Raw genomic sequence first — 54380 nt, 5'->3', positions numbered from 1 at the left:
CATTGGCGGAGACCACCTTGCCCACCGTGCCTAGGATGGCGCGGGTGTCGGGCGGCGGGGACGCCAAGGCCGGTACCGCGAGGGTGGCGATGGCCACCGCGATGGCGACGGATTTCAGGCTCGGACCACGCATGCACTTCCCCTCCGTTCAAAGATTTGGGGTGCAGGCTAGCGGCCGGTCCCGGTCAGGGCAAATCCATCCAGTCGCTTTCCCCGCCGATGGGGTCGCCCGGCGGCACCTCCACCGAGCGCGGATGGTCGGCCAGCAGTTTGTCCGCCTGCTGCGGGTCCAGCAGCTGGCGCGACAGGCTGAGGGCCCAGGCGCGCTCGTCGGCGTCGCCCCGGCCTTTCGCCAGGGTCTCCGCCACCTCGTGCACCCGCTGGTCCAGCAGGGCCGCCACCTCCGGCGTGGTGCCGGGACGGCGGGCCACCTGGGCCATGGTGACGATGGCGCGATAGGCGACGCGGCGGCTGACGGCATCGCTCCTGTCCGGCAGCACAGCGGCCGTCAGCCGTTCCAGCACCTCACCGACGCCCAGGGCCTGCGGATCGGCGGCGTGCTGTGCCGCCAGCCGGGCGAGACGCGTGGGCGCCAGCAGGGTGTTGAGCGTGATGGAGGCCGCGACGTCCGCCGCCACCAGCGGGTCAAACACCGGGCCGCCGGCGGTGGCGAACAGCTCGATATCGAACTGACGGTTGTCGCTGCCGTTGCGGGCGGCGGACAGCAGGGGCAACAGGCCGGCCGGCACGCGCAGCTGGTCGGCCGACAGGGTGGAGAGCAGGGCCGACAGGGCGGCACGCTGGGCGGCGGCGGCCACGGGCGCAGACGCCTCCCGCCCGTCGCCCTTCACCGAATAGGCGAAGGTGACGCCGCCCACCGACTTGGCAGCGGCGTTGACCTGATAACGATGCAGCAGCCAGATGGGCACGAAGCGGCGGCGCAGTTCAGCCACCGCCTCACCCGGCGCCAACGCCTTAAGGCCGAACTGGTCGATGGCGGCGCGGCGCACGGCCATCAGGCGGGTCAGCTCCGCCACCGGGTCGGCGCCGTCGTCCCACAGACCGCCCCAGGGCTGGGCCGTGTCCGGCCGGCGGGCGTTGTCGTCCTGGACATAGCGCAGGCCGGCGGCCACCGCTGCCGCGGCCTTGGCGTCGGCCGCCGCCTGGTCATCCTGGCCGGCGGGCGCAGTCCCGTACAGCCAGTCCACCGTCGCCCTATCCCAGGCGCCCACGCCGGTACCGTAGGCGTCCGACAGATCGGGATGACCATCGACCAGGCCGATGCGCGGGGCGGGATAGTCCATGACCGAGGCGCGGCCCTGCGTGCTGGCGGCGAAATTGTGGGCGAAGCCCAGGGCATGGCCCACTTCATGCGCGCCCAGCTGGCGCAGCCGGGCCAGCGCCACCTGGACGGGGTCGTTGGGCCCGCCGGCCCCCACCTTGTCCGCCCCCACCAGGCCTTCGAAGATCAGGATATCCTGCCGCACCCGTTCGGAGCCCAGGACCACCATGCCCTTCACGATCTCGCCCGTGCGCGGGTCCACGATCTCCTGCCCGTAGGACCAGCCGCGGGTGGCGCGGTCCACCCAGTTGACGATGTTATAGCGCACGTCCATGGGGTCCACACCCTCGGGCAGCGGCTCCGCCCGGAAGGCGTCGATGTAGCCGGCGGCCTCGAAGGCCTGGGCCCACCAGTTGATGCCCTCCAGCAGGGCGGTGCGCATCGGCTCCGGCACCGTGCGGTCCAGGTAGAAGACGATGGGCTTCTTGACGCGGGAGCGGGCGGCGGCCGGATCCACCTTTTCCAGGCGGAAGCGGTTGGCCACGTCATGCACCACGTCCTGGCCCAGGGGCCGGCCATAATCCACCGCCTGGGTGGAAAAGCCGCCCATGCGGGGGTCGAAGGCGCGCGGGGTGAAGCCGGGGGCCGGCAGGCGTACGAAACTGTGATGGACGGTGAAGCTGACCTGGCGGGCGTCCGGGGCAATGTTCTCCACCTCCGCCCCCGGATGGTCGGAGGTGTAGGTCTGGATGGCGTCGACCTCCAGGTTGTCGGGGAACAGCTTGAGCGAGGCGGGGTCGGCGGCGCTGAGGCCCCCATCCAGCCTGAAGCCCTTGCCCGCCCCCTGCGGTGCGCCACCGGTGCCGATGGCGTCGCCCTCCTGCCCAAGCGACTTGGCGATGCCCAGCATGTCGGCGGTCAGGAACTTGGCGATGTCCACCGCAACCCGCCCGTCAGGCAAGGGCACGGCGTCCCCCATCCACACGATGGAGGTGGCGAAGTCGGCGCTGGGGCCGGACGCCGTGGGGTTGCGGAAGCGCGGGTTTTCGAACTGGACGGCGACCTTGGCGCCCAGCAGGCGGAAGGCCAGCACCTGCGTCTGCCCGATGCGCCCCCGGTCCAGGAAGGTGGGGGCTGAACCCAGGCCGGTGCGCAGTGCCGGTGTGTAGAGGTAGCGCGCCATCACGCCGTCGGCAGCAGGCGCCGGCAGGGTCAGGAAGATCTTGCCGGCGGCCTTGTCGACCCGCACCGGCAACAGGCCGTCCTGCGCCGGCAGGTCACGCAGGGCCCCGGCTGGCCCCGACGGCGGCCCGGCAGGAGCCGCCGCCAAGGCGACGGGTGCTGTGGAAAAGACCAGCGCGGCAGCCCACACGGCCAACGATGACGAGCGCAACGGATGTCCCCCATGATCCCCTGTTTGGACGCACGATGTGCCGAAATCCCGCCTCCGCACAAGGGGCGGCTGAATTAGTCCCTTGAAAAACCTTTCCGTATCCGACGGACATCCATTATCCCTGACCAGAAGATAGCGTGTTGGTAGCGACACACCGGTGCTAAGACACGTCACACCTGTTATGGTTCCTACGTCAAACGGGCGATGGGCGGCAGCATCTTGAGCGTGAAGCGGGTAAGTGGGATGGTCCTCAGGGGATTGCGGCTGTGCCGTATCATCTTCCTGCTTGGACTCGTCGCCCTGCCGTCGCTGGCCCGCGCGGCGCCGGCGGATCGCTGGTCCGGCCTGGCCGAAACGGTGTTCCAGAATTATGGCCGTGACCAGGGCCTGCCCCATCCCGTGCCCACCGCCCTGGCGCAGGACCGTGACGGCTTCATCTGGGTGGGAACCCAGGGCGGCCTCGCCCGCTGGGACGGCTACCGCTTCAAAAGCTACGCCGCCAGCCCGGACGTGCCGGGCAGCCTGCCCAGCGACTTCATCAAAAGCCTGTTCATCGACCCCAAGGGACGGTTGTGGGTGGGTTCCAACAGCCTGTCGTTGTACGACGCCGCCGGCGACCGGTTTGAGACCATCCCCCTGGGCGCCATCAACGGGCGGCCGGACATCGGAGCCATCACCGACGATGGTGCCGGCGGATTGTGGATCGGCACCGATGACGGGCTGCGCCACCTGGACATCGACAGCCGCGCGGTGACCGTGCTGCGCGCCGGGACGCCGGAAGCGGGCGGCCTGCCCGCTGGCCGGGTGCAGGCGGTGCTGCGCGACGGTGCCGGCGGCCTGTGGGTGGGCACGGCGCAGGGCCTGGCCTACCGCAAGCCCGGCGGCGACGGCTTCACGGCCGTGGCACTGGGCGAGACGCCGCAAACGAACGTCTCGGTCCTGTTCCAGGACGGCGAGGGCCGCATCTGGGTCGGCACCATCCGATACGGGCTGTACGCCATAGACCAGCCGGGCGCCACCCCACGGGCGGTCAACCCCGCCGCCACCGACCTGACGGGCTGGATCTCCGCCATCTGCGCCTCGGGCCCGCATGAAATCTGGGTGGGCCTGCGCAACCGCAGCATCATCGCCATCGACACCCGGTCCGGCGCCATGCGCCCCATACGCCACGACCGCGCCCAGCCCAACAGCCTGGCCCATGACGACATCTGGGCCCTGCTGCGCGACAGCGCCGGCTCGATCTGGGTGGGCGGCACCGGTGGCCTCAGCTATCACCCCCACGACGCCGGCCTGGTCGCCACCGTCTTCGGCGGCAGCCGGCGGGAAGGCTTGAGCGCCAGCGACGTGTTCGCCCTGCTGTCCGCGCGGGATGGCCGGGCCTGGCTGGGCTATTTCGACGGCGGCATCGATGTCGTCGACCCGGCGGGGGGCCGGGTGGCGGCCCTGCGCCCCGATCCCAGCCGGCCGGAAGACGCCCTGCCGCCCGACATCGTCTTCTCCCTGGCCCAGGATGAGGCGGGCCGCGTCTATATCGCCACGCGGCGGGGCTTGTACCGCGCCGACCCCGCGGCCAGTGCCGTTCGTCGCGTCACCCTGCCCGGCGGCCGCGATCCGGCAGCCGCCACCATGTCGCTCATCGTCCGCGACGGCATGCTGTGGGTGGGCGGGGAGGAGGACGGGCTGCGCGGCTACACGCTGGACGGTCCCGGCGGCACGCCCGGCCGCCTGGTGTTCGGCGCCACGCCGGCCGACCAGGCCCAGCTATCCGACCGCACCATCCGCGCCCTGCTGTCCGGCGCCGGGCGGGACCTCTGGGTCGGCACGCGCAATGGCCTGAACCACATCGACATCGCCACCGGCGCCGTGGAACGCATCCCCCCAGCCCCCGGCGACCCCCAGGGCCTGCCGGACCCCTATGTCAGCAGCCTGTTGGTGGATCGTCAAGGCCGCCTCTGGGTCGGCACCTTCGGCGGCGGCCTGGCGCTGATGACTGGCCGGGACGCTGATGGCAGGCCGCGCTTCCGCCACTTCGGCCTGGCCCAGGGCATGCCCCACGCCAATGTCTGCAGCCTGGCGATGGACGGCGACGGCGTCATCTGGGCCGGCACCGACGACGGCTTGGCCCGCATCGACCCCGACACGCTGGAGGTGCGCGCGGTGCGCCGCGCCGACGGTTCCGCCCTGGTCGACTATTTCGTGGGCGCCAGCGCCGCCACCCCGGCGGGGGAGGCGCTGTTCGGATCCAAGGGCGGCATGACCGTGGTGCGCCCGGGCACCCTGCCCGCTTGGCGGTTTCCCGCCCCGGTGGTCATCACCGACCTGCGGGTGGGCGGCCACCCCATGCCCGTGGCCAGGGTGGGCGCGGCCGGTCCCCTGGTGCTGACGCCCGAAACCAACAGCCTGGCGGTGGAATTCGCCGCCCTGGACTACACCGCCCCCGCCCGCAACCGCTACGCCTATCGGCTGGAGGGGTATGACGCCGATTGGATCGAGGCGGACGTGAACCGCCGCCTGGCCGTCTACACCAACCTGCCGCCCGGCGACTACACCCTGCGCCTACGGGGCAGCAACCGCGACGGCGTGTGGGCGGAGCGGGACTTGACCCTGCCCCTGCGCGTGATGCCGGCCTGGTACCAGCGCCTGTGGCTGCGCCTGCTGGCGGCGGCGCTGGCAGTGGTGGCGGTGACGCTGCTGGTGCGCTGGCGCACCAGCTATCTGCGCCGGCGGCAGGCGGAACTGGAAAACCAGATCGCCGACCGCACCGCGGACCTGCGCGCCGCCAACGACCGCCTGACTCACCTGGCGACCACCGACCCGTTGACGGGCTGCGCCAACCGCCACCATTTCATGGAGCGGGCGCGCGACATGATCGCGCTGGCCAACCGCCACGGCACCCCCCTGGCCCTGGCCATCCTGGACCTCGACGAGTTCAAGCGCGTGAACGACACCTACGGCCATCCCGGCGGCGACGCCGTGCTGGCCCTCACGGGACGCGTCATCGCCAGCCATGTGCGCTCCACCGACCTGGTGGGCCGCATCGGCGGGGAGGAGTTCGCGCTGCTGATGCCCCACACCGCCGCCCATGGCGCCCGCCTGCTGGCCGACCGCCTGCGCCAGGCCATCAGCGACGAATGCGTGGCGATCGATGGCGGCACAACGATCCGCGTCACCGCCAGCCTGGGCCTGGCCGAACTGCGCGACGGCGAGGATCTGGACGCCCTCTACGTCCGCGCCGACGCCGCCCTCTACGTCGCCAAGCAATCCGGCCGCAACCGGGTGGAGATGACACGCTCGGCGCAGTGAGAGCCGAGCTCAGCCCAGGGCGATGGCCGAACCGGTGAAGGGCAGGACCACCTCATAGCCGGGCGGCGGCGGGGTGACCGGCGTGGCGGCGGCGGTGCCGAACTGGGTGATGCCCCGGCCAATGTGATGCGCCAGGTCATGGCGGACCCCAGCGAAGTCGAACGGGACGCTGGCCACCAGGCGCGCGGAAAACACGTTGGTGGCGAACACCGGCGCCGGCGTGGCGCCGACGGTAACCGCCACGGTGGTGCCCACCGCCAGGCTGGTGCGGCGAAACGTGGCGATACGCTCGCCCTCCATGAAAGAGGCCGGCTTGTCGAAGGTGGCCGCCGGGCGGCGCTGCAGATACAGCGAGAACTCGCCCACCGGATCCAGCCCCAGCGTCAGCACCCCGTTGTCGATCTGCGCCGCCTTGAACGGCCGGGCAGCGAAGGTGAAATGCGCCGTCTTCTCCGATGGCGTGCCGTCGAACAGCGGCACCCCGTCGAACGGAAGGTGCAGGAAATAGCCATAGTCGGCCAGTTCCCCGTCCGTGGTGCCGTAGAAGCGGCCGGTGGCGTACCAGGCAAGCTCAGTGGGAAGCAGGGCGGTCATGGGCGGTCCTTGCAGGATGGTCGATCTGGCTCCAGCCTGGCACAGGCCACACTGGCCCGGAATCTCCCTTGACGAGATAATCCGGGCCAGCATGCCCGCCTAACGTACCTTCCCGCTCGCATTCTCCAGCATCACCCGGGACAGCACCGCTGTGTCCGTTGTGGTCGGCAGGTGGGAGACGAAGCCGATGCCGGCGTAGAAGGGCTCGGTTAGTTTCAGGGAAATGGGGGCGCCGTAGGAGTGCATGGGCTCCCCCTGCTCGCTGACCCACAGGGTGAAGGCGTCGCCCTTCTTCTCGATGCCGATGCGCTGGGGATGCAGGGTGACCAGGCCGGCGACGGCCTCCCCCTTCAGGGCGCCGCGGCTGCCGACCTTGTATTCCATGTCCACCATCTCCGCCCCCTTGGCCGGACGCCAGGCGATGTGGAACATGCCGGTGCCGTGCAGGCCCACCACCATCTCCGGCGCGTCGTCGTCCAGGCTCTGGCGGATGACCAGCAGGGCCTTGCGGTCGCCGTAGCCCACGGGGTTGGGGAATGCGACATCCGCCGCCAGCGACACGTCGCCGGATATCTTCTTCCACAGGAAACGGAACTCATCCCGGCCGTACCACATGTTGTAGCCGGCCGAGGTGATGGTGTAGCGGCCGTCCTGGACCGTTCCCTGCCCCGGCACCAGGGCGCCGCCCACGTCCGCCTGGCCGTCGAACAGGCCAATGGGCGTGTCCTCAACGCGCGATGGGCGGTGGAAGCCCGCCGGCGGGGCCACTTGGCGGTGGCCGGGATAGTCGGGATAGGCCCAGTCCGGCGCCGTGGGCGTGCCGGGCGCGCTGTTGGCGGGCGAAGTGCCGGGCACCTCTTGCGCCCAGGCCGGCGTGGTGGCCAGAGCCATCAGAACGGCCAGCGCGGTCATGCGATGCTTCATCTCGTTCTTCCCAATCTTGAGGACGCCGCTCACTTCTCCGGATCCGGCGCGCCGAACGGGGTGCAGCAGGGCGTGCCGATGGCGTGCAGTTCCATCAGTTCCGCCCGGGTGCCGTCGGGGTCGATCAGGTTCATCTGCCACTTCGCGTCGCGCCCGATCTTGGGCAGGTTGTCCTGGCCCTTCAGCCGGTCGCCATTCCACAGCAGGGTGTAGGCGGCCTCCGCGTTGGGGATGGCCAGGGCGAAATGGTTGAAGACACCCAGGGTGGCCTGCGACAGGTCCGGCGGAATGCCTTTCGTGTCCGGCGTGCCCACCACCATGTATTCGATCCAGTCGCGGCCATCGGGCAGCTGCAGGGAAATCCAGGTGGGCTTGTCATCCTCCATCCCGCCGGCCCAATAGGGATGCAGGCCCAGAATCTGCTGGTAGAAGCCGTCTTCCAGCGCCCGGTTATGGACGATGAAGCCGAAATGCATCATGTGGCTGGAGAGGGCGTTGGCCGGGATGCTGGGCGGCGTGGCCGGCGCCTGCACGAACTGCATCACCGTGCCCTCGGGATCGGTCACGTCGAACCAGCGGCTGCCGTCCGACCCCTGCTGCACCTTGCCCGGCACCGCGATCTTCCTGGCGATCAGATAGTCGCGCATGGCGGCGACGTCGGGGGTGTTGAAGGCGCCATGGGCCAGGCGGTTTATGCCGGTGTACCCCGCCGGCAGGGGCAGCACCTCCACGAACTGCGTGGGGCTGAAGTAATAGCGCACGCCGGCCGGATTCTCTGGATCCGGCAGCTTGGTGGCGCCCAGGTCGTGGACGTAGAACGCCTCCGACTTCGCCATGTCCGCCGCGTAGATCGCCAGATGCGAGACGGCGACGATGGGCGGCCGCGCCGGGGTGGCCGCCTGCGCCATGCCGCACAAACCCGCAAGCACCAGCGTGCCGATGATCGTTCCTTTCATGGTTCCTCCCTGTTTTGTTTTACGTTGAAGATCAGATTTCCAGCGCCACCACTTCGTATTCGTCCAGGCTGGGCACGGTGAATTCCACCACCGCGCCCTCCTGCCGAAGGGGCAGCGGCTGGCCGGCGCGCAGCAGGCTCGCCTGCCGGATGGGCCTTGGTGACGGCAGGGTCATGCGCACCAATTGCGGCCCCAGCGGGCTCAACCCGCGGGCGGCGGTGGCGCGGAAACCGGGGTTGGTGTGGTTGACCAGGTGCAGGGCGTAGCCCGGCTCCGTCTCCCACCCGAACACCTCCACCAGGCCCGGGCCCTGAACGGTGATGGGCGGCGCCGGGGCCAGCCAGCGCAGGGCATTGGTGACAAGATCGCCCAGGTCGGCGGCGCCGGAGCGCCAGTAGCCGGCCTCCACATCCGCCGCCAGGTAGACCAGACGCGCCCCACCCGCCTCGCGCACCGCGAGGGTGGGCTGGCCGGTATGCGGCTGGCGGCTGTAGACCCCCTCCGTCGGGTACCAGGGATACTGCGCCACATGGGTCAGCAGGGGCGGGCCGTCGATGGTGATGGGCACGCGGCAGCTGGAGCCCTGAATCCAATCCGTCTCCTCGAACCCCGCCAGGATGGGATGGCGCCGCTCGATGCGCTGTATAGCGCTGGACCCGGGGAAGCGCGGCTGATTGGGCGTGGCCGCCTGGCCGAAACTCTCGCGCTTGCCCGCCCGGCGCATGCCGAACAGGGCGCCCAAGGCGAAATCGTCACGGGGGCGGCCGCCCTCGTCGTACAGCCCGGTCTCGAAGGTCGCCAACACGCCGCCGCCCGCCTTGGCGAAGGCCGTCACGGCGGCGGCCTGGGCGTCGCCCATCAGTGCGATGTTGGGCAGCACCAGGCTCTGGTATCGGCCCAGCGTGGCCGCGTTCAGGTCACGGTCCAGCACCACGTCGAAGGGGATGCGCGCCTCGGTCAGCAGTTGGTACATGCCCTGGACGGCGTCTAGCGTGTCCGTGCCCACCGGCGGGTCGTACAGGCGGTTGCCGCGCTGGGACACTACCAGGGCCACGCTGGCGATCGAACGACGGTTGTGGAAATGACGGTCGTTGGCGGCCTGCCAGGCCAGCACCTCCCGCCCCACCTTCTGCCAGCGCCGGTCTTCGATGAAGCCCTGCTGATAGCCCAGCCAGTGGTAGTGGACCACCCCGCCCGCCGCCAGCGTCTGGTGGATGCGCGAGCGCACCTCTACCGCGTTGCCGGTGACGTTGCGCCAGCGGATGTCGCCGGCGATCTCATACCCCGCCGTGATGTTGGTGACGGGGCGGTCACCCCCTTTTCCACCAGGGGAATTGCCAACGATCGCCTTGCCGATGCGGGTCTGCTGGCTGGCATCCCAGGCGGGGGCGCCGATGCCACCCCGACCCTGGTTGTCGGCCATGAACCAGGGTGCCGTGGCAGCCAGGGCCGACAGGTCCAGGGTGCCGCCCCGGAAGCCGCCGCCCAGGTTGCCGGTGAAGATCAGCCGGGCGTCATGCTTCTTCACCAGGGCGTCGTAGCGGCCCCACAGCTCCACCGCCCGCTTCAGGAAAGCATCCTCATACGCCCGGCTGTGCGGGTCGCCGATGGTGCGGCAGATGGGGCAATAGCAGACGACGGCGTCCGGGCTGGGCCAACCGTTGCTGTAGATGCCGTCGATGGGGTAGCGGCTGAGCACCTCATCGAACAGGGCCGGCACGAAAGTGGTGTAATAGTCGCTGAACTGGCAGGTGGGCGCGAACTCCGACGAGGCCGACGGGTCGTCCGGCGCCCCCACAAGGGAGCGGCGGACCAGGGCGCCATCCTGGGTGCGGCAAAACCAGTCGGGATGCCTGTCCGCCAGCTGGCTCTTGGCGATATCGATGCTGAAGCGGCCCATGACGCGGATGCCCCGCGCCTTGGCCGCCGCCACACATTCCCCGAACACGTCCCGGCCCTTCAGCCAGGCGCTGACCGGCAGGTCCGGCAGGCCCGTGGGATAAAAGGCCACCACGTTGGTGCCGCTGAGATAGGTCATCTGCGCTTGGCAGGAGGCCAGGTAGTCCGCCCACTTCCCGACGTCGAAGGTCTCGGGGTCACGCTCGTTGAAATTGACGTGGACGATGCGCTTCATGCGCTGGTGCCAGGCATCGGGCGGATAGGCGCCGACGCCCGGCCTGGGCGCGGCGCTGGCCGTCCCCGTGCCGGCGGCGGCCAGCGCCGCCCCGGCCATCAGGGCGAACTCACGGCGGGTGGGTTCCATGCCATTGATCAAGGTCATGGGTCCTCACTCCGCCACGGGCGCCGTGCCGGCGATGGTGAAGCCCGCCGTGGCGCCGGGGACGCCGGTGCCGGGCTGGCCGCCGCCCACGGTCAGGGTATAGCGGCCTCCCGCCACGACCCGGTCGCCCGCCTCCGTCACGCTGGACAGGTCGCGGGGGTCGAGGTCGAAGTGGACCTTCTTGCTCTCACCCGGCGCCAGGTGGACGCGGGTGAAGGCGCGCAGGGCCCGGATGGGGGCGCCCGGAATCCGCGGGAAGCCCAGGTACAGCTGCACCACCTCATCCCCCGCCACCGCGCCGGTGTTGCGCACCTGGGCATCCACGCCCAGCGTCTCGCCCGCCTTCAGCGTGGCGGCGGACAGGGCCGGAGGGGTGTAGGCGAAGGTGGTGTAGCTCAGGCCGTGGCCGAAGGCGTATAGCGGCTTGCCGGTGAAGTAGCGGTAGGTCCGCCCCCTCATGCTGTAATCCTCGAAGGGCGGCAGGCCGTCCACGCCCTTGTAGAAGGTCACCGGCAGGCGGCCGGAGGGGTTGTTGACGCCCGACAGCGTCTGACCGATGGCCATGCCGCCCTGTTCGCCCGGGTACCAGGCGTCGATGATGGCATCGACGTGCGCCACGGCCCAGTTCACCGACAGGGCGGACCCGTTCATCAGCACCAGGGCCATGGGCTTGCCCGTGGCCTTCACCGCCTTCAACAGGTTCTCCTCTTCCGCCGGCATGTCCAGGCTGGTGCGGTCGCCGCCCTTGAAGCCGGGAACGGTCACCGTCATCTCCTCCCCCTCCAGGGCGGAGCTGATACCGGCCACGGCCACCACCAGGTCGGCCGCCTTGGCCGCCGCCACGGCGCGGTTCAGCGGGTCGGCCACCACCGGGTTCCACACCAGGCGGATGACGGGGCCCTTGGCCGGCGTCTGGTCGATGCGGATGGCGTAGCGGCGCCCGGCCTCGAAATGCAGGGCCTTCATCTGCGGCGTGCGCTGGCGGTCACCGTTCTTCACCGCCTCGGCCCCCTCCACCCACAGGGTGGCGTTGGCGCCGCTGAGGCCAATGTTGTACTCACCCGTCGCCGGCACGGTGACGAAGCCTGTCCAGCGGGCGGAGATGGCGGCGCCCTCCACCACCGGGGTCATGTCGCGGTCCAGGTTCAGGATGCCGTCGGTGCGGGTCACGGCCGGGGCGCCGCTGAAGTCACGGTTGCCCCAGTACTCCCCCTTCAGGCCGGGCTTGCCATCCGGACCGCTGAGGGCGCTGGCCGGAATGGTGGACGCGGAGCGCAGGAAATTGCTGCCCGGCTCATAGACGATCTGGGCGTTGGGGAAGGCGGCGCGGATACCGTCCAGCGCCGTCACCGGGTGGATGGGCTGGCCGTTGTAGTTGCCCAGCAGCACGTCCACTTGGTCGGCCAGCGGACCGATCACGGCGATCTTCTTCACCGCCGGCTTCACCGGCAGCACACCGTTGTTCTTCAGCAGCACCATGGACTCATTGGCCAGGCGCAGGGCCAGCGCCACATGCTCCGGCGAGTTCAACTGCGCGTCATCCACCTGGGCGTAGGGCACGCTGGCCGGCGGGTCGAACAGGCCCAGGCGCATGCGGGCCGTGAACAGGCGGCGCAGGCTGGTGTCCACCACGTCCTGCGACACCAGCCCCTGGGCGATGGCGTCACGGTAGAGGTCGAAATCGTCCGGCTCGTCCGGCGGCCGGTTGTACTGGGTGCAGTCGTTGTCCACGCCCAGCTTCAGCGACACGGCCGCCGCCTCCGCCAGGGTCTTGGTGTAGCGGTGGCCGCGCTGGATGTCGGCGATGGCGTCGCAGTCGGACACGACATAGCCGGTGAAGCCCCAGCGCTTGCGCAACTGGTCGGTCAGCAGGAAGTCGCTGGCGCAGGCCGGCTGCCCGTTCACGCGGTTGTAGGCGCACATGACCGAGGCCACCTTGCCCGCCGTCACCAGTTCGCGGAAGGCCGGCAGGTAGGTGTCCACCATGTCATGCCGACTGGCGGCCACGTCCACCTCGTGGCGCGTCGGCTCCGGCCCGCTGTGCACGGCGTAATGCTTGGCGGTGGCGATCACCCGGTAATATTTGGGATCGTCGCCCTGCATGCCCTGGACGAAGGCAGTCCCCAGCTTGCCGGTCAGGTACGGGTCCTCGCCATAGGTCTCCTGCCCCCGGCCCCAGCGCGGGTCGCGGAAGATGTTGATGTTGGGCGACCAGAAATCCAGGCCCTGGTAGATGCGGTGCTCCGCCCCCGCCTTTTCCACGCGGTTGAACTTAACCCGCGCCTCGGTGCCGATGGCGATGCCCATCTGGCGGATGGCGGCGGGGTCGAAGGTGGCGGCCAGACCGATGGGCTCGGGGAACACCGTGGCCTCGCCGTTGCGGGCGACGCCATGCAGCGCCTCGCTCCACCAATTGTAGGCGGGGATGTTCAGGCGCGGGATGGCCCGGGCCTGGTTGGTCAGCTGCGCCGCCTTTTCCTCCGGCGTCAGGCGGCCGACCAGGTCATCCACCCGGCGCTCCACCGGCAGGCTGGGGTCCAGGTAGGTCGGCTTGGCCGCCTCCTGTGCATGAACGCTCCCCGCGCCCGCCACCACAGACAGGGCCGCCAGCATGGCGACCCCGAATACAGAACGACCCATCCGCCCCTCCCATTGTTAGCGTTATCATTTTAAGTCCGGAACGGCCCGGGGATGTGACCGCGCCATCAAGACAGCTGTGCTTTACAATCGCCGGTCAGGCCGGCACGTCGACGACCTTGGCCGGGTCGACCGCGCGGGTGTAGCCGAAGGCGGTGGACACGGTGGCGCCCCCCTGGGCGACCGAGTCCAGGATGGCCTTCATCAGCCGCATGTCCTGCAGTCCTTCCTCGCCGGTGGAGACCAGCGGCGCCTTGCCCCGCACCACATCGGCCATCCAGTCCATCTCGCGCGCGAACTGGTCGATCTCGTGGATCGCCTGCACCTGCGACTGGTACCCGGTCTGCACCGTCAGGCGGTTGCCGTTGTAGAAGGCGCCGGGGTCGGCCACCAGCCGCCCCTGCGTGCACTCCACCTGGTAGGACATGGTGGGGGCGTAGTCGAAACTGGTGGACCCGTTGGCGATGGCGCCGCTGGGGAAGCGGAACTGCCAGGCGATCAGGTCCTCCACCTCGCGGAAACGCGGGTCCTTGCGGTCGGTCTGCGCCCAGGCGCGCACCTCCACCGGTTCCTCATTCAGCAGGTAGCGTGCGCCGTTGATGCCGTAGATGCCCATGTCGGCCAGGGCGCCGCCGCCGGACATCTTCATGTCCAGCCGCCACACGTCCGCCGGATCGCTGAGCGAGGCCTGGCGCCCCATCTGGGTGACCACCATGCGGGGCTTGCCCAGCTTGCCCGAGCGGATCAGGCGCATGGCCGCCAAGTTCAGCGGCTCGTAATGGCAGCGGTAGGCGATCATCAGCTTTCGGTCGGCGGCCTTGGCGGCGGCGATCATCGCCTCCGCGTCCGCCACGCTGGTCGCCATGGGCTTCTCGCACAGCACATGCTTGCCAGCCTTCAGCGCGCGGATGGTGAACTCCGCATGCATGGCATTGGGCAGGACGATGTAGACGACCTGGATGCGCGGGTCGTCCACGATGCGATCGTAATTCTCGTAGGTGTAGATCGCGTCCCTGGCCACGCCGTATTTGGCGGCGAGTCGCGTGGCCTTGTCAGGGTGGCCGCTGACCAGGGCGGTCAGTTTCGCCCGCTTGGCGCTGTGGAAACCGGGCAGGATCTGCCCCTGCGACAAGAGGCCCAGGCCGACGACGGCGAAGCCCACCCCCTCCCCTTCCGCCGGACCGGCGGCGGGTGACGCGAAGGCCGGGCGCATCAGCAGCGTGCCGGCACCGGCAGCCCCCAAGCCCATGAGAAGACGGCGGGAAATACCATTTTCGCCGCTGCCCGAACTGCCATCGGTCGCGGCGCTGTCGAGGGAAATGGGATCGGTCCCGGCCGCCGGAATGCGCGCAGGCATCCCCAGCCCTGTCCTCCGGACGCTCATTGTTCCTCCCGGTTTTTATGTTACCGTTATCAGAGACTCATACGCCGATTGCCCCGCGTTGAAAAGGGACCGGCTGGCGGCATCCCCTGCCCCGGCCGGCCATGTCCCCTCGACGCGGCCCTCGCGCCCAGGTCGCACAAGAATAAAACCGGGAGGAAAATCATGACCCTATCCCTCAACCGCCGCACCCTGTTGCAGGCTGGTGCCGCCGCCGTCGCAGCCCCCTATTTCTGGGTTCCCGCCCGCGCCGACGATGGCGTCTGGTTCACGCAAACCGTGGGGCCCTTCGTGGAAGTCGAGACATCGGCCGGCCGACTCCGGGGTGGACACGACCGTGGCGCCCTGGCCTTCAAGGGCATCCCCTACGCCGGCCCGGCCTCGGGCAAGAACCGTTTCAAGGCCCCGCCCAAGGTGACGCCGTGGACCGGCGTGCGCGACGCCACCCGCCTGGGTCCGCCCGCCATGCAGGGCCCCGGCACCACCTATGGCGAGCATGAACCGGCCTACAGCGAAGACTGCCTGGTGCTGAACGTCTGGACCCCGGCGGTCAACGACGGGGCCAAGCGGCCGGTCATGGTTTACTGCCACGGCGGCGGCTTCACCACCGGCAGCGGCGGCCAGCGCATCCAGGACGGTGCCCGCCTGGCCGCCACCTACGATGTGGTGGTGGTGGCGACCAACCACCGCCTGGGCCTGCTGGGCTATCTCTACCTGGGCGACCTGGGCGGGGCGGACTACGCCACCTCCGGCAACCAGGGCATCCTGGACATCATCGCGGCACTCGGCTGGATCAAGGAGAACATCGCCACCTTCGGCGGCGACCCCGGCAACGTCATGGTGTTCGGCGAGTCCGGCGGCAGCGCCAAGACCTGCGCCGTCATGGGCATGCCCGCCGCCCAGGGCCTGTACCACAAGGCGGGGATGCAGAGCGGGCCCATGCTGCGCGGACTTCCCAAGGAGGTGGCGACGGAGACGGCGCGCCGCGTGCTGGCCGCCTTCGACATCCATCCGAAAGATTTCGCCAAGCTGCACGACGTGCCGGCGCAGAAGTTCATCGACCTGCAGCTGGCGGCAGAGAAGGGCCAGGGCCCCCTGACCGTGGCCACCAAGGAGTGGCAGGCCGGCCACCCCCCGCCCAAGCCCAGCCTGGCGGCCAACCGCGCGCCCAAGCCCGGCGGCTGGGGCCCGGTGGTGGACGGCACCGTCCTGCCCCACCACCCCTTCGACCCGGCGGCCCCCGCCCTGGTGGCCGGCATCCCCCTGCTGATCGGCAACATGCGCGACGAGGCCGCCTTCTTCGAGCGCGACCATCCGGAGTTCTTCCACATGGACGCGGCTAGCCTGACCGCGCGGGCCCAGCAGGCCTTCGGTCCGGACGCGGAGCGCATCCTGGCCACCTACCGCCAAACCCGCCCCAACGCCACCCCAGTGGAACAGGGCATCGCCATCGAAACCGCCCTGTCCATGGGCGCCGGCACCGCCACCCTGGCCGACCGCAAGGCGGCACAGAGCGCGCCCGTCTATCGCTACCGTAACGACTTCCAGTCCAACATCCCGATCAAGGGCACGGACTGGACCCTGCGGGCCGGCCACGCCATCGACATCTCCATCACTTTCCTGAACACGGAGATGCCGGACCTGCAGGGCGACGGCCCCGGCCTGGTGGAAACCGCCAAGGCCGTCAGCGGTTATTTCACCAGCTTCGCCCGAAGCGGCGTGCCCAGCGCCGCCGGCCAGCCGGCCTGGCCCCGCTATGACACCAAGGACCGTGCCGTCATGCTGCTGAACAGCCAGTGCCAGGTGGCCATGGACCCAGATGGGCAAGAGCGGGAGATGTGGCAGGCGCTGGGGGTGTGAGCGCCGGCCTCAGGGATTGGGGAAATCGGCGGACAGCGCCCGCTCGCGCTGGCCCTCGATTTCCGCCAGCCGCTGGCGCAGCCGCGTCACCACCGCATCCTGGCCCCAGGCACCCAGCACCACATGGCGCGGCGGGGTCGCCTGTTGCGTGATCTCGATCATGATGTCGCTGGCCCGCACGGGGTCCCCCGCTTGGGTGCCGCTGATGTCCTTGGTGGCGGCCAGGCGCTTGGCCGCCGTGTCGGCGTAATCCGGGATGCGGCTGGCTGTCTGGCGCAGGGAACGGCCGGCCCAGTCGGTGCGGAAGGGACCCGGCTCGACACAGGTGACGCCGATGCCCAGCGGCTCCACCTCCGCCCGCAGGCTGTCGGACCAGCCCTCCACCGCGTGCTTGGACGCGGCGTAGTAGCCGGAACCGGGGTAGCCCACCAGGCCGGCGACCGAGGTGATGTTGAGGATGTGCCCGCCGCCCTGCGCCCGCATCAGGGGCAGAACCGCGCGCGTCATGGCGAACAGGCCGAAGACGTTGGTGTCGAACTGGGCGCGGATTTCAGCCTCCACCCCCTCCTCGATCGCGCTCTGGTAGCCGTAGCCGGCGTTGTTCACCAACACGTCGATGCGGCCGAACCGCTCCTGCGCCGCCGCCACCACGGCGTCGATCTGGTCATACTGGGTGACGTCCAGCGCCGCCGGCATGGCCCGCTCATCCGCCGTCGCCACGATGTCGATCACCTGGGCGGCGTCACGCGCCGTGACCACCACCCGCCAGCCGCGCGCCAGCACCCTTTGGGCCAGGATGCGGCCGAAGCCGGTGGAACAGCCGGTGATAAGCCAGACGGGGGTTTCCAAGGCGGGGGTGTCAGCCATGAACGTTGCTCCGGAATGGGATCGCTACCAGAAGGCGCCACCCTAAAGCAGCGCGCCGGTTCCCGTCCAACCGGCAAGGCGACATAGGCCTGTGGAACTTCGTTGCCTCCGGGGCTGCGCCCTGGACCCCGACGCGGTTCGCGAGACTCAACTCAACTGTGATTGCTTCCGTCCGCCGGGCCGGAGTGACGGCCGTCAGCGACTGTGGAATGGAGGGGCGTGTGTTCTCCCCGGCCGACGAACTGCACAGGGGGATCCAATGACGAACCCAATCACCATCCGACCGTCAGAAGCCCGCGACGGGGTCCGGGTCCTCGGCATCTGGCGCCGGGCCGTCGACGCCACGCATGACTTCCTGACACCCGCCGACAGGGCGGCAATCGATGCCGAGGTGGCGGATTTCCTGCCCACGGCCCCGCTGTGGCTGGGGGGCGACGCCGCCGACCGGCCCATCGGCTTCATGCTGCTGAACGGCGCGCATATGGAGGCGCTGTTCGTCGATCCCAGCCACAGGGGGACTGGGGTCGGGCGCCGGCTGGTCGCCCATGCCCTGACCCTGCACCCCGTCCTCACCACCGACGTGAACGAGCAGAACGGCCAGGCCGTGGGCTTTTATGAGCGGCTGGGCTTCCATCCCACCGGGCGCTCCGCCCTCGACGGCCAGGGGCGGAGCTATCCGCTGATTCATTTGCGATCGGGCGGTTGACGGCCAAGATCACGCTCCGACGTCACACCTTGGCGTCCAGGAAGGCGCGGATGGCGGCGACCGTCGCCGCCGGCTGTTCCTCCATCAGCCAATGGCCGGATTGAGGAATGACCAGCTCCTGCACATTGCTGGCGGCGGCGCGCGCCACCACCGCCATGGTGGGCCCGAAGGAATGGTCGCCGCCAATGGCCAGGACCGGCATGGTGAGCGGCCCCTGGGCCAGGAAGGCCTGGTCGTCCTTCACATCCTGGTCGAAGGCCTTGAACTGTTCGAACCCGGCGTGCATGGCGCCGGGGCGGGCGTAGAGGGCGGCGTAGTGCTGGCGCGACGCCTCGTCGAACCGGCGCGGGTCGGCGGAGAACTCGTTCCAGAAACGGTCGAGATAGATGCGCTCCCGCCCCGCCACCAGCCGCTCCATATCCGGTCCGCCGAAGCGGAAATGCCAGAGCAAGGGGCTTTTCAGGATCTCATCCCAAGGGCCAACGCCGGGAATGGGCGCGTCCATCAGCACAAAACGCGTGACGCGGTCACGGTTCTGGGCCGCGAAGGCGTAGCCCACCATGTTGCCGATGTCGTGGGTGACCAGATCGACCTTGCCGATACCCAGCGCGTCCAGCACGCCCGCGATATCCTGGCCTTGCGTCTTCTTGTCGAAACCGCTGGTGGCGCGCGCGGACAGGCCCATGCCGCGCAGGTCGGGCACGATCACGGTGTGATCGCGCATCAGGTCGGCGGCCAGCGGCGCCCACATGTCGCCAGTCTCCCCATAGCCATGCACCAGGACGACGGCGGGGCCGCTGCCGCAGACGCGGACGTGCAGGGTGGTGCCGTTGGCCGGGACCTGCCGCGCGTGGCAAGTGGACGGGAACGGCATGACCTTGGCGCTGGCGGCACCGACGCCAAGGCACCACAAGGCGGCCACGGTCGCGGCCAGCAGTTTCAGCATGGGGACGGTCCTCGCGAAACGGAGGGGCCCGAACCCCTCGCCTGGTTGTTTCGCCATCCCTATACCGTCTTGCGACACGTTTGATTGTAGATGCATGTCCCGTTTGGACGATAACGGGGGTTTTTGTCGGCGGGATCGGCGGCCCAGGACGCGGCCGTCATGAGACGGCGGCCTTGCCCTGCCGGCGCAGGAAGAGGATCTGGGCGGCCACGCCGATGACCAGCAGGACGAAAAGGGCCGCCTGGGCGCCGAGCAGAAGCGGCGACTTCAGGTCGGTGACCAGGGGGTGGCCATCGGGGACACGGCGCAGGGTTTCGCTGACCGTCGGCACCATCAGCAGGAAGGTCGTCAGGCTGAGGAAAATCGTCTCCAGATACCTGCCGGCGCGACCCAGGCCAGGGACGCGCCCGACCCCATATCCGGCGAGCAGCAGCAGGATGGTCACCACCGCGATGCCATAACTGACGGGTTGGTGGGCGACCAGGAACACCGTGACGCCCCCGATCAGCATCGACACGAAATAGACGGCGCCAGGTCCCGACCGCGGCACGATCCGCCCGTGGCGGGCGAACATGTACAGGGCCAGAGGAATGGCGGGCAGGCTGCCCAGCGTGTGCACCCAGCCCAGGGGCGAAATTCCAAACATGTCGATCTCCATTAGTTCGCAAAGGGGAAATACAGATGCTGCAACAACATCCGACTAGTAGGTAGGTAGCTTGGGCGCGCGAAGACGCCGCCCAGCGTCAGGCGGCGTCCCTATCAGGCAGAAAGCCGGTCCAGCAGGGGTGTCATGACCACCCCAAACATCTTGGGGTCGCCATAGGCCCTGGCGGACAGCATGGCCCCATGAACGGCGGCCAAGAACGCCTCCGCCTCCGCCCGCGCCGTGCCGCTGAGACGAAGCAGGCCCTGCTGCGCCCCCCGTTCGAACACCGAGGCCAGCCAAGCCGCCAGGAAGCGGAAATGGGCCCTGACCTCCAGTGCCACCTCTTCCGGCAGGATGGGCAACTCACTGGCCAGCATGGCGCAAATGCAGAAGGACGCGCTGGCGTCGGTGATGCACCCCTCCCAATACCCCGCGTAGCTGCGGAGTTGCGCGAGCGGATCGGGGACATGGCGCTCAAGCTCCGCTATTCCGGTGCGCGCCTCCTCGCGATAGCGGGCGACCAGCGTGCGGACCAGATCCACCTTGTTGGGGAAATGGTGGTGGATGCTGGCCTTGCGGATGCCGACGACCGCGGCGATATCGGCGTAGCTGAAGCCATTATAGCCGCCCGCCATGACCAGCGACCGGGCGCAGGCTAAAATCTCATCGGCGGTGGAGGATGGGGCGGTGGATGGAGTGCTCATGCGCCGAACCTACCTTCTAGTAGGTTACCTTGTCAAGCCTCGCGGTAGCCCGCATCAGGCGCCCGATGCGGCGGTGAAGACCGCCAACTGGGCGGCGAAGGCACGCTGGTAGGCCGGGCGGGCCTCCCCCCGGGCGACGTAGGCGGCGAGGTTGGGATACTCATCCAGGATGCCGGCCGCCTTCACCCGAAGCAGTACGGACACCATCAGCAGGTCGCCGACGCTGAATCCACCGTCCAGCCAGTCGGCATCGCGCAGGTGGCCGGAGAGTTCCGCCAGCCGCCGCCGGATGGCATCCTTGACCATGGCCCGGCGTTCCTCGAACCAGCTCTTGTCCCGTTCCAGGAACAGGACGGTCTGGAGGTCCAGGATGGGCGGCTCCACCGTGTTGAGGGCGGCGAACATCCAGCTGATTGCCCGCGCCCGGGCGACGGGATCCTGTGGCAGCAGGCCGGCCTGGCTTTCCGCGATATGGAGCACGATCGCCCCGGACTCGAACAGGGCGAGATCCCCGTCCTCATAGGTGGGGATTTGCCCGAAGGGATGCCGCGCGCGGTGCGCGGGTTCCTTCATGGCACTGAACGAGAGCAGCCGGACGTCATATGGCTGCCCCGCCTCCTCCAGCGCCCAGCGCACGCGCATGTCCCGCGCCAAGCCCCTGCCGCGATCGGGCGACAGCTCAAAGGCGGTGATGGTGGGATTCATGGGACAACCTCCCCTGTGACTGTACGATATCTTCCGTCAGGCGACGCGAAGTTCCGGACGCCGTTGGGTGCCGTCACCGGAACGACGAACGCCGCCGCCGCGCGCCGACACCCCGTTCCTTATTTTTCTTCCACGCGGCGCCCCGCGCGTCACTGGGCCGGCAGGGCATCCTGCAGATGGGCCAGGAAGGCGCGCACCGCCGGGTTGGCCCGACGGCTTTCCGGCCAGACGGCGGTGATGTTGTGCCGCTCGACCGCATAGTCGGACAGCACCGGCACAAGCTCCCCGCGCGCCACATAGGGGGCGGCGACAAAGTCGGCGCTGATGCCGATGCCGCCACCGGCGACAAGCGCCGCTATCAGCGCCTCACTGGCGTCCATGACGATGCCGGACGCGGGCACGATCTCGATTTCGCGATCCCCGATCAGAAAGGGCCAGCGCAACATCTGCCCGGAGCTTTGATAGCGGAGAGCGGCGGTGTCGTGCCGCGCCAAGTCGTCCGGATGCGACGGCGTTCCCCGGGCGGCCAGGTAGGCGGGCGATGCGTAGCAGCAGAACCGGTGCGGCGCTAGCCGCCGCGACAGCAGCCGCGTATCCGGCAGGTCACCGATCCGCACGGCCAGGTCGATCCCTTGCTCGATCAGGTCGACGAACTGGTCGCTCAACCGCAGGTCCACCACCACCTGGGGATGGCGCGCCCGAAACGCCGGCAGCGCCGGCGCAATCACATGGATGCCGATGGGCAGGGACGCGGCGATGCGCAGGGTTCCCGACGGCGCCGACCGCGCGGACTTCGCCGCCTGCTCGATCTCCTCCGCATCCCGCAGCAGCCGCAGAGCCCGCTCGTGCAGGTCACGGCCCTCCGGCGTCAGGGTCAGCGAGCGTGTCGTCCGGGTGATCAGGGCGACGCCCAGGTTTTGCTCCAGCCGCTGGACGCTCTTGCTCACCGCCGATGGGGAAATCGACAGCGAGCGGGCGGCCGCGGTGAAGCTGCCCAGCGAGCCGACGCGGGCGAAGGCGATCAGCCCGGTGAGCCTTTCAAGTCCGATTTGTTCCTTCATGGAAATACTGAAGCCACTTCCAGCCGAATTGTCAATTCGTGCTCAGAAGCCAAACTATGTCTCAGCTTCGAAAGCACGAAAGGAATGCATCATGAGCGACACGATGAAAGCGGTGCGGCTGCACGAATTCGGCGGCCCCGAGGTGCTGCGCTATGAGGACGCGCCCCGCCCTACCCCCGCGCCCGGCGAGGCTCTGGTCAAGGTCCATGCCGTCGGCCTCAACCCACCGGATTGGTACCTGCGGGACGGCTATCGTTCGCTTCCCCCCGAATGGCAACCGCACCCGACCTTCCCCTTGACCCTCGGGTCGGACATATCGGGCGTCATCGCGGCCGTTGCCGGCGATGTCGGTGATTTCGGCGTGGGCGATGAGGTCTATGCCATGGTGCGCTTCCCCCACCATGTCATGGAGGGCAGCAAGGCCTATGCCGATTATGTCAGCGTCCCGGTATCAGACTTAGCCCGCAAGCCGGCCGGCATCGATCACATCCACGCGGCCGGCGCGCCCATGTCCCTGCTCACCGCCTGGCAGTTCCTGATCGAGCTGGGGCACGACGCGCCGAACCCGTTTCAACCTTACAGGCATGAGCCGGTGCCGTTGCGCGGCCGGAAGGTGCTCGTCAACGGGGCCGGCGGCGGTGTCGGCCACTTGGCCGTGCAACTGGCGAAGTGGCAGGGCGCGCGCGTCATCGCCGTGGCATCCGGAAAGAATGAAGGCCTGATGCGCGACCTGGGCGTCGACCAGTTCATAGACTACACCCGGATGGCCGCCGAGGAGATGGTGCGCGACGCGGACCTGGTGCTCGACACCGTCGGCGGGCCCGATACCGGCCGCTTCCTGCGCACCCTGAAACGGGGCGGCGCGCTTTTCCCCGTCTATCCCCTGGGCTTCACCGGCCATGGCGAGGCGGAGACGCTGGGCATCACGGTATCGACGACGCAGGTCCGGTCCAGCGGCGCGCAGCTGGCCCAGGCTGCCCGTCTGCTCGACAACGGTACCGTCCGCGTCGTGATCGACAGCACCTTCCCGCTCGCCCTGGCCTCCCAGGCGCACCAGCGTGCCGCCCGCGGCAACATCCAGGGCAAGATCGCCCTCACCGTTGCCTGACCGGAAAAGCGAATCCCAGGAGTGTGCGATCATGCTTATCGTGATGGGCCATGTTCAGGTCGATCCCTCCGCGGTGGAGGAGTTCGCCGCCGATATCCAGGCGCTCGCGCGGTCCGTCCGGCAGCGCGAGGGCAACCTGACCTACGCCGTCGCGGTGGATGACCAAAGCAAAGGCCGGTTGCTGGTCGCTGAGCGCTGGCGCGACCAGGCCTCCCTCTCCGCCCACCTAGACGCTCCCGACACGAGGGCCTTCGTAGGGAAGTGGCAGGGCCGGATGACAGGCGATGTCCGGAAATACGACGCCGCGAACGAGCGGTCCCTGCTGGACGGATAATGCCCGGCCATAGGGACCGAATCGCAAGGAAACGGCCCAGATCGGTCCTGGCGGATTGAGCTGGGCCGTTCTCCATATATCCCCACCGACGTAGGCGCAGCCTTTCAGAAAACCGACTTGTTATAAATATGCTTAATCGATAAAGTTAGCGCTAACTGCCGCGCGAAACAGGCCTAAAGGGCTGCACCGGCACACCGTGGGGAGAGGCGCGCATCTTGACCGCCCGCATGAAAGACATCGCGCTGGAACTGGGGCTGTCTGTCGTCACAGTGTCCAAGGCCTTGCGCGCCCACCCGGATATCGGGGAAGCGACACGCCGCCGCGTGCTGGAGCGGGTGGCGGAGCTGGGATACCAGCCGAACCTGATGGCTCGGTCGCTGGTCACGGGCCAAACCTGGACCATCGGCCTGATCGTCCCCGACCTTCTCCACCCCTTCTTCGCGGGCATCGCCAAGGCCATCGCCAACGACATCCGGGCCCACGGATACGGGCTGCTGATCTCTTCCTCCGATGAGGAACCGGATGCGGAGCGGCAGCAGATCCGGAATCTGCTGGCCCGGCAGGTGGATGTCATCGTGCTGGCCTCCACCCAGACGACGATGGATGGCCTGCGGGAGATCGAGCGGCGGGGCACGCCCCACATTTTGCTGGATAGGCGGTTCGCGGACGCCGAGGCCCATTTCGTCGGCAATGACGATGAGGCGGTGGGGGCGCTGGCCACCGCGCATCTCATCGCGCAAGGATGCCGGCGTATCGCCCATCTTCGCGGGCCGGAGGTGAGCACAGCGGCGGGGCGCCTGTCCGGTTACCGACAGGCCCTGGCCCAGCACGGGTTGGCGCCGGCGCCGGATCTGGTGATGGACCTGGGGCCGTCGGGCGACCACCGGGGCGAGGAAGCCGGCTATGCCGCGACACGGCGCCTGCTGGCGCTGTCTCCCCGCCCGGACGGGCTGTTCTGCTACAACGACCCCTCCGCCCTGGGTGCCATGCGCGCCGTGCTGGAGGCGGGACTGCGCATCCCGGACGACATCGCCATCATCGGCTGCGGCAATCTTTCCTACGCCGACTTCCTGCGCATCCCCCTTTCCTCCGTCGACCAGGGCGCCGAAGCCATCGGCCGGCGCGTGGCCCAGCTGGCCACCAGCCTGGCCGGCACCAAGAACGCGGCGCTGCCGCCCCATGTCGATCTCGTGCCGCCGCGCCTGGTGGCGCGCGCCTCCACCATCCGGTCCCCGAAGGAATAGCAGCTTATGGTAAGCCCGACGCGTCGTGACCTCGTCCGCTATGCCGGCGCGGTCTCAGCCCTCACCTTGTCCACCGCGCCTGTCGCCGCCAGGGCGCGCGCCGACGCCGGCCCGTTCCAGCCCACCTGGGACTCCCTGGCCGCCGGGTACCAGGCGCCGGCCTGGTTTCGCGACGCCAAGTTCGGCATCTGGGCCCACTGGGGACCGCAGTGCGCGCCGGAGTTTGGCGACTGGTACGCCCGCCGCATGTACATGCAGGGGGACCCCAGCTACGAACATCATGTCAAAACCTACGGCCACCCCACGCAATTCGGCTTCATGGAGCTGATCAACCGCTGGAAGGCGGAGCGGTGGGACCCGGAGGAGCTGACCAAGCTCTATAAGGCGGCGGGCGCCAAGTACCTGGTGTCCATGGCCTGCCACCACGACAATTTCGACAACTTCGACTCCCGCCACCACGCCTGGAACGCCACGCGGGTGGGCCCGGGCAAGGACATCGTCGGCGGCTGGGCGGCCGCGGCGCGCAAGCACGGCCTGCGCTTCGGCGTCAGCAACCACGCGAGCCATGCCTGGCACTGGTACCAGACGGCCTACGGCTACGACGCCACCGGCCCCCACGCGGGCCAGCGCTACGACGCCTTCCGCCTGACCAAGGCTGATGGGGCCGGGAAATGGTGGCAGGGACTGGACCCCCAGAACCTTTACACGGGACGTAACATGGTGATCCCGGATGGGATCACCGACCTGGCCGCCATGAACGCCTGGCACGAGTCCCACGACGGCATCTGGAACGAGTCCGTGCCCCCCAACCGGGCCTTCGCCGAGACTTGGCTGAAACGGTGCCAGGACCTGATGGACCGCTATCAGCCGGACCTGGTCTATTTCGACGATACCGGCCTGCCCCTGGGCGACTACGGCCTGCGCGCCACCGCCCATTATTACAATCAGAGCGTGGCCCGGAAGGGCGCTGTGGACGTGGTCGTGAACTGCAAGGAACTGACGGACCTGCAGCGCCGCGCCGTGGTGGCCGACATCGAGCGGGGATTTGCCGACCACATCGTCGCCGAACCCTGGCAGACCGACACCTGCCTGGGTGACTGGCACTACAGCCGCCCCCTGTACGAACGCAAGGGCTACCTCAGCGCGCATCAGGTGGTGCAGCGCCTGGTGGATGTGGTCAGCAAGAACGGCTGCCTGCTGTTGAACGTCCCGGTCCGCAGTGACGGCACCATCGATGAGCTGGAACGCGGCATCCTGGAGGAACTGGTCGGCTGGATGGCCGTCAACAGCGAGGGGATTTTCGACTCCCGCCCCTGGAAAACCTACGGCGAAGGACCGACGGAGGTGGCGGCCGGCAAGTTCAACGAGGCCAAGCTGCGCCCCTTCACGGCGGAAGACATCCGCTTCACGGTCAAGGGCGATACCCTCTACGCCTACGCCCAGGAATGGCCGGCCGGGAAGTCCCTGACCATCCGAACCCTGACGCCGGCGGCCCACCCCGTCCAGCGCATCGACCTGCTGGGCGGCGGCGCCCTGGAGTTCAAGCAGACCGACGACGGCGTCAGCGTGACCCTGCCGGACCAGCGGCCGACCTTCACCCCCGCCTTCCGCATCCGATAAGCGCCGACCCGACGGCACGGGCGCCAGAACAGATCGTGTGAGACAGATATGGCATCGCGTTTTCCAGCCGGTTTCCGGCGCCAGGGGCTGCGCACGCTGCTGGCCGCCCTGTTATGCACCGCATCGATGGACGCGGCCGGCGCGCGGGAGGCCCAGGTGCCCGCCAGCTGGCCGGGCCCGGACCAGCTGTTCGTCGGCGCCTGCTACCAGCCGATCGACCGCACGCCGGCGCAGATCGACCAGGACATCGCCATCATGAAGCACGCAGGCTTCACCGTGGTGCGCATGGGCGACCTGTCATGGGATTCGTTCGAGCCGGCGCAGGGCAAGTTCACCTTCGACTGGTTCGACGCCGTGCTGAACAAGATGCACACCGCCGGCATCCGGGTGATCCTGGACATCCCCGGGACGCCCGCCCCCATCTGGCTGCACCGCGCCTATCCCGGGGTCGATATCGTCAACCAGGCGGGTGCGCGGCTGCCGCCGGCGGAACGCTACATGGACAACATCGGCGATCCGGACTATGTGCGCGAGGCCGGCATCCTGGCCGAGGCGATGACCAAGCGCTATGCCCACCACCCAGCGGTGATCGCTGTGGGCTACGACAATGAGATCGGCAACGGCTTCATGTCGTATTCTGAGGCCGACCGCCAGCGCTTCATCACCTGGCTGCGCACCAAGTACGGCACTATCGACGCGCTGAACAAGGCCTGGGCGACGCAGCGCTGGTCGCGCCGCCTCAACGATTTCTCGGATGTGGACCTGCCCCTGGCCGACGGCCCCGGCCCGGCGGAACGCTTCCTGGACCTGCACCGCTATTGGTCCGACGTCACCGTGGACCGCCTCCGGGAGCTGGACGCGATCCGCCGCCGGACCATGCCGGACCTCCCCACCATCTCCAACCTCTGGGACTATGCGCCGCGGCGCGGCTTCGATTATCTGGCGACCTACAAATCCTACGTCTCCTACGGCGCGGAGGGGTTCTACCCCGCCGACCCCATAAGCGGGGCGTTCAACGCGCTGATGACCAAGGGCGACCTGCCCACACCCATCTGGTTCAATGAGTTCACCGCCGGCGGGGGCGGCGACTACGGCACGCCGGGCCGCAGCCGCATGTACGCCTATCTGGGGTTGCTGCTGGGCGCGCAGGGCATCCTGGCCTGGACCTTCAACAGCCATTTGGGCGGGGAGGAGCAGGCCCTGTTCGGCCTGGTCGACCATGACGGCACGCCGTCCTGGAAGGTGGATGAGTTCGGCCGCATCGCCGGGGAGTTCAAACAGCTCTCCCGCTATGGCTTTCCGCGCCACACCCGTCCTGAGGTGGCCATCGCCTATTCCTTCGAATCCGCCATCGCCTCCCACCCCAACGGGCCATCCAGCACCACCCGGCAGTATTTCCAGGGCGCCTACGGCGACATGGTGCAAGCGGCGTTCGAGCCCCTGTTCAAGGCCAACATCGATACCGCCATCATCAACGTCGGGCACGACACGCTGGCGCCCTACAAGCTGGTGGTCATTCCCGCCGACTATGTGATGGACCCGGCCAGCGCGAAGGCCGTGCGGGACTATGTCCAGAACGGCGGCACGGTGCTGATGACCGGCTATTCGGCCAAGGTGGACGAGCATGCGCAATGGTTCGACACGCCCCTGCCGGGCCGCCTGTCCGATGTGTTCGGGCTGAAGACCAACGCCTTCTATCGGTCGGAGGCGCCGCTGAGCTACAGCCTGGGGTCGTCGTCGACGGCAGCCACCACTCATTATTATGAAGTGCTGGCGCCGACGACGGCGACGGTGCTGGCGACCTTCGACAACACGCCCGACCATACGCCGGCCATCACCATCAACAAATTTGGCAAGGGCACCGCCCTGTACCTGGCGACGGAGCCCGCCCCTGCCGCCATGGCGCCGGTCCTGGCCTACGCCTCTGGCTTGGCGGGTGTTCACCAGGGGCCGCAGACCCCGGACGGGGTTTACGCCCGCGTCGTGGACGGGCGGACGCTGTATGTGAACACGACGCGGGAGGCGCAACGCATTGCCATCACCGGCGTCAAGACCGGGCTCGTCAGCAATCGTCGCTACGACGGCAGCCTGGTTCTGGGCCCCTGGGAAGCCGAGCTGCTGCCCTAACGTGGAGAGGGCGCCGGCGAGGCCAGCCGCCCGGCGCCTACCGGGCGGCGGCCGTGATTTCAGCCCTGGGCGGCCATGCGGCGGGCGACGTCGGCGGCGCTGATGCCTTCGAGGGCCAAGCCATAGGCGGTGCCTTCATCGATCAGGCGGCGGAGCTGCTGGGTCAGCGCCATACGGGTGTAACGGCCGGTCAGCGGCGGCAGCGCGGCGATGCCGTCGGCGATCTCATGGGCGCGGGCGAGCAGGCGGTCCGCCGGCACGATCTCGTTGACCACCCCCCACTCCTTCGCCGTCTGGGCGTCCAGCACCTGGCGGGTCAGCAGGAAGTAGCGCCCTCGGACCGAGCCGATCACGTGCGGCCACAGCAGGTGCATGCCGTCGCCGGGCACGATGCCGAACTCGAAGTGCGGCTTGTCCTGGAACACGGTGTCCGGCGTCGCCAGGATGATGTCGGTCAGCAGCGCGTATTCGCTGTGCAGCAGGACCGGACCGTTCAGCGCGGTGATCATCGGCACCTCGATGTCGAGGATGTTGGACAGCACCTTGCGGCCCTCGCGCAGGATCTTGTCGTAGCCCCGGGGCGTGAAGAAATCGAAGCCCTCGGGATTGATCATGTCCATGAAGGCGTCGCCCGTGCCGGTCAGGATCACGGCGCGATTGTCCCGGTCCTCGCCGATCTGGTGGAACAGCTCGACGAATTGCTCGTGCGTATGCCCGTTGAAGACGAGCTTGCCGCCATCGGTATGCAGGGCGACTTCCAGGACGCCATTGTCCTTGCGGGTCAGCCGGGCGTTGGGGAAAGCGTCGCGATAGGTCTCGAACTTGGCCATGGTGCTCATCCTTGATCTCAAGCCGTCCGGAAGCGGCGGCCTGACGGATTAGCTAAGCCATCCAACGGCGGGACGGACGAAGGCGCGGGGCGATATGGCTTATTCCAACGCGGAATACGGGTGGGCCATCACCGCTTCCACGAAGCGGGTGAATTCGCGCGCCTTGGCGCTGGCCATGCGCCCCCCGGGGAAGACCGCCCACAGGTCGAGGGCCGGCAGGGCCCAGTCCCCCAGCACCCGGCGCACCCCGCCGCTGGCCAGTTCAGGCGCGAACATCCAGTCCGAGGCAATCGTCAGCCCCATGTCGGCCAGCACCGCCGCCCGCTGCCCCTCGGCCGCGCTGACCTTGACGCGCCCGCGCATGGAAACCGACGCTTCGGTGCCGTCGTGGGTAAAGCACCACACGTTGGGCAACTGGCTGTGGATCACGGCATCATGCCCGGCCAGGTCGGCGGGGCTCTGCGGTTCCCCCCGGCGCGCCAAATAGGCCGGCGTGGCCAATACGGAGCGCGGGCCCGTCGCCAGCTTGCGCGCGACCGCGGCTGAGTCAGGCAGCGCGCCCATCCGAAGCGACACATCGACGCCCTCGGCCACCAGGTCGATGACGCGGTCGTCGAGGATCACGTCGATCTCCAACTCGGGATGCTGTTCAAGGAAGCGCGGCAGCACCGGCACGATATGCAGGCGGGCGAAGGTGGTCGCGGCCGAAACGCGCAAGACACCGGACAGTCCCGCCCCCGCGCCGCGGGCGGCCAAGTCCGCTTCGTCGGCTTCCCGGATGGCAGCCTTGGCCCGCTCATAGAAGCGCTGGCCCGCCTCGGTCGGGCTCAGCCCGTGGGTCGAGCGGATCAGCAGGTTGACCTGAAGCCGGTCTTCCAGTTGGGCGACCGTTTTCGAGACGGCGGGCTGACCGACATTCAACTGCCGCGCCGCCGCCGAGAAGGAGCCCGTCTCCACCACACGCACAAACGCCGCCATCGCTTGATATCGGTCCACGTCATTCCTCCTTGGAATGAGCTTTATCGCCCAGAGCCCACTGCCCCGTCGAGTGTGGAACGGGCACCTATTGGCGTGCCTTCGGATGGGCCGAGGGGGGTGAGGAGATCGAGATGATGGTTCGTTGGCTGATGGGAAGCGCCGCCGCGCCGTCCCTGCTGGAGGGGATCCTCACCTTTCAAATTACCGGCAGCCCGGTTCCAGCACTGGTCGCGCTGGCCGCGCCCATCCTGCGCGCCGGGCTGCGTTACCCGGGCTGCGTTACAAAGGAAGCTCACCATGCTTGAGGTTTATGCCTTCGCCACGCCCAACAGCATCAAGGTGCCGATCGCGCTGGAGGAGCTGGGGCTTGATTACGAGCTGCATAGCGTCAACGTCCGCCAGGGCGCGCAGAAGGCGCCCGATTTCGTGGCACTCAACCCGAACGCCAAGGTGCCCGTGCTGGTCGATGGCGATCTGGTCCTGACCGAGTCCGCCGCCATCCTGGTCCATCTCGCCGAAAAGACCGGCCGCCTGCTGCCGGCCTCCGGTGAAGGCCGGGCCCGGGTGTTCGAGCAGCTGTTCTTCCATGCCTCGGGGCTGGGTCCCGCATTCGGCCAGTCAGGTTTCTTCCAGCGCTTCACGGCCGAGCCGCAGCCGATCGCGATTGAACGCTTCCTGGGTGAGGCCAAACGCACCGTGTCCGTACTGGACGGGGTGCTGTCGCGGCATCGCTACGCCGCCGGCGACGCGTTCACCATCGCCGACATCGCCCATTTCGGCTGGCTGTGGCGGCGCGAGTTCGCCGGCGTCGGGCTGGAGGACACGCCCCATGTCGCCCGCTGGTACGCCGATGTCGCGGCGCGCCCCGCCGTTCAGCGCGCCCTCTCCCGCATCAACGCGCTGCTGCCGTCCGCCTGACCCTCAATTCCGGCGGGGAATGAGCCCCGCCCCCTTCACGGAGATGTTCCATGTCCCTGCAATCCAAGCTCGACGCCTTCAAGGCGGACTTCGAAGCCGGCAAGCCGCCCTACAGCGTGCCGCCGTCGGTGATCGAGACCATGCACCGCGCGACCGCCGAGCTGATCGCCAGCGGCGCCGCCACCCGTGCGCTTAAGGCTGGTGATCAGGCGCCCCCCTTCACGCTGAACGATCCCGATGGCAAGCCGGTCTCATCGGCGGCGTTGCTGGCCAGGGGACCGCTGGTGGTGAGCTTCTATCGCGGCGTGTGGTGCCCCTCAATATGGAGCTGCAGGCGCTTCAGGCCGCCCTGCCGGCGTTCGAGGCGCTGGGCGCAAGCCTCGTCGCCATCTCTCCGCAGTTGCCGGTGAACAGCCGCAAGTCCGTCCGCCAGAACGCGCTCAGTTTCCCCATCCTGTCCGACACGCGCAACGACGTGGCCGCCGCCTTCGGCCTTCGCTTTGAACTGCCCGGCTATCTCGTCGATCTTTATAAGAGCCTGAAGAACGACCTTCCGGCCTTCAACGGCGACCAGAGTTGGACGTTGCCGATGCCGGCCCGCTATGTCATCGCGCCGGATGGGACGATCCTCTATGCCGAGGTCAATCCCGATTACACCCGCCGGCCGGAGCCCGAGGACATGATGCCGGCCCTGCGCCGCGCCGCAGGCACCTGAACATACGCCGGCCGGGTCGAAGGCAACCTGGCCCCAGCGCGGTCCTAGTCGAGCGTCTGCAGCAATTTGAGCCGGATCAGGCTTTCTGCGCTGGCGATAATCGCTTCCTTGCCCGACCGCGGCGACCAGCCGAGCCTTTGCCTGGCCTTGGCGCCGCTGGAACGCCGACGGTTCGCGTTGGGAGAGGGAGGCGCGCCGCGGCTGGGTATCCGGGCGGCTAAGTCCCCAAGACCTTCACGCAAGATGGTGGCGACCTCCAGCAGGGACAGCGGTTCGCCGCTCACCGCAATGAAGCGCTCACCAGCCGCGGCTGGCTGGGTCATGGCCCGAAGGTGCAGGTCGGCGACGTCACGCACATCCACCACGCCGAACCACATATCCGGCAATTCAGGCGGAAAGGCGCCATCCAGCAATCCTCTGATGATATTCATCGACGTGGAGAGCTGAGGCCCAAGCGCCGGTCCAAATATTCCGGTCGGGTTGACGACGCTCAGTTCCGGGGTGCCGCCCTCCCTCACAAAGTCCCATGCCGCGCGCTCCGCAATGGTTTTGGACAGAATGTAAGGTTGGTTTGGTGCGTCAACGGGGGTCCAATCCTCCTCCGTATAGACATGGCTTGCCTGTGCCGGGCCGTATCCAACCGCGGCAAAAGAGGAGGTGAGGACAACGCGCCTCACTCCGGCGCGGCCGGCCGCGCGCAGCACGCGCAACGTTCCGTCGCGCGCCGGTATGATCAGATCATTGGGGTCCTCCGGCTGAACGGGCGGAAAGGGCGACGCGGTGTGCAGGACATAGTCGCAGCCTGCCGCGGCGTCGCCCCAACCATTGTCACGCCCCAGATCGGCGGCATGAAAGGTGACCCCATGATCGGGATCCACACCCGCCGCCACCATCATGGCGCGGACCTGCGGAACCTTGTCGAGATTGCGCAGTGTCGCGCAAACCTCGTGCCCCGCCGCCAGCGCCGCCGCTATGCAGTGGCCGGCGAGGAATCCCGAACCACCCGTGACAAGAATCTTGCTCATTTCGCCTTCTCCTTGCCCTCACATTCGGCCAGACAGATGAAAGAGGACAAGTAGGATGGATTTTGAGAGGTAATATGGAAAAGCAGACTATCGAGCCGCGCACATACGGTGACGAATGCGATGGGTGCACGGGGCCGGAACGTATCGAGGTTATGCGCTTCCAGCGGGCGATCAGGGCCATTACCGGCAAATGGAAAATCGAGATCGTATGCAGCCTGGTCGCCGGCCCGATGCGTTTTGGCGAACTGCGCCGCGCGCTGCCGGGCATCACGCAGCATATGCTGACCGAGCAGCTTCGTGACTTGGCGCGCAACGGCATCGTTATTCGCACCGCCTACCCCGAGGTGCCTCCACGGGTGGAGTATGCGCTGTCGCAAGCCGGCATCGATCTCATGCCGACCTTCGGCGCGTTGCACGACTGGGCCTTGCGCTACCAGAACCGATTGGCGGACTAGACCGATAGTTTCCACGCGCGCCATTGTTCTATTCATGGAACAGTGGGTGCTAAATTACCGTACTACAGGTCATGTCGTTCCATTGGTATCTATTAGTGGCACCAGCGCACGCCCGATACGACTGCGAAGGGTGTCCTGGCCGAGGTTCGGTCGCCCTCTCAAGGAAACATGCCATGTTGCAATCCAGTGAATCCGAGGAGCGCATCCGCGAGTTGCTCCACCGCAACCTTGAGGAGGTCTTCGGCGAAGGCGACGACACGCGCCGCCGCGCCGCAATCGACGAGCTCTGGGCACAGGATGGGGTGCTTCATGTGCCACCGGGTGTGATCGTCGGGCGCCAGGCGATCAACAAATTCGCCGGTGATCTACGGGCGACGCATCCGCACTATGTCTACACACCGCAGGGCAAGGCGCAGGTGCTGCACGATGCCGGGCGGCTCGCCTGGGGCTCAGGGCCGCGCGGCGAAACACCCGAATATACCGGCTGGGATGTCATCACGGTCCGCGATGGCCAAATCATGGCGCTGTACGTCTTTCTCGACGAAGCATCCGAAGAGTTTCGGCGGTCTGCCGGAACACCCTAGATTTTAACGCCCCTCCCGGACCCTGCCCCTGCGCCGCGTAGATCGGGGGATGCCTCCTACACCAATCCCAGTTCCAGGCGCGCGCTTTCGGTCATGCGGTCCCGGGTCCAGGGCGGGTCCCAGACCATGTCGACCAGCACCACGCTGACCCCCGGCACCAGCGAGACCAGGTTCTGGACCTGACCCGGCAGCGTGGTGGCCACGGGACAGGCCGGTGTGGTCAGGGTCATGTCGATATGGACCAGGCCGTCACGGCGGCCCCGCACCCGATAGATCAGGCCAAGGTCCACCAGGTTGACCGGTATCTCCGGATCGCGGACGGTGCGCAGCGCCTCGAACACCGCCTCCGTCAAGGCGGGGTCGCCATCGTCCGCCGTCACGTTGGCCAGCAGTGGTTCCTCCTGGAAGACACGCATGGATGCCGCCCCCTATTCCGTCTTCACCGGCACGGGCAGGCCGCCGCCTTTCACCGCCGCCTCCAGCGTGTGCCAGGCCAAGGTCGCGCACTTCACCCGCGTGGGGTAGGCCTTGACCCCCGTCAGGGGCTGCAGCCGCTCCCCCTCCTCCGCCAGGGCGTCGGGCAAATCACCACCGCCCCCTGTCACGGTGCCATGAAAGTGGCCGAACAGAGCCTCAGCCTCCGCCAGCGTCTTGTTCAAGACAACCTCCGTCATCAGCGAGGCGGAGGCGGTGGAGATGGCGCAGCCCTTGCCCTCGAAACTGACTTCCACGATGCGGTCGCCCTCCAGGCGCAGGAAGATGGTGACCTTGTCGCCGCACAGCGGGTTGTGGCCGTGGGCGAAGTGGCTGGGCGCGGCCAAGGCCCGGAAATTGCGGGGGGAACGGCCGTGATCCAGGATGATGTCCTGGTAGAGATCGCGCAAATCCATGGGGGTGCCCTTTCCTATCGCGCCGCGACGCCGAACAGCTTCTGCGCCGCGCGGATGGCCTCGGCCAGGCGCTCCACATCAGCCTCCGTGCTGTAGACCCCAAACGAGGCGCGGGCCGTCGCCGGCAGGTCCAGCCGGTCCATCAGGGGTTGGGCGCAATGGTGGCCGGCGCGCACCGCGACGTCATGCTGGTCGAAAATGGTGGCCAGATCGTGCGGGTGGATGCCGTCCACCAGGAAGGACAGGGCACCCAGCCGGCTGCCGCCCGCCGCCACCAGGCCGACCCCCGGGATTTCCGTCAGCAGCGCCTCGGCATAACGGGTCAGGGCGGCCTCATGGTCACGGATGGCAGCGCGGCCCAGCCCGTCCATGAAGTCCAGCGCCAGGGCCAGGCCGATGGCGCCGGCGATGTCGGGCGTCCCGGCCTCGAACCGCTGGGGGGCGTCCTGGTAGGTGGTCTCAGCGAAGCTGACGGTGCGGATCATGTCGCCGCCGCCCTGCCAGGGGGGCATGGCGTCCAGCAGCGCGCGCTTGGCGTACAGCACGCCGATGCCGGTGGGGCCATAGCATTTGTGGCCGGAGAAGACGTAGAAGTCGCAATCCAGCGCCCGCACGTCCACCGGCAGGCGCGGCACCGCCTGGCATCCGTCCAGCAGGACCAGGGCGCCGTGGGCGTGGGCCAGGCGCACCACAGCCTCCACCGCCACGACATGGCCGGTGACGTTGGCCAGGTGGGTCATGGCCACCAGCCGGGTGCGCGGCCCCAGCAGTCCCTGGAATGCTACCAGATCCAGGGCGCCATCGGCGCCGATGGGCGCCACCACCAGCTCTATCCCCAGGCGTTGGCGCAGCATCTGCCACGGCACGATATTGGAATGGTGCTCCAACTCCGACACCACCACCTGGTCACCGGGGCGCAGGAAGGCCGGCCCCCAGCTTTGCGCCACCAAGTTGATGCCCTCCGTGGCACCGCGCACGAAGACGATCTCCGACGCGTCGGTGGCGTTCAGGAAACGCGCCACCGTTTCCCGCGCCGCCTCGAACCGGGCGGTGGAGCGGGCGCTCAGGCCATAGACGCCGCGATGCACGTTGGCGTAGTCGGTACGGTAGAACTCGGCCATGCCGTCGATCACGGCGCGCGGCTTCTGCGCGCTGGCGGCCGTGTCCAGGAAGGTCAGGCCGGGATTGCGCCCGAAGATGGGAAACTGGCGGCGGACGGCCATCGGATCGAACGCGGCGCCATCGGGCCGGCTCGCGGCCCGGTCTTCCAGCAGCAGGGTCATGACGCACCCCCATCCAGCCAGCGCCGCAGGTGCCGGCGGGCCAGGGCGGCCAGCGCATCCGGCAGGCCGGCGGCATCGATGGCATCTACGGCGAAGGCCTCCACCAGCATGCGGCGGGCGGTTTCCGGATCGATCCCGCGGGCCTGGAGATAGAACAGCGACGCCTCGTCCAGGCTGCCGACCGTGGCGCCGTGGCTGCATTTCACGTCGTCGGCCAGGATTTCCAGTTCCGGCTTGGTGTCCACCCGCGCCTGGGGGCTGAGCAGCAGGTTGCGGTTCAGCTGGCGCGCGTCGGTGCCATCGGCGCCCGGTGCCACGGCCACGGTACCCAGGAACACGCCGTGGGAAGCCCCCGCCAGCACGCCCTTCACCACCTCCTCCGTGCGGCAGCCCAGGCCCAGATGATCGGCCCGGACCGACAGGGTGGCCTCCTGCTCGCCGTCCAGCAGATAGGCGCCGTGCAGGCGGAACTGTGCCCCGTCGCCCGCCAGGGTGACCGCCATGTCCCGCCGGGACAGGCGCCCGCCGGTGATCAGGGCGCAGGCCTCATACCGGGCCTGGTCCGCCAGCGCGGCCCGCACCGCCGCCGTGTGGCAGGCGGCCGGGTCCTCCGCCTGGATGTGCAGGTGGGTCAGCACGGCACCCGCGCCCAGGCTGATGACGCCGACGGTGTTGCCCCAGCCGCCCCCCGTGCCCATCGCCGTTTCCACCACCGTGGCCTGGGCGCCGGCCCCGAGGGCAATGTGCAGACGGGCGTGGGCGGCGGACATGGTGTGGTGGATGATCTCCACCGGCGTTTCCAGCACCACGCCCGGTTCCAGCGCCAGGACCACCCCGTCGGTGAACAGCGCGGCGTTCAGGGCGGCAAATGCCTCCTCACCATCCCCGAAGGCGCCTTCCAGCATGTCCGGGCGGCGGCGCAGCGTCTCCGCCACCGGGGCCAGCCACACACCGGTCGGCAGGGCCCCACCGGCCGACAGCGCGGGCGCGAACCGGCCGTCCACCAGCACCAGCCGGTGGGTGGGGGCGGGCAGCAACCAGGGCGCCAGCGACGCCGGTGCCGGTCCATCGCCGCCGCCCGCCGCCGGCAAGGGTGGCGCCGGCAGGGGTGGCGCCGCGATGAGCGGTTCCAGGTCGGTGAACCGCCAGGCTTCCTGACGCCGGGTGGGAAAGCCCAGCAGGGCGAAGCGGTCCATCTCCGCCCGCCGGCGGGTGGTGAGCCAGGCGGGTTCCGCCACCGTGGCCAGCACCTGGTCGAAGGCGTCGCGGAACGGCGCGCTGTCGTCTGTCATCAGCATGGCATCGCCCCCGCTCACGCCGCGTCGCCCAGATAGGCGTAGCCGGTGCGCTCCAATTCGGCGGCGAAGGTCTTGTCACCGGATGCGACGATGCGGCCATCGGCCAGCACATGCACCCGATCGGGCACGATATAGTCCAGCAGCCGCTGGTAATGGGTGATCATGACGATGGCGCGGGCCGGATCGCGCAGGCGGTTGACACCGTCCGACACGGCGCGCAGGGCGTCGATGTCCAGGCCGCTGTCGGTTTCATCCAGGATGGCCAGATTCGGCTCCAGCATGGCCATCTGGAAAATCTCGTTCCGCTTCTTCTCCCCGCCCGAGAAGCCGACATTGACCGCGCGCCGCAGCAGGTCGTCGCCGATGTCCAGCAGCTTCAGCCGCTCCCGCACGGCCTTCAGGAACTGCTGCGCGTCCAGTTCCGCCTGACCGCGCTGGCGGCGCCCGGCGTTCAGGGCCGCGCGCAGGAAGTACATGTTGTTCACGCCCGGTATCTCCACCGGGTACTGGAAGGCCAGGAACACCCCTTCCCGCGCCCGCTCGTCCGCCGGCATGGCCAGCAGATCCTGGCCCAGGTAGCGCACCGTGCCCCCGGTCACCTCATACCCCGGCTTGCCCGCCAGCACGCTGGACAGGGTACTTTTGCCCGCACCGTTGGGGCCCATGATGGCGTGCACCTCCCCCGCCGCCACGTCCAGGTCGATGCCCTTCAGCACCTCCCGCCCATTGGCGATGCGGGCCCGCAGTCCACGGATTTCCAGAAGCTTGCTCATGATGGTTCCCTTCGCTGGGTCGGGGTTGCGGGGGTATCAGGCGGCCTAGCCCACGCTGCCTTCCAGGCTGACGGCCAGCAGCTTCTGCGCCTCGACCGCGAACTCCATGGGCAGTTCGTTCAGCACTTCCTTGCAGAAGCCGTTCACGATTAGCGACAGGGCGTCCTCCGCCGTCAGGCCGCGCTGCTGGCAATAAAACATCTGGTCTTCGCTGATCTTCGACGTCGTCGCCTCATGCTCCACCTTGGCGCCCGGATGGCGCACGTCGATGTAGGGCACGGTGTGGGCGCCGCAGCGCTTGCCGATCAGCAGGCTGTCGCACTGGGTGTAGTTGCGGGCGCCGTCGGCGTTGGACAGCACCTTGACCTGGCCGCGATAGGTGTTCTGTCCCCGGCCGGCCGAGATGCCCTTGGAAATGACGGTCGAGCTGGTGTCGCGCCCGATGTGGATCATCTTGGTGCCGGTATCGGCCTGCTGACGGTTGTTGGTGATGGCCACGGAATAGAAGGCGCCGGTCGATCCTTCCCCTTCCAGCAGGCAGCTGGGGTATTTCCAGGTGATGGCCGACCCCGTCTCCACCTGCGCCCAACTGATCTTGGACCGGGCGCCCCGGCAGGCGCCGCGCTTGGTGACGAAGTTGTAGATGCCACCCTTGCCGTTCTCATCCCCGGGATACCAGTTCTGGACGGTGGCGTACTTGATCTCCGCATCCTCCAGCGCCACCAGTTCCACCACGGCGGCATGCAGCTGGTTTTCGTCCCGCTGCGGCGCCGTGCAACCCTCCAGATAGCTGACGTAGGCGCCCCGGTCGGCGACCAGTAGCGTGCGCTCAAACTGCCCCGTCTTGGCGGCGTTGATGCGGAAGTAGGTGGACAGTTCCATGGGACAGCGCACGCCCGCCGGCACATAGACGAAGGACCCGTCGCTGAACACGGCCGAATTAAGCGCCGCGAAGAAATTGTCACCCTGGGGGACGACGGAACCCAGGTAGCGCCGCACCAGTTCCGGATGCTCCCGCACCGCCTCACCAAAGGAGCAGAAGATGATGCCCAGGTCGGCCAGCTTGTCCTTGAAGGTGGTGGCGACGGACACGCTGTCGAACACGGCATCCACCGCCACCCCGGCCAGGGCCGCGCGCTCCCCCAGGGGGATGCCCAGCTTCTCGTAGGTTTTCAGCAGCTCGGGATCGACCTCGTCCAGGCTTTTGGGGCCGGACGCAGCCTTGGGCGCCGAATAATAGCTGGCGGCTTGATAGTCGATGGGGGCGATGTCCAGCTTGGCCCAATCCGGCGGCGCCATCGTCTGCCAGCGGCGGAAGGCCTTCAGCCGCCATTCCAGCAGCCACGCCGGTTCCCCCTTCTTGGCGGAGATGAAGCGGACGGTGTCCTCGTTCAGGCCGGGCGGCGCGTCTTCCGTCTCCACATCGGTGATGAAGCCGTACTTGTAGCCCTCCGCCTGGACGATACCCTCCAACAGGCCGGCGGATGGGGCGTTGCTGGCGGGGCGGTTCGCGGTCGCGCTGTCCGACATGGCGGTCCATCCGATCGTGGCTGGGTCTTGGCTAAGCAGGATGATCAGCAACGGCCGTGCCAGCCGCTTGAAGCCAGGATTCCTGGGCCTTTCCAAGGGATTGGCCACGTCGGCAACCGGACGTTTGTTGCAATCCCGACAGGGGGATTTGGAACGAACGCCGCCGCCGCCCGTGCTTTCCGCCGCCACCGCCAGCGGCATGTTTCCTGCAGAACCGGCCTGCGACAGGACCAGGAACAGAGGCGGCGCCATGATCACCGAAGCGGTTTCCCAGCGAGCGATCTTCGAGGCCATCGGCGGCCAGGCGGCCGTCGACCGGCTGGTGGAGGCGTTCTACCATCAGATGGACACCCTGCCGGAGGTGCGCGGCCTGCGCGCGATGCACGCGCCCGACCTGACGGAAACCAAGCGCGTGCTGAAGCTCTATCTGGCCCAATGGATGGGCGGCCCCGCCGACTATTCGGCGGAGCGCGGGCACCCGCGCCTGCGGGCGCGGCACCTGGGCTTCACGGTGGGGGTGGCGGAGCGTGACGCCTGGCTGCTGTGCATGAGCCGGGCGCTGATGACCACCGTGCCCGACGCGGATTTGCGCGGGGCCATTCTGCAGGCGCTGACGCCCTTGGCCGACTGGATGCGCAACCAACCGGGACAATAATGCCCTCAGCCACTGTAGGACGCGACCGCGTCCTACAGTGGCTGAGGGCCAAATAAAACAGACGCCGCGGCCAGCATGGTGATGGCCGCGGCGTCTCCGGAAAGGGGCGACCTAGGCGGCGACCTCCCCCTTCAGGCTCTCGATTTCCGATCTCGCCAGGCGGAACACACCCCGCCCGCCGGCGAGGGCCTGGTAGGGGCCGGTGGCTTTCAGGCTCAGCAGGTTGAACCAGGCCTGGGCCGGAACGGCGGCCGGCCGCTCCCCTATCTCCGTCACCGTGCCGTCCGGCGCGAAGCGGACGTGGATCATCACCGTCTCGACGTGCATCCCTGTTCCCCTTGTCAGAAGCCGGAACCGAAGCCCAGCAGTTCAACCTTGATGGGTTCGGTCCCCAGCACCTTGGCCTGGCAGGCCAGGCGCGATTTCGATCCCACCCCGACCATGGCGTCCAGCCGCTCATTCTCCTCCCGCGCGATGCGGGACAGGCCCTTGCGCCCTTCCTGGACAAAGACGTGGCAGGTCCCGCACGAGGCCTTGCCGTCGCATTTGTGGGTCAGGGTCTCGTCCGCCGCCAGGATGGCGGCCAGCAGGGTCATGCCCTCGGCGGCGTCTACGGTCTTGCCGGACGGCAGGATGGTAAGCAGCGACATTTCCAAAAGCTCCCTCAAGGTCTTGGTCAGTGGTCAGTAAATCGCCGCCCCGGCGCCGACGTTGACCGACGCGTCCTTCATCGTCTCGACGATGTGGGCGATCTGGTCCTCGCTGAGGTGCGTGTGGAACGGCAGGGCGATGGCGCGGTCCGCCACCTTCTCCGTGACGAAGTAGTCGCCCCGGCGGTAACCCAGGTCGAAGTAATGCCGCTGCAGATGCAGGGGCTGGCCGAAGGCGGCGGCCTCGACCTCGGCCAGCCGCAGATCGTCCACGATGGCGTCACGGCTGGAGCGGGAAAAGCGCGTGCCCAGATGTACCTGGTACAGGAACCAGTTCACCTCGGTGACGTCCGGCCCGACATAGGGGTCCTTGATGCCTTCGAACGACTGGAGGTACTTGAAATACAGGTGCTGCACGCCCCGGCGTTTCTCCAAGATCTCATCCAGGCGGCGCAGTTGCGCCAGGCCCAGGGCGGACGCCAGGTCGCTCAAGGCCGCCTGATAAGGGGGCGTGCCGCCCACCACCACGGAGGTACGCTCGGCCAGGCGATGGCGGCATTGCCGGCGCAGGGCCATGGCGACGTCCACGTCATCGGTCACCACCATGCCGCCCTCGCCACAGCACAGCGCGCCGGGCTGGGAGAAATCGAACACGGCGGTGTCGCCGAAGGTCCCGACCAGGGCGCCCTGGTAACGGGAGCCGATGGCCTCGGTGCTGTCCTCGATCAGCACCAGGCCGTGCCGGTTGGCCAAATCCCGCAACCCCGCCCAGGCGGCCGGGTGGCCATTGGTGTTGGCGGCCACTATGGCGCGCGTGTCGGGCGTGATGCGAACGGCCACCTTGTCCGGCGCCAGCGTCCCCGCCCAATAGTCGATGTCGGCGAAGACCGGGCGGGCGCCGGACAGGCTGACGGCATGCTGGGTCTCGCGGAAACCGTAGGGGGAGAGGATGACCTCCTGCCCCGGTCCGATGCCGTGGGCGCGCAGCGCCATCAGCAGGCCCAGCGTGCCGCTGGCCACCGCCACCGCGTAGCGCCGGCCAAGATATGCCGCGAACGCCTCCTCGAACGCCTCCGTCACAGCGCCGGCGGCCAGGTTGGGGGTGCGCAGCACCCGCTCCACCGCCGCCAGTTCCGCCGGCGTGATGTCCGGATCGCTGAGGCGGATCAGGTCCGCCGTCACCGGCACCTCGGCCAGCGCGGTCATGATCCCACCCGCCGGGCCAGCAGCACGCCGGTGGCATCGGCGGGTTCCGCCGTCAGGCGCACGCAATGCCCGCTGCCGTCCAGCAAATGCACGTCAAAACCGCTGTAGCGGCGGAAGGGATCCTCCGCCACGTCCGACGCGTCGCAGCGCGTCCAAGCCAGATGGGGCAACTGGCGGCGCAGGGTGGCGAAGGCATCCTCGGATGCGGCGGCCAGGACCGCATCCGACAGAACCGCATCCAACGTTCCCAGGTCTTCCACGCTCAGCGCCATGTCGTCCCCCGTCATTGCCAGAACTGGCGGTCGGCATCCACATTCAGCAGGTCCAGCAGGTCGCCCAGCCGGCCGAAGGCGCCATGCGGTTCCCAGGTCCCCTGGGCGTGATCCTTGCGATAAAGCCGCCAATACCCCTGGCTGAACTGGATCAGCGCCACGTCGATGACCCCGCCCTCGCGATCCACGTTGCGGGAACAGCAGGGGCTTTCGATGCGATAGCCGCCCTGGGCCGGCACGACGCTGGGCCGGACGTAGAGGTAGCGCTGGCGCGCCTGCAACGCGCGCTCGATGCGCTTGCGGTCCACATCGTTGGGATGCCCCGCCACGGTGAGACCTTGCGATGCCGCCATCATGCACATACCTCCTCCCGTGAGGCCCTCCGTGGCCCTCTCATAACAGCCGTCGCAGGCTATAGCGGCACGAGCCGCTGTCCCGTGCCGCTGGTATCAGACAGGAACAATCTCTTCCTCCAGGCAGCCGATCACCCGCCGGTCGGGGAATTCGACCAGATAGATGGGCGTGCCGCTGTCCACATGGGTCCCGACCTGCACGATCTCCCCCATCGTCCCGGACGCTGCCAGCAGGGCGTCGGCCGGCATGTCGGGATAGCTGCCGTCGTTGATCAGGTCGATGACGGCGCGCATGCGCTGTCCCCATTGGTACAGGGGTTGGCGGGGTTCGATCATGGTCGCCCCCCGGCGGCCCGGCCCGGCACCGGCAGGGCGGTGGGCAGGGGCAGGTCGTCCTCGTCGGCCACGGCCCGCACGGCCTCCAGCTCCTTGCGCTTCATGCCCACGCGGTTGCCGCTGCCCAGGAATTCGACGCCGTAGATGTAGAATTGCTGCAGGAAGGTGCCGATGCTGACGACGTAGCCCTCCTCCCCCTTCTTGGCGAGGATGTCGCCAATCTCCTTGCCGGCGTAGGTGCCGTCGTTGCGGACGGTACGCCGGGACCGCACCTTTTCCCCGTAGGTGAAGGTGGGGGGATCGACGATCTCCACCACGTCGCTGTCACGGACGATGTTGCTCATGACACAACCTCCAATATGGGGGGCTCCAGCATCAGGGGTGTCGTTGACGGCGACAGGCGCGACGCCACCATTTCCCGCACCAGGATGTCCTCATCCCGGGCCAGGTCGGCGATTTGCGCCACGGGCAGGCGGCTGGCGACCTCGAACCGCACCCGCCAGTCGGGGTCGCGCTTCAGGCGGGCCAGCAGATCGCCCGGCAGGCGCTTGGACACCTCGTATCGCACGTCGGCGTCGGCATCGGCGGCCATGCGGATCAGCCACTCGACCGGCGCGCGGGCGGCGACCATGCGGCGCACCTCCGGCTCCTTGTCCTCGATCATGCGGGCCAGCAGGCCGGGACCGACGCGGCGCGCCACCATCAGACGCACGTAGTAATCGGGGTCGCGGACCATGGGGATCAGGTCGGCTTCGTCCAGCAGGGCGGCGATGCGGATGCGCACCTCGCGGTGGGGATCGTCGCGCAGGCGCAGGGCATAGCGTCGGGGCAGGCGTCGCACCGCGTTCCAACGCACCGCCTCCTCCGGATCGTCCAGCATGGGCGGCAGCAGGAAGATGTCGGCGTACTTGGCCGCGATCGCCCGCACCTCGAAATGCGGATGGCGCACATGGGTGTCCGCCAGGGTGGGATTCCAGGTGAAGAAGCGGTCGATGCGGCGGGCGTAGCGGTCGTTGACGCAGGCGTGCTTGAGCCGGCACCGGCCGGCCGCCGCCAGGCCGGCATAACCGCAGGCATCGCAGGAAATGGCATTGCCCCGCCAGTCCACGGCCTCGTCAATGTCAGTCATGGTCGTCCTCTCCCATGCGCTGGATGACGTTCAGCAGCACCTGGGCGCCGACCTTGTCGCTGGGGTCCAATTCCAGCAGCTTCAGGACGGCCGCCAAGCCCTCATCCAGGCCACCCATGCGCATGTGCAGGTAGGCGTAGCCCTTGAGGGTAAAAAGGAAGAAGCGGGGCAGCGGCGCGTCGAAGCGGCCGAAGTCCGCGTCCGTGGCCACCACCTGGCGCCAATCGGCCGGCAGCTTGTTGTCCTGCGCCGCCTTGGCTAGGCAAAGGCGGGCGATGTCCAGCGCGTCCTTCAGCCGGCCCTTGTAGAAATAGAAGCGGTACAGGGCGATCAGGGTGGCGGCATGCCAGGGCGCCAGCAGGCGTGCCTGCCGCAGGTGGCGCTCCGCCACCTCCTCCACATCATAGGACTGGGCGGCGGCCGACAGGTGGTGGTGCACATCCGGCGGCAAACCGCCGCCCAACACGGCGGCGGACAGCCATTCGTCATCGGGGATGGGCGGCAGCCCGCTTTCCCCGAATGGCGTCGCAGCTGCCGTTTGCCCTGCCCCCATGGCCCCATCCCCTCCCCTCTGGCTCCCGCCTATTGCAGCCGCACGATGGGCGTGGGCGCCGTGGCGCAGGAGGTGGCAGCCTTGGGGTCGCGGAACACCAGGCCGCTCTGCGCGGTGCCGTCCGCGAAGTCGATGGTGACGCCGGCCAGCAGCAGGCGGCTTTCCGTGGGCAGGAACAGACGCAGGCCGTAGCACTCCACCACCGCGTCGCCAGGCTCAGGCGCCGCGCGGACGCTCATGTCGGCCGACAGGCCGGAACAGCCGCCGGGGCTCAGGACCAGGCGGAACCCGGCCTCGGGCCCGCCATCGGCCCGCAGCATGAAGCGGATGAAACGCTCGGCCGCCGGGGTGATCGTGAAGGTCATCGCCATCCCCCTCAGCCGGCCGCCTGATAGCGGGGATAGCCGGTGTCGATGACGCAGGTGTTGTCCACCGGGCAGACGGCGACACACTGCGGCACATCGAAATACCCGATGCATTCCGTGCACTTCTTCGGATTGATGACGAAGGTGCCGCCCTTTTCCGAAATCGCCACGTTCGGGCACTCCGCCTCGCAGGCGGAGCAGCTGGTGCATTGCGAGGCGATGATCTTGTAGGCCATGCTTCGTATTCTCCTTTGGGTGGATGGGTCCGGGGCCGGATGCGGCCCACCCCGGCCCAGATGGAACGCGCGTCAGGCGGCGACGATCAGGGCGCCCTGGCGGATGGCGGCATCGCCGCGCGGGGTGTGGACCAGCTCACCGGCCGCCACCTTCCCCAGGTAGCCCTTGAACCAGGCGATGGCGGATTTCTCGATGAACTCATGGGCGTACTGGTCCACGGGCTCGATGCCCGCCCCCAGCAGGTCCGCCTTGGGACAGCCGCCGATCTTGGCGACGAAGACGGCGTGACAGTCGTTGATGGCGCGGATGACGGTCTGCAGGCTGTCCTCATCGCCAAAGCCGCCCTGGCAATAGAGGTCGACGCGCCGGTGGCCCACGAACTTGGCCCCGGCGGTGGACAGCTCGTACACCTGGAATTCCTTGGCGTGGCCGAAGTGCTCGTTGATCAGGCCCGAGCCCTTGGTCGCCACCGCCACCAGCAGGGTGATGTCGCTTTGCGCCCCGGCCAGCGTGGCCAGTTCCTCCTGCTTGGCGGCCACCTTGGCCACCCGCTCCTCCTCCACCCGCGCCTGATAGGCCTGGCGACCCTCCAGGTCGTAGTCGACCTCCATCTCCATGATCTTTTCGGTGGTGAATTCGGCGCTGCGGTCCTCGCCAAGCAGGCCGACGGCGTCGGCCCGGCACTGGCGGCAGTGCCGCATCATGTTCATCTCGCCCTCGCAGTCATCCTGCAGGGCCTTCAGTTCCTGGGCGGTGGGGCCGCGCTGGCCCGTCAGGCCGAAAACGGTGCCGTGCTCGGGCGCGGAGATCAGGGGCATGATGTTGTGCAGGAAGGCGCCACGCGACTTCACCGCGCGGTTCACCTCCACCAGGTGCCGGTCGTTGACGCCCGGGATCATGACGGAGTTGACCTTGCACAGGATCCCGCGCTCGGTCAGCATTTCCAGCCCGCGCAACTGGCGCTCGGTCAGCAGCCGTGCCGCCTCCACGCCCGTGTAGCGCTTGTGGTTCCAATAGACCCAGGGATAAATCTTCGCCCCCACCTCCGGATCCACCATGTTGATGGTGATGGTGACGTGGTCGACGTTGTAGCGCGCGATGGTGTCGACATGGTCGGGCAGCGCCAGGCCGTTGGTGGACAGGCACAGCTTGATGTCCGGCGCGGTCTGGGAGATCAGCTCGAAGGTCTTGAACGTCTTGGCCGGATTGGCCAGCGGGTCGCCCGGCCCGGCGATGCCCAGCACGGTCATCTGCGGGATGGTGGAGGCGACGGCCAGCACCTTCCTGGCCGCCTGCTCCGGCGTCAGCCGCTCGCTCACCACGCCGGGGCGGGATTCGTTGGCGCAATCGTACTTGCGATTGCAGTAATTGCACTGGATGTTGCAGGCGGGCGCCACGGCCACATGCATGCGGGCATAGTGGTGGTGCGCCTCCTCGCTGTAGCAGGGGTGGTTCTTCACCTTCTCCCAAATCTCGGTGGGCAGGTCGCCCTGGCCGGCGGCGGAACCGCAGCTGGCCTTGCCGCTGCCGCCCTGCGTGCCACACCCCTTGTGCTCGGCCACCTGCTGCATCACGGCGTCGATGGTGACCAGACGGCCGGCGGCCCCGTCCTGCGTTGTGGATGCGTGCATGTCCGTTCCTCAATGTTGGGCCGGGCGCGCGGGCGCGGCGATTTCAATAGGAAAGCTTGCTTGACACCGTATGGCGAGGCCTGCTTGGAACCCATCCCCACACTCAGCAAAGGCCGTGCCACGTTCTTGAATCCCGGAGAACGGCGCGAACCTTGGATTTCATGCCGTCATCCCTGGCTGTGCGGTTATCGACAAACCGCGCTGAAGCCGGACACCGGCGTCCGTTACGCGACAGTCCCGCACAGGATTTCGACCGCCCGCGACAGCGGCACGGCAACGGGCGTCAGGCCCTGCGCGGCGAAGAACTTGACCTCATTGCGGGTCAGCGTCGCCGGTTCCACCACCACGTAGTGCCGGTCACCCGATCGCTTGGAAACCTGGCGGGCGTAGGTGCGCAGCAGCTGGTCGTGGAAACGGCAGCCCACGAACAGGAAACCCCGGCCATGCCGCCGTTCCTTCACGATGTCGGGAATGGGCGTCTGGATGTCGATTTCCGTCAGCACCTCGACATAATCGGCGTCGGTGATCAGGAAATTGCGCACCGGGTCCACGCCGCCGTGCGGCTTGTACAGCACGGTTTCCCAGGCCCCGGCGGCGTCGCGCGTGGTCTCTTGCCCGCCGGCGTCATAGAAGCGGTACCAGCGATCCTCACCGATGCCGGCGCGGGTGATGCCCTGCACCTCCCCCCAATTGGCCGGGGAGGCCGCCAGGGCGGCGCGCATGGCGCCGTCGTACCAGGTGTCGACGATCAGGGGCACGCCCCAGGCCGCCAGATGGCGATGCAGGGCCGTGGGCGCCACCGGCGGCCGGAACGCCTCCGCCATCAGGGTGGAGACGGTGGAGCGGTGGCGCGTGCTTTCGATGTGCTGGGCCGCCGCCCAGGCGTTGCCCTTGGCGCGGCGGGGCAGCGCCACCTTGGCGGCGAAGAAATCGGCCAGCGCCTCATGCGTGGTTGGGGCCGCCACCGGGGCCAGGCAGGCCAGCGCCGGCCCCAGATAGGGGACCAGTCCACCGGCGCGCAACTGCGCGGCCAGGTCGGCCAGCAGGCGCTCGGCCTCAAGGCCATCGGGCATGACGGAAGCGGTGGTCGCCAAGGCTGTCATCTTACTCCTCCTCCCCCCGCTTGCGGGCGTTGACCGTCACCGGCAGGCGCGTGTCGGCCGCCATCTCCGGCAGGTCCAGGACCCAGCCGTTGGCGATGCGGATCCAGCCCCCCCACAGATCCTCCCGCTCCGCCTCCACCACCGGCTCTTCCAGATCCTTCTTCGGCACATAGACGGAAAGGCCGATCTCGGGTGAGCGGCGGATCATCACTTTCATCGGGGCCGGTCCTTTCCATTGGGAAGCCGTCCCCAGTTCAGCAAGGGCCGTGCCACGGCGGAAGGCGCCGAAACCGGCGCTTTCCCACGCGTCGTCGCGTTGGGAACCCGACAAGGCCTGTCGCATCCCATACCGTCCGTGCGCGCTTTCCCCAGAAAAGCAGCCCCTGGCCGGCGCCCCGACATGGCATGCGGGGTGCAAGGCCCCCTTGACCTGGCAGCCACGCCGGAAACACGTCCCCCAGACAGGAGGTCCCCCATGCCCGACAGCGTCGCCTATACCGACAACCTGTTGAACCTGGCCGCCGTGATCTATCAGCCGGAAGACGACGTGGACACCCTGCTGGCCGACTTCGCGCTGGGCCTGCGCGACCGCGGCTGCCGGGTGGGCGGCATCGTCCAGCGCAACCACAAGGGCGACTGCGGCCCGGTGAAGCTGATGGAGGTGATGGATCTGAACACCGGCCGTGTCATCCCCATCTGCCAGAACCTGGGCCCCGGTTCCGTGGCCTGCCGCCTGGACACGGGCGGGCTGGCGGATGCGGCCCTGGCGGTGGCCCAGGCCGTGGCTGACCGGGTCGAGCTGGTCCTGGTCAACAAGTTCGGCAAGACGGAGGCCGAGGGTCGCGGCCTGAGGGGGGAAATCGCGGCCGCCATCGACGCCGGATTGCCCGTGCTGACCGCCGTGCCCTGGCGTTTCTACGAGGCGTGGATGGCCTTCACCGGCGGCTATGGCACCACCCTGGTGTGCGATACGGGCGTGATCACCACTTGGTGGGAAGACTGGGCGCGCCGGGCCGATTGGCGGCGGGCCAATTGACGGTGGGCCAATTGACGGTGGGGAGAGTGCCGGGCGCACCGCGCACTGATGGTGGAGGGGCCGGTGCCCGGCACCGGCCCCCGCAGCGCCTATTCCTTGCCTATGATCACGTCGGACGACTTGATGATGGCGGAGACGGTGTCCCCCACCTTCAGGCCCAGATCATCGACCGACTCATTGGTGATCGATGAGGTGATGACGCTGCCGGCGGCGATCTCGATCTTCACATGGGCGGTGGTCACCCCCTTGGTGACAGCCACGACCTTACCGGCGATGACGTTGCGGGCACTCAGCTTCATTCCTGTCTCATCCTCAAGTCTGCGGTCCACCGGTACTTCCATTGGGACCACGCGCACCCGCTCTTAGCCTTGGCGGGAATTCAGAACTTCTTCACCGGGATGTTGTGCTTGATCAGGGCATAGCCCACCTGGCGCGGCGTCAGGTTCAGCAGCCTTGCGGCCTTGGCCTGCACCCATCCCGCCGTCTCCATCGCCTGGATCAGGCGGTCCCGCTCCGACAGGCCATCGCCCTGAGCCGCGGCACAGGTTCCCGCCTGCGGGCAGGTGGCCGGAGGACCATCCCCGTCCCCCAACGCCGCGGCCGGCTCGACCGGCACCGGCTGGCGGAGCGGCAGGGGCGTAGGCGCCGTTGGCCGCGACATGATCTTGAAGGCGCTGCCCGGACCGATGGCCCCCTTCCACAGGGTGGAGGACAAGCACTCGTCATGCCGGCAGGCGAAGTCGTCCGCGATGATGCCGGAGTCCCGCGACAGGGTGGCCGTCCGGCGCACGCAGTTCTCAAGCTCCCGCACGTTGCCGGGAAAGTAGCAGCTTTCCAGGACGGCGTAAGCCGACGCCGTCAGGCTCTTGCGGGTGCCATGCTCCTCATTGAAGCGCTTCAGGAACTCGCAGGCCAGCAGGGTGATGTCTTCCCTGCGGTCGCGCACCGCCGGCAGGAAGATGGAAACCACGTTGATGCGGTAATAGAGGTCGGCACGAAATTCGCCCCGCGCCACCGCCTCCTCTAGGTTCTTGTTGGTGGCGGCAACCAGCCGCACATCCACCTTAAGGGTGTTCGTTCCGCCGACGCGCTCGAATTCCCCTTCCTGCAGCACGCGTAGCAGCTTGGCCTGGAAGGATGCCGAAATCTCCCCGATCTCATCCAGGAACAGCGTGCCGCGATGCGCCAGTTCGAACCGCCCCTTGCGCTGGCTCAGCGCGCCGGTGAAAGCCCCCTTCTCATGGCCGAACAGCTCGGATTCCAGCATGCTTTCGGGCAGGGCGGCGCAGTTCAGCTTCACGAACGGGCCGGTCCGCCGGGGCGACAGATCGTGCGTCGCCCGCGCGAACAGTTCCTTGCCGGTGCCGGATTCCCCGCGCAGCAGCACGGTGGAATGGCTGCGTGCCACGATCTTGATCTTGTCGATGACCGAGCGGATGGCCGGGCTGTTGCCGACGATGCCCTGGGGCCTGACCTCGCGTTCCGGCCGCGCGGTTTCGATCAGCTCCTTTTCCAGGCGGCGCTGCGTGCTCATCAGCCGGTCGCGGTCCCGGCCGATCAGGTCGTGCAGGCGCACCGTCTGGCCCACCAGGTTGGCGATCATGACCAGGAAGCGCACATCCTCATCCAGGCGGAAGGTCGCCTTGCCCTCCCATGTGCGGTCCAGCGTCAAGGTCCCGATGACCCGGTCCCTTTCCTTGATGGGGACGCCGATGAAGGACACGCGCGAGCCGGCACCCCATTCCACGGCCGACCAATCGTCGAACAGCGGATTGTCGGCCACGTTCTCCACCACGACCGGCATCTGCGTCGTGACGATCTGGCCGATGGCCCGTTCGGGCAGCCGGTCGAAATGGCTCTTGGCGTTCTTCTCCGTCCAGCCCAGGCCCACCACCACCTGGGGCGAGCCATCGTCGCCCAGCAGGGCGATGATGCCGTGATGCATCTCCAGGAAGCTGGAGAGCAGCGCCAGGACATTGGACAGCGTCGTTTCCAGGCGGGTCGGCACCGCCAGGATCTTGGAAATCTCATACACCCCGTGCAACGCTATTTCCGCGCGGGAGGAGAATTCACCGGCACGCGACCGATCGGCCGCCGAGGGCGGGCTGGATGTCGCGGACGCGTGAGAGGCGGAACCAGTCATAGGCATCGCACGAATCCTTTCGTGTCCCGAGGCCTACCGATGCGGCGGTGCGGCCCCCGCCAACTGCCAGTCCAGTCAAGTACCTGCAAGCAAGCTTCGCAGGTGCAACACGAGACCGCAAGTGAATTCATAATATTCAATCAGCAAAATATTATGTTCATTCAGCAAACTATTCTTTGAGATCCACTTGATTCATAAGGCCGTTATAGTCACCTGTATATCGCGCGGCTTGGCGAAGAAGGGAGCCGAGGTAACCAGCGTGTCGGCACCCGCCTTCGCATATGCACCCGCGTTCTGGGCAGTGACGCCACCGGCCGCGGCGACGACTGGCCGGCCGTCCACGCGCCGGGGCAACCGGCGCACCAGCCGGTGCACCGCCTCGGGCGGAAACTTTTCCAGTTGGATGACATCGACGTGCGCGGCGGCGGCGGCCAGGGCATCCTCCTCGCTGGTCACCTCCACCATGACCGCGCGCTCCGGCGCCGTCCGCTTCAGCCGGGCGATCGCCGCCGCCAAGTCATGCGGCGGATCGAAAAAGACCTGATGTTCCGGGAACAGCAGGATGGTGTCGGAAAGTCCCAGGCGGTGAATGTCCCCACCCCCCGCCAACACCGCCTTGCATGCCAGCTGGCGCGTATAGGGAACGGATTTGCGGGTGCACAGCACTGCGATGTCGGGGTTGACCACCCGGGCGGCATCGACGATGGCGCGGGTCTCGCTGGCCACGCCCGACGCCCATTCCATCAAGGTCTGCGCCACCTTCCAGCCGGCGTGCAGGGCGGCGGCGGAACCGGTGGCCTCCAGAAGCACGGCATCCCCGCCATAACGGCATCCGGCGGGTGCCCTGGCGGTCACCGCGGCGCCCAGCCGGACCAGCAGGCGGGCGGCCTCGTCCACGCCGGACAGCACCATGTCCGCGCGGGCCTGGAAGCGCATGCGGCCTGGCCGGCCACCGATGCCCAAGGCACGGGTGGTCAGATCGCCAAAGCGCACATCCTCTTCCAGCAGCCGTTCGACGGCCTCCTCGGAGAGATGAAGCGGGTCACCGGTGCCCGCGTCGATGGCCATCAGCCGAACTTGAACAGGACGCCGAAGCCGCCGCGGGGATAGTTCCACTCCACCTCCCCGGTCTTGGCGGTCAGCACGCGGCAGGTGCCGCATTCCACGCAGCCGTCCACCACCGCCTCGACCTGGCCCTTGTCGTTCTGGCTGTAACAGCCGGCGGGACACAGGTGGGTCAGCGCCATCAGCGCCTTGGAGGGTTCGGTGTGGGGCTTGATCCTGATGTGCGGGCGCCCGGCATCCACCAGGTAGCGGTTCTGGAACAGCCGCTCCTCCACCTTCACGATCGGCGCGCCGGGGGCGCCCGCCCCCACCTCAGTCGTGTTCATCATCGCCATGACCTCGCCAGTTTGAGGGCGTCCCCGATCAGGCCGGGCAGGGTCCGGCCGCTGCGGAACGATTGGAAGATCTGCTTTTCCTTGGCGCGCTTGTCGACGCCATCCACCCGGAACCAGGTCTGGGCGGCAGCGCTCAGCAGCTTGGGATAGACGCCGAAGATGTGCTTGTTGCGGTGCAGGAAATCCGGGATGCGCCGGTACTTCCTCAGGTCCTTCATGACGAAGGTTTCCTCCAGCCGGCGCTGGTATTCGGCCAGGTTGGCCTTGGTCGCCATCTCCCGCCGCCGCTTCAGCCACACCACCGTCTCGCCGGCGACGCGACCGGTGGTCATGGCCAGGTTGGAGCCTTCGCGGTGGACGGCGTTCACGAACTGCCCGGCGTCGCCCACCACGATCCAGCCGTCCCCAAACAGCTCCGGCATGGCGTTGTAGCCGCCCTCCGGGATCAGATGGGCCGCATACTCCTTGCATTCCGAGCCTTCCAGCAGGGGGCGGACGCTGGGGTGGCGCTTGAACGCCTCCAGCAGGCCATAGGGCGTGCGGCCGCTTTCCGCGAAGTCCGAGACGATGCAGCCGATGCCGATCGAGATGGATTCCTGGTTGGTGTAGATGAAGCCGGTACCGGTCATGCCGTCGGTGATGGTGCCCATGGCCTCGATCACCACGCCCTCGTTGCCCGCCAGGTTGAAGCGGCTTTCGATCACCTCGCGCGGCAGGAAATGCATTTCCTTGACGGCCAGCGCCACCGTGTCCGGCTTCAGTTCAGGCCGCAGGCCGGAGCGCTGGCCCACCAGGCCGTTCACCCCTTCGCCCAGGATGACGACGTCGGCGAAGGCGGTGCCGCCGTCACGGTCGGTGCGCACACCAATCACCCGGCCCTGCGGATCGCGCAGCAGTTCCGTCACCGTCGTCTCGCACAGCAGGACCGCGCCGGCCTCCCGCACCTTGCCGCTGAACCACCTGTCGAACTGGGCGCGGATGATGGTGTAGCGGTTGGGCTTTTCCTCATTGAAGTCGTCGGAACGGTAGTGCATGCCAACATAGGACGTGTCGTCCATGGTCCACAGCCGCTGCTCGATCACATGGCGTTCCAGCGGCGCGTCCTCGCGGAAATCCGGGATGATCTTTTCCAACGCGTCGGCGTAGAGGATGGCGCCCTGCACGTTCTTGGAGCCTGGGTATTCCCCCCGTTCCAGCTGCAGGACCTTCAGCCCTTCCTTGGCCATGGTATAGGCGGCGGCGTTGCCCGAGGGGCCGGCCCCCACGACGATGGCGTCGAACTTGTCCCTGATCATGACGAGACCCTCCTTCAGCCGGCAAGGCGGTTGACGGACAGATGCGCCTGGAAGGCCC

At 68.2% G+C, this 54380-nt stretch carries 59 protein-coding genes (2 of these 59 cut by a window edge); 16 read left to right on the top strand and 43 right to left on the bottom strand.

Annotation, left to right across the window (positions count from 1 at the left end):
- Positions 1–133, bottom strand: the 5' portion of a protein-coding gene (locus tag Y958_RS05710; RefSeq protein ID WP_088871239.1) for an alpha/beta fold hydrolase. 992 nt of this gene lie to the left of the window's left edge; only the first 133 of its 1125 coding nucleotides appear in the window; the start codon lies at positions 131–133; the stop codon falls past the left edge of the window.
- Between the two features lie 52 nt (positions 134–185).
- On the bottom strand, positions 186–2675 hold the full coding sequence (locus Y958_RS05705) for a zinc-dependent metalloprotease (protein WP_211098542.1): 2490 nt from the start codon (positions 2673–2675) through the stop codon (positions 186–188).
- A gap of 243 nt (positions 2676–2918) precedes the next feature.
- On the opposite strand from Y958_RS05705, the gene Y958_RS05700 reads away from it, so the two are divergent.
- Positions 2919–5978: a ligand-binding sensor domain-containing diguanylate cyclase gene (locus Y958_RS05700; RefSeq protein ID WP_211098541.1), complete on the top strand. Its 3060-nt coding sequence runs from the start codon at positions 2919–2921 to the stop codon at positions 5976–5978.
- A gap of 9 nt (positions 5979–5987) precedes the next feature.
- On the opposite strand, the gene Y958_RS05695 is transcribed toward Y958_RS05700, so the two are convergent.
- The 6 genes from Y958_RS05695 to Y958_RS05670 all read right to left on the bottom strand — a co-directional run bounded on the left by Y958_RS05695 (position 5988) and on the right by Y958_RS05670 (position 14727).
- The gene (locus tag Y958_RS05695) at positions 5988–6572 is read right to left on the bottom strand and encodes a hypothetical protein (RefSeq protein ID WP_088871238.1); all 585 of its coding nucleotides are present in this window, start codon (positions 6570–6572) and stop codon (positions 5988–5990) included.
- Positions 6573–6671: 99 nt separating this feature from the next.
- A complete protein-coding gene (locus Y958_RS05690; RefSeq protein ID WP_244909385.1) occupies positions 6672–7496 on the bottom strand; it encodes a biopolymer transporter Tol in 825 nt (274 codons plus the stop codon).
- 29 nt (positions 7497–7525) lie between these two features.
- The gene (locus Y958_RS05685; protein ID WP_211098540.1) at positions 7526–8452 is read right to left on the bottom strand and encodes a VOC family protein; all 927 of its coding nucleotides are present in this window, start codon (positions 8450–8452) and stop codon (positions 7526–7528) included.
- A 31-nt stretch (positions 8453–8483) separates the two neighbouring features.
- Positions 8484–10733 (bottom strand): alpha-amylase family protein, encoded by a 2250-nt coding sequence (locus Y958_RS05680; RefSeq protein ID WP_088871237.1) that lies wholly within the window; start codon positions 10731–10733, stop codon positions 8484–8486.
- 6 nt (positions 10734–10739) lie between these two features.
- The gene (locus Y958_RS05675) at positions 10740–13373 is read right to left on the bottom strand and encodes a glycoside hydrolase family 3 C-terminal domain-containing protein (RefSeq protein ID WP_211098539.1); all 2634 of its coding nucleotides are present in this window, start codon (positions 13371–13373) and stop codon (positions 10740–10742) included.
- 94 nt (positions 13374–13467) lie between these two features.
- A complete protein-coding gene (locus Y958_RS05670) occupies positions 13468–14727 on the bottom strand; it encodes a Gfo/Idh/MocA family protein (RefSeq protein WP_211098538.1) in 1260 nt (419 codons plus the stop codon).
- Between the two features lie 189 nt (positions 14728–14916).
- Between Y958_RS05670 and Y958_RS05665 the strand changes: the two genes are divergently transcribed.
- Positions 14917–16611 (top strand): carboxylesterase/lipase family protein, encoded by a 1695-nt coding sequence (locus tag Y958_RS05665; protein ID WP_088871236.1) that lies wholly within the window; start codon positions 14917–14919, stop codon positions 16609–16611.
- 9 nt (positions 16612–16620) lie between these two features.
- Here the strand turns inward: Y958_RS05665 and Y958_RS05660 are convergent, their stop codons facing one another.
- Complete coding sequence (locus tag Y958_RS05660) at positions 16621–17478, bottom strand: oxidoreductase (protein WP_088871235.1); 858 nt, start codon at positions 17476–17478, stop codon at positions 16621–16623.
- Between the two features lie 259 nt (positions 17479–17737).
- On the opposite strand from Y958_RS05660, the gene Y958_RS05655 reads away from it, so the two are divergent.
- Positions 17738–18184 (top strand): acetyltransferase, encoded by a 447-nt coding sequence (locus tag Y958_RS05655; protein ID WP_088871234.1) that lies wholly within the window; start codon positions 17738–17740, stop codon positions 18182–18184.
- 22 nt (positions 18185–18206) lie between these two features.
- On the opposite strand, the gene Y958_RS05650 is transcribed toward Y958_RS05655, so the two are convergent.
- The 5 genes from Y958_RS05650 to Y958_RS05630 form a co-directional block, all read right to left on the bottom strand.
- Positions 18207–19130 carry an alpha/beta fold hydrolase gene (locus Y958_RS05650; RefSeq protein ID WP_088871233.1) on the bottom strand — a complete coding sequence of 308 codons (924 nt, stop codon included), beginning with the start codon at positions 19128–19130 and terminating at the stop codon, positions 18207–18209.
- A gap of 157 nt (positions 19131–19287) precedes the next feature.
- Complete coding sequence (locus tag Y958_RS05645) at positions 19288–19776, bottom strand: hypothetical protein (protein ID WP_088871232.1); 489 nt, start codon at positions 19774–19776, stop codon at positions 19288–19290.
- Positions 19777–19889: 113 nt separating this feature from the next.
- A complete protein-coding gene (locus Y958_RS05640; RefSeq protein ID WP_088871231.1) occupies positions 19890–20480 on the bottom strand; it encodes a TetR/AcrR family transcriptional regulator in 591 nt (196 codons plus the stop codon).
- 54 nt (positions 20481–20534) lie between these two features.
- Positions 20535–21185, bottom strand: a complete 651-nt coding sequence (locus tag Y958_RS05635; RefSeq protein ID WP_088871230.1) for a glutathione S-transferase family protein — start codon at positions 21183–21185, stop codon at positions 20535–20537.
- 149 nt (positions 21186–21334) lie between these two features.
- Positions 21335–22246: a LysR family transcriptional regulator gene (locus Y958_RS05630; RefSeq protein WP_088871229.1), complete on the bottom strand. Its 912-nt coding sequence runs from the start codon at positions 22244–22246 to the stop codon at positions 21335–21337.
- Between the two features lie 91 nt (positions 22247–22337).
- Here Y958_RS05630 and Y958_RS05625 point away from each other — a divergent pair, with 91 nt between their 5' ends.
- The 5 genes from Y958_RS05625 (at position 22338) to Y958_RS05605 (ending at position 28679) form a co-directional block, all read left to right on the top strand.
- Complete coding sequence (locus tag Y958_RS05625; protein WP_186291278.1) at positions 22338–23354, top strand: NADP-dependent oxidoreductase; 1017 nt, start codon at positions 22338–22340, stop codon at positions 23352–23354.
- Between the two features lie 31 nt (positions 23355–23385).
- Positions 23386–23688, top strand: a complete 303-nt coding sequence (locus Y958_RS05620) for a putative quinol monooxygenase (protein WP_088871228.1) — start codon at positions 23386–23388, stop codon at positions 23686–23688.
- 215 nt (positions 23689–23903) lie between these two features.
- The gene (locus Y958_RS05615) at positions 23904–24932 is read left to right on the top strand and encodes a LacI family DNA-binding transcriptional regulator (RefSeq protein WP_088871227.1); all 1029 of its coding nucleotides are present in this window, start codon (positions 23904–23906) and stop codon (positions 24930–24932) included.
- A gap of 6 nt (positions 24933–24938) precedes the next feature.
- On the top strand, positions 24939–26552 hold the full coding sequence (locus Y958_RS05610; protein ID WP_186291277.1) for an alpha-L-fucosidase: 1614 nt from the start codon (positions 24939–24941) through the stop codon (positions 26550–26552).
- Positions 26553–26600: 48 nt separating this feature from the next.
- Positions 26601–28679 (top strand): beta-galactosidase, encoded by a 2079-nt coding sequence (locus Y958_RS05605; RefSeq protein WP_088871226.1) that lies wholly within the window; start codon positions 26601–26603, stop codon positions 28677–28679.
- A 59-nt stretch (positions 28680–28738) separates the two neighbouring features.
- Here Y958_RS05605 and Y958_RS05600 read toward each other — a convergent pair whose 3' ends face one another.
- Together Y958_RS05600 and Y958_RS05595 are read right to left on the bottom strand one after the other, a co-directional pair.
- Complete coding sequence (locus Y958_RS05600) at positions 28739–29509, bottom strand: enoyl-CoA hydratase/isomerase family protein (protein ID WP_088872496.1); 771 nt, start codon at positions 29507–29509, stop codon at positions 28739–28741.
- A gap of 99 nt (positions 29510–29608) precedes the next feature.
- Positions 29609–30505, bottom strand: coding sequence for a LysR family transcriptional regulator (locus Y958_RS05595; RefSeq protein ID WP_088871225.1), 897 nt, complete (start codon positions 30503–30505; stop codon positions 29609–29611).
- Positions 30506–30618: 113 nt separating this feature from the next.
- Between Y958_RS05595 and Y958_RS31855 the strand changes: the two genes are divergently transcribed.
- From Y958_RS31855 to Y958_RS05585, 4 genes are read left to right on the top strand one after another with little or no spacing between them, the layout of a single operon-like run.
- Positions 30619–30792, top strand: a complete 174-nt coding sequence (locus Y958_RS31855; protein WP_186291276.1) for a hypothetical protein — start codon at positions 30619–30621, stop codon at positions 30790–30792.
- On the top strand, positions 30785–31405 hold the full coding sequence (locus Y958_RS05590; protein WP_088871224.1) for a glutathione S-transferase family protein: 621 nt from the start codon (positions 30785–30787) through the stop codon (positions 31403–31405). Before Y958_RS31855 ends, Y958_RS05590 begins: the two co-directional genes overlap by 8 nt.
- Before the next feature lie 50 nt (positions 31406–31455).
- Positions 31456–31815 carry a redoxin family protein gene (locus Y958_RS32730; protein ID WP_276328581.1) on the top strand — a complete coding sequence of 120 codons (360 nt, stop codon included), beginning with the start codon at positions 31456–31458 and terminating at the stop codon, positions 31813–31815.
- A complete protein-coding gene (locus tag Y958_RS05585) occupies positions 31728–32120 on the top strand; it encodes a peroxiredoxin-like family protein (RefSeq protein ID WP_276328580.1) in 393 nt (130 codons plus the stop codon). The genes Y958_RS32730 and Y958_RS05585 overlap by 88 nt, the downstream gene beginning before the upstream one ends.
- A gap of 44 nt (positions 32121–32164) precedes the next feature.
- Here the strand turns inward: Y958_RS05585 and Y958_RS05580 are convergent, their stop codons facing one another.
- On the bottom strand, positions 32165–33145 hold the full coding sequence (locus Y958_RS05580; RefSeq protein ID WP_088871223.1) for an SDR family oxidoreductase: 981 nt from the start codon (positions 33143–33145) through the stop codon (positions 32165–32167).
- Positions 33146–33219: 74 nt separating this feature from the next.
- Between Y958_RS05580 and Y958_RS05575 the strand changes: the two genes are divergently transcribed.
- Entirely contained in the window at positions 33220–33600 is a 381-nt protein-coding gene (locus tag Y958_RS05575) for a winged helix-turn-helix transcriptional regulator (RefSeq protein WP_088871222.1), read from the top strand.
- 173 nt (positions 33601–33773) lie between these two features.
- Positions 33774–34184, top strand: a complete 411-nt coding sequence (locus tag Y958_RS05570; RefSeq protein ID WP_088871221.1) for a nuclear transport factor 2 family protein — start codon at positions 33774–33776, stop codon at positions 34182–34184.
- Positions 34185–34240: 56 nt separating this feature from the next.
- Here the strand turns inward: Y958_RS05570 and Y958_RS05565 are convergent, their stop codons facing one another.
- The 6 genes from Y958_RS05565 to sufB are packed head-to-tail and all read right to left on the bottom strand — an operon-like array spanning position 34241 to position 39958.
- Entirely contained in the window at positions 34241–34600 is a 360-nt protein-coding gene (locus Y958_RS05565; RefSeq protein WP_088871220.1) for an iron-sulfur cluster assembly protein, read from the bottom strand.
- 12 nt (positions 34601–34612) lie between these two features.
- On the bottom strand, positions 34613–35074 hold the full coding sequence (gene sufU, locus Y958_RS05560) for a Fe-S cluster assembly sulfur transfer protein SufU (protein WP_088871219.1): 462 nt from the start codon (positions 35072–35074) through the stop codon (positions 34613–34615).
- Between the two features lie 14 nt (positions 35075–35088).
- On the bottom strand, positions 35089–36357 hold the full coding sequence (locus tag Y958_RS05555) for an aminotransferase class V-fold PLP-dependent enzyme (RefSeq protein ID WP_088871218.1): 1269 nt from the start codon (positions 36355–36357) through the stop codon (positions 35089–35091).
- The gene (gene sufD, locus Y958_RS05550; protein WP_145727800.1) at positions 36354–37655 is read right to left on the bottom strand and encodes a Fe-S cluster assembly protein SufD; all 1302 of its coding nucleotides are present in this window, start codon (positions 37653–37655) and stop codon (positions 36354–36356) included. The genes Y958_RS05555 and sufD overlap by 4 nt, the downstream gene beginning before the upstream one ends.
- A 14-nt stretch (positions 37656–37669) precedes the next feature.
- The gene (gene sufC / locus Y958_RS05545) at positions 37670–38428 is read right to left on the bottom strand and encodes a Fe-S cluster assembly ATPase SufC (protein WP_088871216.1); all 759 of its coding nucleotides are present in this window, start codon (positions 38426–38428) and stop codon (positions 37670–37672) included.
- Between the two features lie 45 nt (positions 38429–38473).
- Positions 38474–39958, bottom strand: coding sequence for a Fe-S cluster assembly protein SufB (sufB, locus tag Y958_RS05540; protein ID WP_088872495.1), 1485 nt, complete (start codon positions 39956–39958; stop codon positions 38474–38476).
- A 250-nt stretch (positions 39959–40208) separates the two neighbouring features.
- Here sufB and Y958_RS05535 point away from each other — a divergent pair, with 250 nt between their 5' ends.
- A complete protein-coding gene (locus tag Y958_RS05535; RefSeq protein ID WP_088871215.1) occupies positions 40209–40613 on the top strand; it encodes a group II truncated hemoglobin in 405 nt (134 codons plus the stop codon).
- A gap of 111 nt (positions 40614–40724) precedes the next feature.
- On the opposite strand, the gene Y958_RS05530 is transcribed toward Y958_RS05535, so the two are convergent.
- The 14 genes from Y958_RS05530 to nifT form a co-directional block, all read right to left on the bottom strand.
- On the bottom strand, positions 40725–40940 hold the full coding sequence (locus Y958_RS05530) for a hypothetical protein (protein WP_004271677.1): 216 nt from the start codon (positions 40938–40940) through the stop codon (positions 40725–40727).
- Positions 40941–40954: 14 nt separating this feature from the next.
- The gene (locus Y958_RS05525; RefSeq protein WP_040843166.1) at positions 40955–41263 is read right to left on the bottom strand and encodes a 2Fe-2S iron-sulfur cluster-binding protein; all 309 of its coding nucleotides are present in this window, start codon (positions 41261–41263) and stop codon (positions 40955–40957) included.
- A gap of 33 nt (positions 41264–41296) precedes the next feature.
- On the bottom strand, positions 41297–42469 hold the full coding sequence (locus tag Y958_RS05520; protein ID WP_088871214.1) for a DegT/DnrJ/EryC1/StrS family aminotransferase: 1173 nt from the start codon (positions 42467–42469) through the stop codon (positions 41297–41299).
- On the bottom strand, positions 42466–42741 hold the full coding sequence (locus tag Y958_RS05515) for a hypothetical protein (RefSeq protein WP_088872494.1): 276 nt from the start codon (positions 42739–42741) through the stop codon (positions 42466–42468). Before Y958_RS05515 ends, Y958_RS05520 begins: the two co-directional genes overlap by 4 nt.
- Before the next feature lie 11 nt (positions 42742–42752).
- Positions 42753–43097: a DUF3024 domain-containing protein gene (locus Y958_RS05510; protein WP_211098537.1), complete on the bottom strand. Its 345-nt coding sequence runs from the start codon at positions 43095–43097 to the stop codon at positions 42753–42755.
- A 93-nt stretch (positions 43098–43190) separates the two neighbouring features.
- The gene (locus Y958_RS05505; RefSeq protein WP_088871212.1) at positions 43191–43430 is read right to left on the bottom strand and encodes a nitrogen fixation protein NifZ; all 240 of its coding nucleotides are present in this window, start codon (positions 43428–43430) and stop codon (positions 43191–43193) included.
- Positions 43427–43774: a nitrogen fixation protein NifZ gene (locus tag Y958_RS05500; RefSeq protein ID WP_088871211.1), complete on the bottom strand. Its 348-nt coding sequence runs from the start codon at positions 43772–43774 to the stop codon at positions 43427–43429. Before Y958_RS05500 ends, Y958_RS05505 begins: the two co-directional genes overlap by 4 nt.
- The gene (locus Y958_RS05495; RefSeq protein ID WP_088871210.1) at positions 43771–44559 is read right to left on the bottom strand and encodes a 4Fe4S-binding leucine-rich repeat protein; all 789 of its coding nucleotides are present in this window, start codon (positions 44557–44559) and stop codon (positions 43771–43773) included. The genes Y958_RS05500 and Y958_RS05495 overlap by 4 nt, the downstream gene beginning before the upstream one ends.
- Complete coding sequence (locus Y958_RS05490; protein WP_211098536.1) at positions 44552–45112, bottom strand: hypothetical protein; 561 nt, start codon at positions 45110–45112, stop codon at positions 44552–44554. The genes Y958_RS05495 and Y958_RS05490 overlap by 8 nt, the downstream gene beginning before the upstream one ends.
- A gap of 29 nt (positions 45113–45141) precedes the next feature.
- Positions 45142–45477 carry a HesB/IscA family protein gene (locus Y958_RS05485; protein ID WP_088871209.1) on the bottom strand — a complete coding sequence of 112 codons (336 nt, stop codon included), beginning with the start codon at positions 45475–45477 and terminating at the stop codon, positions 45142–45144.
- Positions 45478–45488: 11 nt separating this feature from the next.
- Positions 45489–45713 (bottom strand): 4Fe-4S dicluster domain-containing protein, encoded by a 225-nt coding sequence (locus Y958_RS05480; RefSeq protein ID WP_040843159.1) that lies wholly within the window; start codon positions 45711–45713, stop codon positions 45489–45491.
- A 72-nt stretch (positions 45714–45785) separates the two neighbouring features.
- The gene (nifB, locus tag Y958_RS05475) at positions 45786–47285 is read right to left on the bottom strand and encodes a nitrogenase cofactor biosynthesis protein NifB (RefSeq protein WP_198924690.1); all 1500 of its coding nucleotides are present in this window, start codon (positions 47283–47285) and stop codon (positions 45786–45788) included.
- Positions 47286–47569: 284 nt separating this feature from the next.
- The gene (locus Y958_RS05470; protein ID WP_088871208.1) at positions 47570–48448 is read right to left on the bottom strand and encodes an SIR2 family NAD-dependent protein deacylase; all 879 of its coding nucleotides are present in this window, start codon (positions 48446–48448) and stop codon (positions 47570–47572) included.
- A 1-nt stretch (position 48449) separates the two neighbouring features.
- On the bottom strand, positions 48450–48665 hold the full coding sequence (gene nifT / locus Y958_RS05465) for a putative nitrogen fixation protein NifT (protein WP_040844955.1): 216 nt from the start codon (positions 48663–48665) through the stop codon (positions 48450–48452).
- A 258-nt stretch (positions 48666–48923) separates the two neighbouring features.
- Here nifT and Y958_RS05460 point away from each other — a divergent pair, with 258 nt between their 5' ends.
- Positions 48924–49484, top strand: a complete 561-nt coding sequence (locus Y958_RS05460; protein ID WP_186291275.1) for a DUF2478 domain-containing protein — start codon at positions 48924–48926, stop codon at positions 49482–49484.
- A gap of 89 nt (positions 49485–49573) precedes the next feature.
- On the opposite strand, the gene Y958_RS05455 is transcribed toward Y958_RS05460, so the two are convergent.
- The 6 genes from Y958_RS05455 to Y958_RS05430 all read right to left on the bottom strand — a co-directional run.
- Positions 49574–49783 (bottom strand): TOBE domain-containing protein, encoded by a 210-nt coding sequence (locus Y958_RS05455; RefSeq protein WP_088871206.1) that lies wholly within the window; start codon positions 49781–49783, stop codon positions 49574–49576.
- Positions 49784–49863: 80 nt separating this feature from the next.
- Complete coding sequence (gene nifA, locus Y958_RS05450) at positions 49864–51633, bottom strand: nif-specific transcriptional activator NifA (RefSeq protein WP_088871205.1); 1770 nt, start codon at positions 51631–51633, stop codon at positions 49864–49866.
- A 186-nt stretch (positions 51634–51819) separates the two neighbouring features.
- Entirely contained in the window at positions 51820–52695 is an 876-nt protein-coding gene (gene modD / locus Y958_RS05445) for a ModD protein (protein WP_088871204.1), read from the bottom strand.
- A complete protein-coding gene (locus Y958_RS05440; protein WP_425600670.1) occupies positions 52695–53021 on the bottom strand; it encodes a ferredoxin family protein in 327 nt (108 codons plus the stop codon). Before Y958_RS05440 ends, modD begins: the two co-directional genes overlap by 1 nt.
- Complete coding sequence (locus Y958_RS05435; protein WP_004274339.1) at positions 53018–54322, bottom strand: FAD-dependent oxidoreductase; 1305 nt, start codon at positions 54320–54322, stop codon at positions 53018–53020. Before Y958_RS05435 ends, Y958_RS05440 begins: the two co-directional genes overlap by 4 nt.
- Before the next feature lie 14 nt (positions 54323–54336).
- Positions 54337–54380: the 3' portion of an electron transfer flavoprotein subunit alpha/FixB family protein gene (locus Y958_RS05430; RefSeq protein WP_088871202.1), read on the bottom strand. 1060 nt of this gene lie beyond the right edge of the window; the window shows 44 of its 1104 coding nt (coding positions 1061–1104); its start codon lies off the right edge, out of view; it ends in the stop codon at positions 54337–54339.

Source organism: Nitrospirillum viridazoti CBAmc, from assembly GCF_000730165.1.
Lineage (GTDB): Bacteria > Pseudomonadota > Alphaproteobacteria > Azospirillales > Azospirillaceae > Nitrospirillum > Nitrospirillum viridazoti.
The sequence above is the reverse complement of the archived record's forward strand: the minus strand, read 5'-3'. Positions and strand labels throughout refer to the sequence as shown.

What these genes read in the sequence shown, in the direction of transcription:
- Y958_RS05640 (WP_088871231.1), bottom strand. Translation starts at nt 20,480, where the DNA reads ATGAGCACTCCATCCACCGCCCCATCCTCCACCGCCGATGAGATTTTA.
- Y958_RS05645 (WP_088871232.1), bottom strand. Translation starts at nt 19,776, where the DNA reads ATGTTTGGAATTTCGCCCCTGGGCTGGGTGCACACGCTGGGCAGCCTG.
- Y958_RS05570 (WP_088871221.1), top strand. Translation starts at nt 33,774, where the DNA reads ATGTTGCAATCCAGTGAATCCGAGGAGCGCATCCGCGAGTTGCTCCAC.
- nifA (WP_088871205.1), bottom strand. Translation starts at nt 51,633, where the DNA reads ATGCCTATGACTGGTTCCGCCTCTCACGCGTCCGCGACATCCAGCCCG.
- Y958_RS05700 (WP_211098541.1), top strand. Translation starts at nt 2,919, where the DNA reads ATGGTCCTCAGGGGATTGCGGCTGTGCCGTATCATCTTCCTGCTTGGA.
- Y958_RS05485 (WP_088871209.1), bottom strand. Translation starts at nt 45,477, where the DNA reads ATGACCTTCACGATCACCCCGGCGGCCGAGCGTTTCATCCGCTTCATG.
- Y958_RS05680 (WP_088871237.1), bottom strand. Translation starts at nt 10,733, where the DNA reads ATGACCTTGATCAATGGCATGGAACCCACCCGCCGTGAGTTCGCCCTG.
- Y958_RS05565 (WP_088871220.1), bottom strand. Translation starts at nt 34,600, where the DNA reads ATGCGTGTCTTCCAGGAGGAACCACTGCTGGCCAACGTGACGGCGGAC.
- Y958_RS05655 (WP_088871234.1), top strand. Translation starts at nt 17,738, where the DNA reads ATGACGAACCCAATCACCATCCGACCGTCAGAAGCCCGCGACGGGGTC.
- Y958_RS05535 (WP_088871215.1), top strand. Translation starts at nt 40,209, where the DNA reads ATGATCACCGAAGCGGTTTCCCAGCGAGCGATCTTCGAGGCCATCGGC.
- nifT (WP_040844955.1), bottom strand. Translation starts at nt 48,665, where the DNA reads ATGAAAGTGATGATCCGCCGCTCACCCGAGATCGGCCTTTCCGTCTAT.
- Y958_RS32730 (WP_276328581.1), top strand. Translation starts at nt 31,456, where the DNA reads ATGTCCCTGCAATCCAAGCTCGACGCCTTCAAGGCGGACTTCGAAGCC.
- Y958_RS05435 (WP_004274339.1), bottom strand. Translation starts at nt 54,322, where the DNA reads ATGATCAGGGACAAGTTCGACGCCATCGTCGTGGGGGCCGGCCCCTCG.
- sufC (WP_088871216.1), bottom strand. Translation starts at nt 38,428, where the DNA reads ATGAGCAAGCTTCTGGAAATCCGTGGACTGCGGGCCCGCATCGCCAAT.
- sufD (WP_145727800.1), bottom strand. Translation starts at nt 37,655, where the DNA reads ATGCTGATGACAGACGACAGCGCGCCGTTCCGCGACGCCTTCGACCAG.
- Y958_RS05500 (WP_088871211.1), bottom strand. Translation starts at nt 43,774, where the DNA reads ATGAGCAACATCGTCCGTGACAGCGACGTGGTGGAGATCGTCGATCCC.
- Y958_RS05685 (WP_211098540.1), bottom strand. Translation starts at nt 8,452, where the DNA reads ATGAAAGGAACGATCATCGGCACGCTGGTGCTTGCGGGTTTGTGCGGC.
- Y958_RS05585 (WP_276328580.1), top strand. Translation starts at nt 31,728, where the DNA reads ATGGAGCTGCAGGCGCTTCAGGCCGCCCTGCCGGCGTTCGAGGCGCTG.
- Y958_RS05630 (WP_088871229.1), bottom strand. Translation starts at nt 22,246, where the DNA reads ATGAAGGAACAAATCGGACTTGAAAGGCTCACCGGGCTGATCGCCTTC.
- Y958_RS05690 (WP_244909385.1), bottom strand. Translation starts at nt 7,496, where the DNA reads ATGAAGCATCGCATGACCGCGCTGGCCGTTCTGATGGCTCTGGCCACC.
- Y958_RS05665 (WP_088871236.1), top strand. Translation starts at nt 14,917, where the DNA reads ATGACCCTATCCCTCAACCGCCGCACCCTGTTGCAGGCTGGTGCCGCC.
- Y958_RS05660 (WP_088871235.1), bottom strand. Translation starts at nt 17,478, where the DNA reads ATGGCTGACACCCCCGCCTTGGAAACCCCCGTCTGGCTTATCACCGGC.
- Y958_RS05650 (WP_088871233.1), bottom strand. Translation starts at nt 19,130, where the DNA reads ATGCTGAAACTGCTGGCCGCGACCGTGGCCGCCTTGTGGTGCCTTGGC.
- Y958_RS05440 (WP_425600670.1), bottom strand. Translation starts at nt 53,021, where the DNA reads ATGATGAACACGACTGAGGTGGGGGCGGGCGCCCCCGGCGCGCCGATC.
- Y958_RS31855 (WP_186291276.1), top strand. Translation starts at nt 30,619, where the DNA reads ATGATGGTTCGTTGGCTGATGGGAAGCGCCGCCGCGCCGTCCCTGCTG.
- sufB (WP_088872495.1), bottom strand. Translation starts at nt 39,958, where the DNA reads ATGTCGGACAGCGCGACCGCGAACCGCCCCGCCAGCAACGCCCCATCC.
- Y958_RS05495 (WP_088871210.1), bottom strand. Translation starts at nt 44,559, where the DNA reads ATGACTGACATTGACGAGGCCGTGGACTGGCGGGGCAATGCCATTTCC.
- Y958_RS05620 (WP_088871228.1), top strand. Translation starts at nt 23,386, where the DNA reads ATGCTTATCGTGATGGGCCATGTTCAGGTCGATCCCTCCGCGGTGGAG.
- Y958_RS05575 (WP_088871222.1), top strand. Translation starts at nt 33,220, where the DNA reads ATGGAAAAGCAGACTATCGAGCCGCGCACATACGGTGACGAATGCGAT.
- Y958_RS05590 (WP_088871224.1), top strand. Translation starts at nt 30,785, where the DNA reads ATGCTTGAGGTTTATGCCTTCGCCACGCCCAACAGCATCAAGGTGCCG.
- Y958_RS05510 (WP_211098537.1), bottom strand. Translation starts at nt 43,097, where the DNA reads ATGATGGCGGCATCGCAAGGTCTCACCGTGGCGGGGCATCCCAACGAT.
- Y958_RS05515 (WP_088872494.1), bottom strand. Translation starts at nt 42,741, where the DNA reads ATGGCGCTGAGCGTGGAAGACCTGGGAACGTTGGATGCGGTTCTGTCG.
- Y958_RS05635 (WP_088871230.1), bottom strand. Translation starts at nt 21,185, where the DNA reads ATGAATCCCACCATCACCGCCTTTGAGCTGTCGCCCGATCGCGGCAGG.
- Y958_RS05600 (WP_088872496.1), bottom strand. Translation starts at nt 29,509, where the DNA reads ATGGCCAAGTTCGAGACCTATCGCGACGCTTTCCCCAACGCCCGGCTG.
- Y958_RS05555 (WP_088871218.1), bottom strand. Translation starts at nt 36,357, where the DNA reads ATGACCCTGCTGCTGGAAGACCGGGCCGCGAGCCGGCCCGATGGCGCC.
- Y958_RS05670 (WP_211098538.1), bottom strand. Translation starts at nt 14,727, where the DNA reads ATGCCTGCGCGCATTCCGGCGGCCGGGACCGATCCCATTTCCCTCGAC.
- Y958_RS05530 (WP_004271677.1), bottom strand. Translation starts at nt 40,940, where the DNA reads ATGCACGTCGAGACGGTGATGATCCACGTCCGCTTCGCGCCGGACGGC.
- Y958_RS05695 (WP_088871238.1), bottom strand. Translation starts at nt 6,572, where the DNA reads ATGACCGCCCTGCTTCCCACTGAGCTTGCCTGGTACGCCACCGGCCGC.
- Y958_RS05520 (WP_088871214.1), bottom strand. Translation starts at nt 42,469, where the DNA reads ATGACCGCGCTGGCCGAGGTGCCGGTGACGGCGGACCTGATCCGCCTC.
- Y958_RS05610 (WP_186291277.1), top strand. Translation starts at nt 24,939, where the DNA reads ATGGTAAGCCCGACGCGTCGTGACCTCGTCCGCTATGCCGGCGCGGTC.
- Y958_RS05605 (WP_088871226.1), top strand. Translation starts at nt 26,601, where the DNA reads ATGGCATCGCGTTTTCCAGCCGGTTTCCGGCGCCAGGGGCTGCGCACG.
- Y958_RS05460 (WP_186291275.1), top strand. Translation starts at nt 48,924, where the DNA reads ATGCCCGACAGCGTCGCCTATACCGACAACCTGTTGAACCTGGCCGCC.
- sufU (WP_088871219.1), bottom strand. Translation starts at nt 35,074, where the DNA reads ATGGATTTGCGCGATCTCTACCAGGACATCATCCTGGATCACGGCCGT.
- Y958_RS05480 (WP_040843159.1), bottom strand. Translation starts at nt 45,713, where the DNA reads ATGGCCTACAAGATCATCGCCTCGCAATGCACCAGCTGCTCCGCCTGC.
- Y958_RS05490 (WP_211098536.1), bottom strand. Translation starts at nt 45,112, where the DNA reads ATGGGGGCAGGGCAAACGGCAGCTGCGACGCCATTCGGGGAAAGCGGG.
- Y958_RS05525 (WP_040843166.1), bottom strand. Translation starts at nt 41,263, where the DNA reads ATGTCGCTGCTTACCATCCTGCCGTCCGGCAAGACCGTAGACGCCGCC.
- nifB (WP_198924690.1), bottom strand. Translation starts at nt 47,285, where the DNA reads ATGCAGCAGGTGGCCGAGCACAAGGGGTGTGGCACGCAGGGCGGCAGC.
- Y958_RS05625 (WP_186291278.1), top strand. Translation starts at nt 22,338, where the DNA reads ATGAGCGACACGATGAAAGCGGTGCGGCTGCACGAATTCGGCGGCCCC.
- Y958_RS05505 (WP_088871212.1), bottom strand. Translation starts at nt 43,430, where the DNA reads ATGATCGAACCCCGCCAACCCCTGTACCAATGGGGACAGCGCATGCGC.
- Y958_RS05580 (WP_088871223.1), bottom strand. Translation starts at nt 33,145, where the DNA reads ATGAGCAAGATTCTTGTCACGGGTGGTTCGGGATTCCTCGCCGGCCAC.
- Y958_RS05455 (WP_088871206.1), bottom strand. Translation starts at nt 49,783, where the DNA reads ATGAAGCTGAGTGCCCGCAACGTCATCGCCGGTAAGGTCGTGGCTGTC.
- modD (WP_088871204.1), bottom strand. Translation starts at nt 52,695, where the DNA reads ATGGCCATCGACGCGGGCACCGGTGACCCGCTTCATCTCTCCGAGGAG.
- Y958_RS05675 (WP_211098539.1), bottom strand. Translation starts at nt 13,373, where the DNA reads ATGGGTCGTTCTGTATTCGGGGTCGCCATGCTGGCGGCCCTGTCTGTG.
- Y958_RS05470 (WP_088871208.1), bottom strand. Translation starts at nt 48,448, where the DNA reads ATGACAGCCTTGGCGACCACCGCTTCCGTCATGCCCGATGGCCTTGAG.